Origin of the sequence: Allomuricauda sp. F6463D, assembly GCF_023015965.1 — a bacterium.
Taxonomy (GTDB): Bacteria; Bacteroidota; Bacteroidia; order Flavobacteriales; family Flavobacteriaceae; genus Flagellimonas.
Genome location: NZ_JALKAN010000003.1, coordinates 57,672 through 115,342 on the forward strand (window position 1 = coordinate 57,672; position 57,671 = coordinate 115,342).

Consider the following 57,671-nt stretch of genomic DNA (forward strand, 5'->3'; position numbering starts at 1 on the left):
TCACAAATGATAATGGACGTTTTTATCTAGAGTCAGAAGAAAACTATAATGTCATTCAGGTGTCTTTTATCGGATATGAAACCAAAGAGATACCCTTGGACCAAAAAGTGAACTATGGCTTGCAAATCGAATTGATGGAATCGACAGAGCAGCTTCAGGAAGTGATAGTTTATACTGGGAAGCAATCTAAAAAGAACAATCCGGCCATAGATATATTAGAAAAAATATGGTCAAAAAAGCGGGAAAACGGTGTTCGTAAATTTAAGCAATACCAGTATGATAAATATGAGAAAATAGAATTTGACCTCAATACGATAGATAGTGCCTTAATAAAGAGTAAACTGTTTAAAGGGTTGGAATTTATGTTCGAGAATTTGGATACTTCTCGAATTACCGGAAAAACATATTTACCCATGTTCTTGAACGAAACCTTTACCAAAGTGTACGGAGATAACGCTTTGGGTAAAGAGAAAGAGGACGTGCTGGGGAATAAAAATTCTGGATTTAGTGGTAATCAATCTATTACTGCCTTTGTGGAGGACCTTTATTCCGATTACGATATCTACAATAATTACCTAAAATTCTTTGATAAGAGCTTTACCAGCCCACTGTCCAAAACAGGTGTTGATGTCTACAACTATGTATTGTCCGATAGTACATTCATAGACAATAAATGGTGCTACAACATTATATATTACCCTAGAAGAAAGAACGAACTCACTTTTAAGGGTGATTTTTGGGTGAACGATACCACCTTTGCCATCAAGAAAATCAATATGCAGGTGACTAAAAGTGCCAACATCAACTGGGTGAAGGAAATCTATATTGAACAGGATTTTGATGTTGTGAACGATTCCGTTTTCTTATTGAAAAGAGACTATATGTTGAGTGATTTTAGTTTTTCTAAAAAGGAAGATTCACGCGGGGTGTATGGAAAACGTACCACTGTTTTTGACAATTACAATTTTAATACCGATCGGCCTGAAGAATTTTACAGGGCAATTTCAGACCCATACGACCCTAGGGTGTTTTCGCAGGATAGTATTTTCTGGAAAAATGCCAGATTGGAAAGTTTAAACGAAGATGAATCAGGAATATTCCAACTTTTGGATACGCTCAAAACGGTTCCAAAGTTCCGAACGTATTACGATATAGTAAGTGTTTTAGGTTCTGGTTATATAGAGATAGATAAATGGAATCTTGATGTTGGAGATATATACAGCACTTTTGGTTACAACGATGCGGAGGGAATCCGTACCCGAGCTGGTGCCAGAACATATTTTGGGCAGAACGATATGTGGCGTTTGGAAGGCTATATGGCTTACGGGTTCAATGATAAAAAGTTTAAATATGGTTTTTCTGGCAAATTTTTGCTCGATCGCAAAAACCGACTTATAGTTTATGGAGGAAATCGTAGGGATATAGAGCAACTTGGCCTGAGCTTGACCAGTACCAATGATGTAATGGGAAGAAGTATAGCCTCTTCCTCCCTGGTCACGGTAGGCTCCAATGATCGTTTGACAAATATTAACCTTTCTACGCTAAATGTAGAGATGGAACCTGTAAAGAATTTTAGGATAAATGTGGGGGGCTCATTCCGAAAATTGAGTTCTGCATTGCCAGAAGCATTCAGTCTTGATTATCTGGATTTAACTTCACCATCGGGTATTTCATCAGAAATAAAACAATTTGATCTTACTACCACTGTAGTGTACACACCGGGTAAACGCACAATTGGGTATGGTGTGGAGCGTGCCAATATCAATGATGATTATAGTACGTTGGTGCTTAAATATACCAAAGGGGTTGACGGGTTTTTGGAAAGCGATTTTGATTATGAAAAAATTCAATTTTCATACCAACAACCGTGGCAGTTGGGTGGTTTTGGTAGGTTGACAAGTAGTGTGGAACTGGGAAAAACCTTTGGAACGGTACCATTGGGGCTATTGAGTGTAATACCGGGTAACCAAACTTTGTTTTCTCTTTATAACGTGTTTCCCAATCTTGATTTTTATGAATTTGTGACGGATACCTATGCAACAGTCCATCTAGAACACAATTTTAATGGAAGGTTGTTTTCTCGGATTCCATTTTTGCGTAAACTTAATTTAAGGGAAATAGTTGGTCTTAGAGGGGCTTGGGGCCAATTGTCTGAAGAAAATATTGCTTTGAGTGCCCCAACCAATATCCCATTGGTAGCTCCTGAGGGTCAGGTGTATTGGGAATATTCTCTTGGAGTAGGGAATATCTTTAAGATCCTTCGAATAGACTTTAACTTTAGAGGAAATTATCTCCAAAATCCAGATGCCAGGGCATTTGGGATAACAGGAACTTTCGGATTTAATTTTTAATTAATGTGAAACACCCCGTTTTATTAGGCTTATTCCAGTAATACTGGTTATTTTTGCATAATAAATTTATCGTTAAAATGTCTAAGAAACCAAGTATTACCTTTGATGTACTGGTAGAAATTCCCAAAGGTAGCAGAAACAAGTACGAATACGATTTTACCCTTAACAAAATTCGATTTGACCGAACCTTATTCTCCTCGATGATGTATCCTGGTGATTATGGGTTTATTCCAGAGACTTTGGCTTTGGATGGTGATCCCTTGGATGTATTGGTACTTTGTACCGAGCCAACTTACCCAATGGTAGTAGTAGAGGTGAAACCGGTTGGAGTGTTCCATATGACAGACGAAAAAGGTCCAGATGAAAAAATTATCTGTGTGCCAGTTTCTGATCCAATTTGGAGTAAAAGAGATGATATCAGTGAGTTGAATCCACATAGATTAAAAGAAATTGAACATTTTTTTCAAGTGTACAAGGATTTAGAAGAAAAGAAAGTAGATACCGGTGGATGGGGTGACGTAAATGAAGCTGTGAGCATTTATCATGAGTGTGTAAAACGCTATGACAACAGTGACCACAAAAAGAGGCGCACCTTTACAATATAGATTACATAACAATAGCTTTGAAAAAATGCGCTTTTATTAATTAAAGGCGCATTTTTTTTATTACTTCGTATTTTACTACATTAGCTGGCGTTAAAAAAATCTAAAACAATTTAATATATGGATTTAATCGTAAAATTTTTGCCCGTATTTGGTGTTGTGGCTCTCTTATATGTATTCATTAAGAACGTATGGATTTCAAAACAAGAGGTCGGAAACGAGAAAATGGCAAGAATTGCCAAGAACATTTCCGATGGAGCCATGTCATTTTTAAAAGCTGAATATAAAATACTGGGCATCTTTGTGATTTGCGTAGCTATTTTACTCTTCTTTAAAGGAAATAACGAAACAGGTTCCAATGGAATGGTAGCTGTTTCATTTATTGTGGGAGCTATTTGTTCTGCGCTGGCTGGTTTCATTGGGATGAAAGTAGCTACTAAAGCTAATGTAAGAACAACCAATGCTGCTAGAACCTCTCTAGGAAAAGCGCTTGAAGTCGCTTTTGCGGGTGGAGCCGTAATGGGACTCGGCGTAGTGGGACTCGGTGTTTTAGGATTGAGCGGTCTCTTTATGATTTACAGTGGACAAGGCTGGGAAATCGGAGAAATACTAAATGTACTTTCAGGTTTCTCTTTAGGTGCATCATCAATTGCGCTATTTGCCAGAGTGGGTGGTGGTATTTACACCAAAGCCGCCGATGTTGGAGCTGATTTGGTAGGTAAGGTGGAAGCAGGAATTCCTGAAGATCACCCATTAAACCCAGCTACCATTGCGGATAACGTCGGTGACAATGTTGGTGACGTTGCAGGAATGGGAGCCGACCTTTTTGAATCGTATGTTGGATCCATTATAGGTACCATGGTATTAGGTGCTGTTTTTGCTGGGTTGCCAGAATTTCAAGCAGCTTTTGATGGTCTTGGAGCGGTATATTTGCCATTGGCTTTGGCTGCCGTAGGTATTATAATGTCAATCATTGGTACATTCTTCGTGCGAGTTAAAGATGGTGGAAACCCACAAACGGCATTGAATGTTGGGGAATTTGGGTCAGCAGGTTTAATGCTGGTAGCTTCATACTTTATAATCAATGCTATGTTACCCGAATCTTGGGTAGAGGGTGGAACAGAGTACACTTCTTTAGGAGTTTTCTTGGCAACTATTGCTGGTCTTGTAGCTGGATTGCTAGTCGGTAAAGTCACAGAATATTATACTGGAACGGGAACGAAACCCGTAACTTCTATAGTTCGTCAATCAGAAACTGGTTCCGCAACTAACATTATTGCAGGTCTTGGAGTTGGAATGATGTCCACTGCCATCCCAATACTATTGATTGCTGCAGCGATTTTGGTATCGCACCACTTCGCTGGATTATACGGTATTGCTATTGCTGCCGTTGGAATGTTGGCCAACACAGGTATCCAGCTTGCGGTTGATGCCTACGGACCTATTTCAGATAATGCTGGTGGTATTGCAGAAATGGCAGAACTTCCAAGTGAAGTTCGTGATAGAACAGATAAACTGGATGCTGTTGGTAACACTACCGCTGCTATAGGTAAAGGGTTTGCGATTGCATCTGCAGCGCTAACTGCATTGGCTCTTTTTGCTGCATTTATGAAAACAGCAGGTGTTAAATCCATTGATGTTTCCCAACCTGATATTATGGCGGGACTCTTGGTAGGAGGAATGCTGCCTTTTGTTTTCTCTGCACTTTCCATGAATGCCGTGGGTAGAGCTGCCATGTCCATGATTGAAGAAGTGCGCCGTCAGTTTAAAGATATTCCAGAATTGAAAGCCGCTTTGGCCGTTATGCGTAAATATGATTCGGACCTTACCAATGCCAGTAAAGAAGATATGGAGATTTTTGAAGCTGCCGATGGTAAAGCGGAATATCAAAAATGCGTGGCAATTTCCACTCAGGCATCCATTAAAGAAATGGTGTTTCCGGGATTATTGGCGATTGCTGTTCCTGTTGCCGTAGGTTTTATCGGTGGAGCTGAAATGTTAGGAGGACTTTTGGCGGGGGTGACCACTGCTGGGGTACTTATGGCCATTTTTCAGTCCAATGCAGGTGGAGCATGGGACAACGCAAAAAAAACTATAGAAAGTGAAGGACGTAAAGGAAGCGATGCACATAAAGCAGCTGTTGTTGGTGATACGGTCGGTGACCCTTTTAAGGATACTTCTGGTCCTTCTTTAAATATTTTGCTTAAATTGATGTCTGTTGTTGCTTTAGTGATTGCACCTAGCTTAGTAAGTCTTGCCCCTGCAGATGAGGTTAGTATGATGAAAGAAGATGGTACTATGATCACCATAACCGAAGACGGGATGAAAGAAACCAAAGCAGTAGAGAAACAAATTCGGGTAGAAGTTAGTAATACAGAAGATGGCGCTTACAAAGCCATGGTTACTTCAAGTACCAATACCAATGGAGAAGTGGTAGAAGAAACCAAGGAGTTTACTGCCGATACCAAAGAAGAACTAGAGAAAATGATTCAAGAATATAAGAGTGCTGAGGCAAAGAATTAGCTCTCGCTTTTAGGTAAAGCTGAAAAAACCACGCCATTGGCGTGGTTTTTTTATGCTGTAATATCGAGAGAAATCGAGAGGAATTAATTCAATTTAAAAGTAATTGGAATGGAGTAGGGGACTTTTACTGCCGTTCCCCGTTGTTTGCCAGGTTGTAATTTAGGTAATTTAGAAATGATTCTAGCAGCTTCTTTTTCCAAACTTTCATGGGGACCACGAAGTTTTATATCGCCAATGTTACCATCTTTTTGTACGGTAAAGACAACACTTACTCTTCCTTGTAGACCCATTTCCTGTGCAACTTCTGGATAACGGAAATTTTTGCGGATATGCTTTAGTATCATTTCTTGAAAACAGGCTTTTTTCTCTTTTTCCGAGGTCTCATTTTCACAACCTGGAAAAACGGGAGCATTTTCTATAAGCATAAAAGGTACTTCGTCAGGGATGTCGTTGTCTGCAACTTCAATACTTTCAATAGGGGTAATCTCAGTATCTTGATTAGGCTCAGAAGATGCTATTACTGTTTCAATAATATCTTTTTCATCTTCCACAACATCAATCACCGGCGGTGTTTTAATTTTAGGTTTAGGAGGTTCAGGTATCTTTAATTTAAGAAAAGGTGTCTCTTCCTCCAGTTCATCTTGTACTTTTAGATTACCAACATCCCAAGCATTAGCTTGGTAGTAGGTTTTCCATTCCAAAGCCAAATAGGCCAAGAAAAGCATTAAGGTCATCCCTACAAAAAAGAAGAGCAGACTATTTCGTTTTACATCAAGTTTTGGATTTTTTTTTGGTTCCATAATTTTCAAATTTAGGTCCATAAGGACTCGGTTAATGAATATGGGAAAAGTCCCAATCACAAACTAGTTTGAAAATCAATCAATTAAAAAGAGTAATGAGGGAACGGTTGCTTTGAATGAGGGAACTAGAAAATAGGCTTAGTTTTGTATAAACTAAACCTGTAAAGTGTTTGTTGAAAAAGGATGAAATCTATAAAAAGTCTGAAATAAAAAAGGTTTTCTCTTTTTTAACTATTCAAACAATCCGTGTATTTCGCCGTCAATCCTGTTGATTACTTCACCCAAATCTTCGGGTTCGTCCACAAAATTAAGATTGTCCACGTCAAGAATGAGCAGCTTTCCTTTTTCGTAAGTGTTTACCCAAGCCTCATAACGTTCATTTAAACGACTTAGGTAATCAATGGAAATGGAATTTTCGTAATCGCGACCACGTTTATGAATTTGATTCACCAAGTTAGGAATGGTACTGCGCAAATAAATCAAAAGGTCAGGCGGTTGTACCAATGTTTCCATTAATTCAAAGAGCCCTTTATAGTTTTCAAAATCACGATTGGTCATCAACCCCATAGCATGTAGGTTGGGGGCAAAAATATGGGCGTCCTCATAAATGGTTCTATCTTGTATCACACTTTTGCCGCTTTCCCTGATTTTCAAAATCTGACGATACCTGCTGTTCAAAAAATAAATCTGAAGATTAAAACTCCAGCGTTCCATCTGAGTGTAGAAATCATCTAAGTAAGGGTTGTCCACTACATCTTCAAAATGAGCATCCCACTTATAGTGCTTTGACAATAATTTGGTTAAAGTGGTCTTTCCGGCACCAATATTTCCGGCTACTGCGATATGCATATGTCAGTGTTTAAAATTGATGAATAGGTTTTTTCTGCAACACCTGCGGCACAATATACAAAGTTAATAGGCATCATTGAAAACTTTTGGACGAAGGGGGATATTTCTTAAATAAATCTTAAATTAAAATATTTTACTGGTGTTGATTAAACCATTCTGCGATATTGGGGTCAAATCCACAAACTTGACCCAAACCATGATAAAAAAGACACTGTTTTTTACCATTTTTTTGATACTTCCTTTGGTTTATGGCTATTCCCAGAGTTTTGTAGGTAAGGCCATTTATCAAAGTAAAACTTCGATTCAAGGTGATTTTGGACCTCCGGATATGCCAGAGGCTCGAAAACAGGAGATGATGGAACGAATGAAAAAGGCAATGGAGAAAACATTCGAGTTGACTTTTGATCGTTCAGCCTCTATTTATATAGAAGATGAAAAATTGGAAGCACCATCCGTTGATCAAGGTGGAAGAGGACGCCGGTTTGGTATGTTCTCTTCTGGTGGCGGCACCTACTATAAAAACATACAGGAACAAGCTTATGCCAATCAAGTGGAAACCTTTGGCAAGAAATTTTTGATAAAGGATAGTCTACAGCAATTGAACTGGCAACTTACATCAGAAACAAAAAAAATAGGCAACTATATATCTTACAAAGCAACAGCTATAAGGGCGATAGATTCGACTTCTATTGAAAACCTAAGGGGTATGATGCGACCTCCCAGAAGAAATAATTCTCAATCAGAGAATACGGAAAAGGAAAAGGATACGGTTAAAAATAGTTCCTTATTGTCGCGTATTGAAGCTCCAAAAGAACAAACCATTACTGCATGGTTTACACCCGATATTCCTGTGGGTCAGGGGCCTGGTTCTTATTGGGGACTTCCCGGCTTAATATTGGAAGTGAATGACGGTCGCACAGCTATCTTATGTACAAAGATAATCCTCAATCCTGATGAAAAAAATGAAATAGAAGAACCCAAAAGAGGAAAAGAGGTAAATCAGGCTGAATACAACGAAATATTGGCAGAGAAAATAAAGGAAATGTCAGAAAGATTTAGGAACGGACGAAGAGGTGGGGGTTTAGGTCCAAGAGGTAGACCATAATTTTTTTAGGATAGTTGATGAATAAAATTTTTCAGGCACTTTTGTTACTGCTGGTAACATCTGCTACGGCTCAAAAGGTCACAGTTACGGGAATGGTGACCGATTCCCTTAATAACCCATTGGATGTTGCAAACGTTGTTGCAGTGAACCAAGAAAACCAAGCATTGGACGGTTTTGGGATAACCAATGATAAAGGACAGTATAAATTAAACCTAAAGGCTAACTCCGATTATATTTTAAAAGTTAGCTACCTTGGATTCAGTCCTGCGGAGGTTCCATTAAAAACTGAAGAAACCGATGTTGTTCTTGATGTAGTACTTTATGAGCAGGCCGAGAGTCTGGATGAAGTTGAAGTGGTTTATGAAATACCAATAACCATACAGGGTGATACCATTGTTTATAATACGGATTCTTTTGTTTCTGGGACGGAAAGGAAGTTGGCAGATGTATTAGAAAAATTGCCAGGAATTGAGGTTAGTGATGAAGGTGAGATACAGGTGGAAGGTAAAACGGTGACCAAGGTTATGGTTGAAGGAGAGGAATTTTTTGACGGGGATTCCAAACTAGCCTCCAAAAATATTCCGGCCAATGCACTTAGTAAGGTGGAGGTGTTGCGCAATTATTCCGAAGTTTCCCAATTGGGCGGTGTCACCAATAATGAGGACAATGTAGCCCTGAATATTAAACTAAAAGAAGGCAAAAAGAAATTTTGGTTTGGTGAAATTACCGGAGGTCTGGGTCTGGATGAAAGGTATATTGCCCATCCAAAGCTTTTTTATTACTCACCCGATTTTAGCGTAAACATATTGACAGACCTTAACAATATTGGTGAGGTGGCCTTTTCCTCACGCGATTATTGGAATTTTACAGGCGGGTTTCGCAGTGCCACCCGAAGCATAGTGGGAACATCCTTCACCACAAGCTCCAGCAGCCAAGGAATTACTACAGCGCAGAACAACCGGGCGAAATCCGTTGCGACGAAGTTTGGGGCAGTAAATTTCACTTACAAACCAACCGAAGCGTGGCGCTTGAGCGGTTATGGAATTTATTCCTATAACAATACGCTAATGCAGACAACAGCAAGCAAAACATTTATTTCCAGTGGAGAAACAGAATTTTCGGAAACCAACACCGATCAAACATCAAAGTTGGGTCTGCTAAAACTGGAATCTTCCTATAAACCAAATGAAAGGTTGCAATGGGATTATCAAATCCAAACAAGATTGTCGGATGAGGACCAATATGCAAATACCTTGTCGGTTTCGGATATAACAGATGAAATTGGTCAAAACAATGCACAAAAGCCAACAGCAGTTACACAGAACACTAACTTGTACTATACATTGAACCCCAACCATATATTTGCTTTTGAGGGACAATATGAATACGCGGATGAAGACCCATTCTATAATGCGGTACGATCCGAACAGCCGTTCGAAGGCCTTATTCCTTTAGACTCTGATCAATCCGATTATGATATTAACCAGAGACAGTATACCCAAACGAATAGGTTGGATGCCAAGCTCGATTATTTTTGGGTAACGGGTGCAAAGAGCAATATAAATTTCACATTGGGAACCACTCAATCTAGCCAGCGGTTCAATTCTTCCATATTTCAAGTATTGGACTCGGGGAATGATCTCACATTTAATGAAGAGGAATTGAACAATGATGTTCAATTTAATTTTTCCGATATGTACTTTGGATTTCACTATAAATGGATATTGGGCAAGTTTACTTTCAATCCGGGGTTTCATGTACATAATTATGTGGCTACCAATTCACAGCTCAATACGGAAACAAAAGATGAGCTGACCAACTTGGTTCCTGATTTATTTATAAATTTTCAGTTAAAACAATCCGAAAGCATCAGGTTTAATTATAACATAACCCGGAACTTTACCGATATAAACAATTTGGCTGAAGGTTACATTTTTAATAATTATAACTCGCTATATCAAGGTAACCGTGATTTGGAGAGTGCACTATATCATAATGTGTCCCTAAATTATTTTAGTTTTAATATGTTTAATCTCCAGAACATATTTGCAAGGTTCAATTATAGTAAACGGATTGATGCCTTTAAAGGCAATACCAGTATTGAGGGAATCAACCAAGTACGTAGCACCATCAATTCAAATTTGGAGGACGAAACATTTAGTGGGTCCGGAAGTTTCCAACGTACATTTGGTAGAATAAAGGTGAAGACCAATGCCTCGTTGTCACTTTCTAGTACCTATAATATTGTAAATGAATTGCCTCAGAACTCCAAGTCGGTAACCCAAAGTTATACTGCATCCGTTGGTAGTAGTTTTACCAATGCACCGAATTTGGAATTGGGTCTTAGATATTCCATTAATGATTATAATAATGGTGACACCAGTACGACCTACTACACCAATAGACCATTTGCCAAGTTTGATGCCGCTTTTTTAAAGAATTTCCTCTTTTTGTTGGACTATGACCACTACATATATACCGACAAAGAGGGAACCATAGATAATCGCTATGGATTTTTGGATGCGAGTTTATCGTATCATAAAAGCGATAGTAAGTGGGAATATAGTCTAGAGGCAACCAATTTGACCAATAATTCCACTTTAGACCAAAACTCCAATAATGATTTTTATTTCAGTACTTCAAATTATGTGGTGCAACCAAGGTATGTGGTTTTAAAGGTGAAATATGAATTATGATTTCTTTTTATATCCAAAATTTTGTTGGTTTTCGGTTTCAACGTACTTTTGTCCATCAAAATGAGGAAAGATTTGACTGATTGCAACCTCTTGTCCTGAATAGTTTTGGACCATAAAATGCTAAAGCAGTTTACTGAATCTGTGTTCAGTATCTCATCCGAGAAATAAACTCCTTTGGTTTTCTGTTGAATCTTTCCGTTAAAGGATAACAATGTCATATTTATTTACATCAGAATCTGTTAGTGAAGGTCATCCAGATAAAATTGCAGATCAGATCAGTGATGCCTTGTTGGATAATTTTTTGGCCTTTGACCCTGAAAGTAAGGTGGCCTGCGAAACTTTGGTGACCACTGGCCAAGTTGTGTTGGCAGGAGAGGTAAGAAGCAATACTTATGTGGATTTACAAAGTATAGCGCGTGATGTAATTAACAAGATCGGGTACACCAAAGGCGAATATAAATTCAGTGGCGATTCATGTGGGGTTATTTCATTGATTCATGAACAGTCACAGGATATCAACCAAGGAGTTGATCGTGGTTCCAAAGAAGAACAAGGTGCAGGAGATCAAGGAATGATGTTCGGTTATGCAACAACCGAGACCGAAAATTACATGCCGTTGGCATTGGATATCTCACACAAGATATTGGAAGTGTTGGCCAGTTTGAGAAGAGAGGGAATCAAAATTCCATATCTGCGACCCGATGCAAAAGCTCAGGTGACCATAGAATATTCGGATGATAATGTTCCGCAAAGAATAGACACGATTGTTGTCTCTACCCAACATGATGAGTTTGACTCTGACGAAACCATGTTGGCCAAGATTAAAAACGATATCATCAATATTTTGATTCCGGAAGTAAAAAAAATGTTGCCCGAGAATATTCAGAAATTATTTACGGATAACATTAACTACCATATCAACCCAACGGGAAAGTTTGTGATCGGAGGTCCTCATGGCGATGCCGGTCTTACAGGAAGAAAGATTGTGGTGGACACCTATGGAGGTAAAGGAGCCCATGGTGGTGGGGCATTTAGCGGCAAAGACCCTAGTAAAGTGGACCGAAGTGCGGCCTATGCAGCTCGCCACATGGCCAAAAATTTAGTGGCAGCAGGTGTTGCTGGGGAAATTTTGGTACAGGTGAGTTACGCCATAGGGGTAGTGGAACCTACATCCATTTTTGTGGATACCTACAAATCAAGCAATGTGGATATGACAGATGGGGAAATTGCCAAAATTGCGTCCGAATTGTTCGATATGCGACCTTTCGCCATAGAAGAGCGTTTGAAGCTTAGAAACCCAATTTATTTGGAAACGGCCGCTTATGGTCATTTGGGCAAAGAACCAAGAACTTTGACCAAAGTGTTTGAGTCTCCCTATAACGGAAGAATTGAGAAAGAGGTGGAGTTGTTCACATGGGAAAAATTGGATATGGTGGATAAGGTGAAAGAAACCTTTGGTTTGTAATTCAACCTTAAAGCAGAAGTAGTTTGCTCTCTAAAAGGTTGGGTTTCGTCAACCTGAACCTGATTCAGGTTCTCATAGTGATTCGTATATTAGCTTGATGAGATTTTGAGATGAATTCAGAGTGACGCTCTCAATACTTTTTAGACTCTTTTTTTAATTGGTTTGCTCCATCAATCTTTAGTAGTTTTAGCATGTCAAAAAGTAAATTTATGAGAAGTTCCGTTAGAATTTTGTTCCTAAGTATTGCAGTGTTGTTTGTAACCGTTAGTTGCAAAAAAACAATAAAGACCGAAACTAAAGCGGTAGACACTTATGTTGCAGACAATTATACTAAGAAAGAAGTAGATATAGAAATGAGGGATGGGGTAAAACTACACACAACCATTTACGCTCCAAAAGATACATCAAAAGAGTATCCCATCATTATGCAACGTACACCCTATAGCTCTAGACCCTATGGAGAGGGAAGTTTTAAGACTAAGATAGGTCCCAACGAGCATTTGATGAAGCAGGGGAACATTATTGTTTACCAAGATGTAAGGGGAAGGTGGCTCAGCGAAGGACATTATGAAAATATGCGGGCCTACATTCCCAATAAAACATCCGATGATCAAGTGGATGAAAGCTCGGATACCTACGACACCATTGAGTGGTTGGTGAATAATGTGGAAAACAACAACGGCAATGTGGGGATTTGGGGTATTTCCTATCCAGGATATTATTCCACATATGCTACGGTTGATGCGCATCCAGCACTTAAAGCTGCTTCGCCACAAGCCTCTATCGGAGATTTCTTTTTTGACGATTTTCATCACAATGGAGCTTATTTGTTAAGTTACTTTAGGGCAACCTCATTATTTGGAACTCCAAGACCAAATGGAGACCAACCTATAGATACGGCATGGTACACACTTCCCGATTTGCCTACAGAGGACCAATATCAGTTTTTTTTGGATGTAGGCCCGCTCAAGAATCTGGATTACTTTTTCGAATATGAGACGGCAGACACCCCGACGATGCGTCCCGAAGGCGTCACTGATGATTTCTTTTGGAACGAATTAAAGGAACATCCCAATTATGATGAAATGTGGCAGAGCAGGGGATTGATACAACATCTTAAAAATGTAAAGAGCAGCGTCGCAACCATGGTCGTAGGAGGATGGTTCGATGCAGAAGACTTATACGGTCCATTGGAAACCTATAAAAATATAGAAAAATACAACGAGGATAATTATAACACCATGGTATTCGGTCCATGGGATCACGGAGCTTGGGCAAGGACAAAAGAACGGAACACAGTAGGCAATTACTATTTTGGGGATTCCATTTCCTTGTTCTTTCAAAAAGAAATTGAGACCAAGTTCTTCAATCATTTTTTAAAGGGCGAAGGTGATAAAAACTCTGGATTACCTGAAGCCTATGTATTTGATACAGGTAAAAAGGAATGGAAAACATACGATACTTGGCCTCCTGCAAATGCAGAGAAACAGACGATGTATCTTTCCGAAGATCAAGAACTGACAATGGAACCGAAAAGTACCACTGGAATACAGTTTATCAGCAATGTAAAAAAACCCGTGCCATATTCCGAGGATGTGAAGACAGTTTTTACTCCAAGAAAATACATGACGGACGATCAGCGATTTGCTGCTAGACGTTCTGATGTGTTAGTATTTGAAACGGATGTGATGGATGAAGACCTTACCCTTGCAGGCGACATTATGGCGAATTTGAAAGTGGCCACTACGGGAACGGCCGCAGATTGGATTGTAAAGGTAATCGATGTGCACCCTGCAGATGTTGAGACAAACGAAGAAATGCAAGACCATCTTAAAATGAGCAACTACCATCTAATGGTGAGGAGCGAAGTGCTCCGTGGTCGATTTAGGAATAGTTTTTCCGAACCAGAACCATTTACGCCAAATAAAAAGACAGATGTCAACATAAAGCTCCAAGATGTGTTCCATACTATTAAAAAAGGACACAAGTTGCAAATTCAAGTACAAAGTACCTGGTTCCCACTTATAGACTTAAATCCACAGACCTATGTGGACAATATTTTTAAGGCAGATGAATCTGACTTTAAAACGCAGACACATACAGTGTTCACCGATTCAGAAATCGAATTTACTGTTTTAAAGTAAAGCGTGTTCAGGGATCTTTGGTGTGGATATCACTAAAATATTCTAAAAGATTAGGAAAATCTGTGATTCCAATTGTATATTTGCCCAACAAAGTTCAAACACGTATTGATTAGTTATCAAGAAAGGTGGAGGGAATAGACCCTGTGAAGCCTTAGCAACCCTTGGCCCCAGAGCCAAGAAGGTGCTACATTCTATCCCAAATGGGTATAGATAACGACAATCGACATTTTTCGATTTCATTTCTTATAACTTTTTGATTTACCTACGGCCCATGCTGAAGGGTTTGACTTTTTATTTAATCAATTTAATAAGTAAAGAAGCAAAAGTCATGAGCAATCAAAAATTTTCAACAAACGTATTACACGCAGGTCATGATACCACACAGACAGGCGGAACAAGGGCGGTACCTATTTACCAATCAACATCCTATGTATTTAAAGACACGGACCATGCGGCCAATTTATTTTCATTGGCAGAATTGGGTTATATCTATACAAGATTAAACAACCCTACCAATCAAGTATTACAAGACAGATTGGCAGCTGTTGAGGGTGGTGTGGGAGCTGTTGTTTTTGCATCTGGTTCTTCGGCAATTTCTACAGGGTTGTTGACCCTTTTAAAAGCGGGTGACCACATTGTGGCTTCCAGCAGTTTGTATGGAGGTACCTATAATTTATTAAATGTTACCTTACCAAGATTGGGTATAACCACCACTTTTGTAGATGCCTCTGATCCATCAAATTTTGCAGATGCTGTAAAAGAAAATACACGGGCATTCTTTATAGAATCTTTGGGTAATCCCAAGTTGGATGTGCTGGATCTGAAAGCAATTTCTACAGAAGCAAAAGCAGCAGAAGTACCTTTTATTGTGGACAATACCGTGGCTACACCAGGACTTTTAAACCCTATTGACCATGGTGCCAATTTGGTTATTCATTCCTTGACAAAATATATTGGTGGTCAGGGAACCTCACTTGGGGGAGCTATTATTGATGCAGGTACTTTTGATTGGAGCAATGGAAAATTTCCGGAATTTACAGAGCCATCTGCGGGATATCACGGTTTGGTTTATCATGAGACATTGGGTGCAGCGGCTTTCACTTTTAAATTAATTTTAGAAGGATTACGGGATTTTGGTGGAGCTTTGAGTCCGTTCAATGCTTTCCAAATTTTACAAGGTTTGGAGACGTTGCCAGTTCGAATCAAACAGCATAGCACAAATGCGCTGGAGTTGGCGGAGTGGTTGCAGGGTAGAGAAGAAGTGGCTTGGGTAAACTATCCAGGGCTCAAAGGAAGTAAGTATTATGAATTGGCACAAGAATACTTGCCAAAAGGACAAAGCGGAATTGTAACGTTTGGAGTAAAAGGTGGTTTTGAAGCAGCAAAAAAACTAACAGATGCTACCAAAGTATTCTCTTTACTTGCCAATATTGGAGATACAAAATCCCTTATCATTCATCCTGCAAGTACTACGCATCAGCAATTGGATGAAGAACAACAAGCAAGTGCTGGTGTTACTCAAGATTTGATTAGACTCTCTGTGGGGCTTGAAGATATTGAGGATTTAAAAGCCGATTTGGAAGCTGGTTTCGCAGCTATTGATTAAATATTTTGAAATAAGCAAACACGCATGTTGCATAAGATTGATATAAAGGAATACACCACCATATCTGGTCATAAACAGGAAATTAAACTGTCATATCAGTTGTTTGGTAAACCGTTGCACACAGCACCCATTATTTTGGTGAACCATGCGCTCACCGGTAATTCCAATGTTGCAGGAAAAGATGGATGGTGGTCCGATTTAATTGGGGATGGAAAATGTATTGATACAGAAAGATATACGATTTTATCCTTCAATATTCCCGGAAATGGTTTCGATGGTTTTATCATCGAAAATTATAAGGATTTTGTGACCGGGGATATTGCCAGAATATTTCTTTGGGGACTAGAGCAGTTAAAAGTAGATAAATTATTTGCTCTGATTGGTGGTTCTTTGGGAGGCGGCATTGCATGGGAAATGGCGGCCATCAACCCAAATATAACGGAACATTTGATTCCCGTGGCATCCGATTGGAAATCCACTGATTGGTTGATTGCCAATTGCCAGATTCAAGAACAGTTCTTGGTGAACTCCAAACAACCTGTGCACGATGCGCGTATGCATGCCATGTTGTGTTACCGTACTCCTGAATCTTTCAAAGAAAGATTTAAAAGAAGTACCAACGAGGAGCTACAGGTTTTTAATGTAGAATCTTGGTTGATGCACCATGGTAAAAAGTTACAAGAACGTTTTCAGCTTTCAGCCTATAAGTTGATGAACCAATTGTTAAGGTCTATCGATATTACCCGTAATGGAGAGGAGGCCTTTAAAGCCCTGCAGGAGAGCGATACCAAAATCCATATCATTGGGGTGAATTCTGATTTGTTCTTTACTGCAGAAGAAAACAAGGAAACCTTTAAAAGATTGGCGCAAGCCAACACCAATGTTACCTATGGAGAGGTGCAATCCGTGCATGGACATGATGCCTTTTTGATGGAGTTTGAGCAGTTGGAAAAATTGTTGGAGACTGTTTTCCAAAAAAACACCGAACGCATCAAAATTTTAAAATTTGGAGGTAAATCTTTGGCCAATGGCGATGGTATTCAACGCGTGTTGGAGATTATTGCTCAAAGGGTCAAAAAACAAGAGCACTTTGCCGTAGTGGTATCCGCTCGGGGCAAGGCCACGAACCAGCTGGAAAGTTTGTTGGAAAAAGCGGCCAATGGGATTGATTTTCAATTAGATTTTGAAAAATTTGCCAATTATCAAAAAAATAATTTTGATGGATTGACTATTGATGAAGAACTGGCTGCCATTGAAAAAATATTGAATGGTGTTTCACTAACGGGCGACTATAGTCTAAAAATTAAAGATGAAGTGCTTTCGTTTGGAGAACTTATTTCTGGTAAATATGTAACCTCGGCATTATGTGGCAAAGGGATCAAAGCCCAGTTGCTGGACTCACGAGAACTGATAAAAACGGATGATGGTTTTAGTAATGCAGAAGTAGATGAAGGCCTGTCCAAAGAAAATGTGATTAGATATTTCCATAATTTGGAATCAGGAACCATTCCAGTGGTAACCGGTTTTATTGCATCAAATAAGGCAGGAGCAACAACCACTTTGGGAAGAAATGGCACCAATTACTCGGCAGCTTTGCTGGCCAACTTTTTGGATGCTGGAGAATTGGTCAATTACACCCATGTAGACGGTATTTTTACCGCAAACCCTGACTTGGTTCAAGATGCTAAGTTGATAGACATAATATCGTACAGCGAAGCCAATGAATTAGCTAATTTCGGTGCAAACATTCTACATGCTAAGACTATAATCCCATTATTAGAGAAAAATATTCCATTACGTATCTGCAATACTTTTAACGATAAGAGTAAGGGAACATTGATTGGGCCAAAGTCAGATAATGGAGGGATTAAATCTCTTTCCGTGTTGGACAATATGGCGCTTATCAATCTGGAAGGAAGAGGATTGCTGGGTAAAGTGGGAGTGGATATGCGCATTTTTAGGGCATTGGGTCAAAATGGAATAAGTGTAGGTATTGTTTCTCAAGGATCATCTGAACGTGGCATTGGTTTGGTTGTGGACGAGTCCGTAGCGGACAAAGCCAAAAAAGTACTTGACCAAGAATTTGAAACAGATTATTCATCGCAAGACATTAACCAGATTTCAGTGATCAAGGATGTATCTGTTATTTCCATTGTTGGAATGGATTTAAGTAGTTTTCATAAACCATTCAATGCTTTGGCCAAAAATCAAATCACCCCCCTATTGTTCAATAATACGGTCACGGGGAAGAACGTAAGTATGGTGGTGAAGAAATCCGATTTGCACAAGGCTATCAATGTGGTTCACGGGCAAATTTTTGGAATTGCAAAGAGAATTAATCTAGCATTGTTTGGACATGGTAATGTGGGGGCAACATTAATTAGTCAAATTCTAGGTTCGGATGAAGCCATTGAGGAACGGAAAAGCATCGACTTAAAAATATTTGCCGTAGCAAACTCCAAAAAAGTACTTTTGGATGCTTCAGGTGTTGGCTCCGATTGGAAAGTACGTTTGGAAAAAGAAGGGAAACCCTTCGAAATAGAAGATATTATAGCTTTTGCCAAACAACATCATTTAGAAAACATGATTGCTGTGGACAACACGGCCAGTAGAGCACTTGTTGAACATTACGAGCTTTTGATTGAGCGTGGGTTTGATCTGGTCTCATCCAACAAAATTGCAAATACATTGAGTTTTGATAAATACAAGTCGGTAAGAAGAAGCCTTCATAAAAATCAAAAGCAGTATTTGTATGAAACCAATGTAGGAGCAGGGCTCCCCTTAATAGATACCATTAAATTATTGCATCTTTCAGGTGAGAACATCACTCGGATAAAGGGAGTGTTCTCGGGGTCGTTGAGTTATATTTTTAATACTTACTCAGAGAACGATGTTTCGTTTTCAGAAATTGTTAGAAAAGCAATGGAAAGTGGTTTTACCGAACCCGATCCTAGAGAAGATTTATCTGGGAATGATGTAGGAAGGAAGTTGTTGATTTTGGCCAGGGAATTGGACCTCCAAAACGAGTTTTCCGATATTGATGTTCAAAACTTGATTCCATCCGAGCTCCGAACCTTGGATTTTGAGAAATTCATGGACCGTATCACTGAGATGGACAAGGTTTATAAGGAAATTAAAGAGAATCAGGAGCAGGGATATGTACTGCGTTATGTTGGTGATTTACATGGTGATTTACAACAGGACAAAGGAATTTTGGACGTAAAATTGATTTCCGTTCCCAAGGAGAGTGCTCTGGGTCAAATAAAAGGTTCCGATTCAATTATTGAGATTTATACGGAATCTTATGGCGAAAACCCTTTAGTGATCCAAGGAGCAGGAGCTGGGGCGGCCGTTACCGCGAGAGGTGTATTCGGAGATATTTTAAGAATAGCGGAGAAAGTTTAATATTGACTATGTAGGGTCTCTAAAATGTATTGGTAATGAAAAAGAAATTCGAAACAGAAGCTATAAGAACGCAAATGGAGCGAAGTCAAAACTTGGAGCACTCAAGCCCAATATATATGACATCTAGCTTTATTTTTGAGGATGCTGAGGATATGCGTGCTTCTTTTGCCGAAGAGAAAGAACGCAATATTTATTCTAGATATTCCAATCCAAATTCATCCGAATTAATAGCAAAGATTTGCAAAATGGAAGGGGCCGAACAGGGTTTTGCCTATGCATCGGGGATGTCCGCTGTGTTTTCTACCTTGGCCGCACTTTTAAATGCAGGGGATCATGTAGTGTCTTCCAAAAGTATTTTTGGTTCTACACATACATTGTTTACTCGGTTTCTACCAAAATGGAATATAAGTACCAGTTATTTTGATACCAATGACCTTTCTGCAATCGAAGGGCTGATCAAACCCAATACTAAAATATTATATGTTGAAACACCCACCAATCCGGGTGTGGATGTCTTGGATTTGGAGGTGTTGGGAAAGATTGCCAAAAAACATGGCCTTATTTTTATAATTGACAATTGTTTTGCAACACCGTACTTACAGCAACCCATAAAATTTGGGGCGGATTTGGTGATTCACTCAGGTACAAAGTTGCTGGACGGCCAAGGAAGGGTACTTGCGGGAATTACGGTAGGTAGTGGTGAATTGATGGACAAGGTCTACCGATTCTCTCGTATTACCGGACCGGCTTTGTCACCGTTCAACGCTTGGGTGTTGTCCCGTAGTTTGGAGACTTTGGCCGTTCGGGTCGACAGACATTGTGAGAATGCTTTAAAGTTGGCAACCCATTTAGAAGACCACGATAAGATTGAATGGGTGAAATACCCATTTTTAAAATCACACCCAAAATACGAAGTTGCCAAGAGACAGATGAAAGCGGGCGGATGTGTCGTTGCTTTTGAAGTAAAAGGTGGGCTTGAAGCTGGCCGGAAATTTTTTGATAGAATTCAATTGTTATCTCTGTCCGCCAATTTGGGTGATTCTCGAAGTATTGTTACCCACCCTGCATCAACCACTCACAGCAAGCTGACTTCAGAAGAGCGTGAAGCAGTTGGGATTTCTGATGGTATGGTTCGGGTATCCGTCGGATTGGAGCATATTGACGATATTATTGCGGATATAGATCAAGCTTTGGGTTAATCTTGCGTGACCCTACTTTTCGGAAGGTAGATTGTTAATTTTGCCTATATTCGTGTGATGCTCTCAAAGAAGACAAAATACGGATTAAAGGCGCTAACATTTCTGGCCAAAATAAAGGATAGAGAACCCATACAAATTGCCGAAATAGCCAAGCATGAGAATATTTCCCAAAAATTTTTGGAAAGTATTTTACTTACCCTCAGAAGAAATGGACTGTTGGGGTCCAAAAAAGGAAAAGGGGGTGGGTATTATCTTATTAAAGAACCAGAAGATATTCTTATGACCACCGTAATGCGGGTTTTGGAAGGACCTATTGCCATGGTGCCCTGCGTTAGCCTAAATTTCTACGAAAAATGCGATGACTGTCCAGATGAAGAAGCGTGTTCCGTGCACAAGTTAATGCTTCAGATAAGGGATAATGCTTTGGATGTCTACAAAAATAATACGTTGGCAGATTTGTTGTAAAACTTCTTAAAAATATAGCTTATCCAATCAGATTCTTTTAATGGTATGTCCATTTTCTAATTAATCTACTAAAACTATAGGGTAAATCATTATTTAAATGGTCATTTTACTTTTTGTTATTAAAATAAATTATATTTTTGAATACCCTATTAAATCGATGGGATAATTAATTTAAGTGAAATGATTACTGATCAGTTGATTATAAAAAGCGATAAGGAACAGCATACCTATATAAAGGATAGTGCTTCTGAAAGCCCTAAAAGAAGCATTGTTAAATCCATAAGTTGGCGGGTGGTTGGAACATTGGATACCATTTTAATATCATGGCTTGTAACGGGAACACTAAGTTTGGCTCTATCCATTGGATTAGTGGAATTGGTTACCAAAATGGTTCTTTACTTTTTTCATGAAAGAATTTGGAACTCCATAAAATGGGGTAAATAAAAATAGACTATGGCATTAACTCAAGAGGAAATACAAAATTTGAATCGCCAGTTTAAGGGCATTCCGCCCGTGGAAATTGTATCATGGGCAATTCACCATGGAAAGATTCCGGTACTCACTACTAACTTTAGACCATATGAGGTTGCTATTTTACATGTGGTAACGCAAGTAGAAAGAAGTATTCCGGTAATATGGTGTGATACGGGCTACAATACCCCACAAACCTATAAGCATGCTGAAGAACTGATTTCTAGACTGGGGCTCAATGTAAAACTATATGTGCCCAAGCAAACCAGTTCTCATCGTGATGCCATTATGGGCATTCCGCAAATAGATAATCCCTTGCACCAGGAGTTTACGGAGCAAGTGAAGTTGGAGCCGTTCAGGAGAGCTATGGAAGAACATAAGCCAGATGTTTGGTTAACTAATCTTCGCAAAGGCCAAACGGCCCATAGGGATTCGTTGGATGTGTTGAGTTTGAGCAAGGATGGAGTACTGAAGGTCAGTCCTTTTTATCATTGGAGTGATACACAGTTAGATGCTTACTTAAACGCACGCCAATTACCTAACGAACACAACTATTTTGATCCCACAAAAGTATTGGCCAACCGCGAATGTGGTTTGCATACATAGATAATAATAATTTGTCACTATTTATTGAAATGGTGATAGGTAAAAGATATAACATTGAGCACAATTACAGAAGAAATTAAAAAGCCAGAGTCTTTGAACGGTGTCGAAAGACCAATCGCAAATGCTCTGGAACATGAAGCCATTTACATAATGCGTGAAGTAGCAGCGCAGTTTGAAAAACCCGTACTGTTATTTTCCGGAGGAAAAGATTCCATTACCTTGGTGCGTTTGGCCCAAAAAGCATTTTGGCCGGCGAAAATTCCATTCCCTTTAATGCATATTGATACAGGTCACAACTTTCCTGAAACCATCGAGTTTAGAGATAAGTTAGTCGAAGAGCTAGGTGTAGAACTGATTGTGAGAAATGTTCAGGATTCTATTAATGAGGGGAAAGTAGTAGAGGAAACAGGTAAGTATGCCAGTAGGAATATGTTACAAACAACCACCTTATTGGATGCTATAGAAGAATTTAAATTCGATGCGTGTATAGGTGGAGCTCGCAGGGATGAAGAAAAAGCAAGGGCTAAAGAACGTATTTTTTCGGTACGTGACGATTTTGGTCAGTGGGATGAGAAGAACCAACGACCAGAATTGTTCGATATGCTAAATGGTGAAATCGAAATAGGTCAAAATGTACGTGTATTCCCGATAAGCAATTGGACGGAATTGGATGTTTGGAGCTATATCCAAAAAGAAAGCATAGAGATTCCATCCATCTATTTTGCACATAAAAGGAATATTTTTCTACGAGACGGTTTAATCTGGTCTGCCGAAGACGGTGTTGTTTTTAGGGCAGAGGATGAGCAGGTAGAAGAAAGAATGGTACGTTTTAGAACTGTGGGCGATATGAGCTGTACAGCAGCTGTGGAATCCTATGCCGACACCATAGATAAGGTCGTGGCTGAAATCAGGGATTCCAGAATCTCGGAAAGGGGAGCTCGAATTGATGACAAGCGTTCCGAAGCAGCGATGGAAAAACGTAAACAACAAGGTTATTTTTAATAGTAAGAAGAAGCAAATGGACGTTTTAAAGATAGCAACAGCAGGAAGTGTAGATGATGGTAAAAGTACCTTGATTGGAAGATTATTGTACGATACAAAATCAATGACCGATGATAAATTAGAGGCCATTGAAAAAACTAGTAAACAAAAAGGATACGATTATCTCGATTTTTCGTTGGCTACCGATGGTTTGGTAGCAGAAAGAGAACAGGGAATCACCATCGATGTGGCTCACATCTATTTTTCCACACCAACCAAAAGTTACATCATTGCCGATACTCCCGGGCATGTGGAGTACACACGAAATATGGTTACCGGAGCATCAACTTCTCAGGCATCCATTATTTTGATTGATGCTCGAAAGGGTGTAATAGAACAGACACACCGCCACTTTTTCATCAACAATCTGTTAAGGGTGAAAGATGTTATTGTGGCAATCAATAAGATGGACTTGGTAGATTTTTCTGAAAAAACCTATAATACGATTAAGGATGATTTCGTGGAATTGATGGAGAAAAGAGATTATCAAGATCAAAACATCACCTTTATTCCTGTTAGTGCCTTAAAGGGTGACAACGTGGTAAATCGTTCAGAGCATACACCTTGGTACAAAGGTCAAACACTTTTAGAGCATTTGGAGGAGTTGGACCAAAAAGATGTATACAATACAGGTACCCCACGTTTCCCTGTGCAATATGTAATACGTCCAAAAACCAAAGATTTTCATGATTTCCGTGGATTTGCTGGAAAAGTATACGGGGGAGAGCTTAGTGTGGGTGACGAAGTGGCGGTGTTGCCTTCAATGACCCGTTCCAAAATCAAAGACATTTATTTTTACGATAAAAAGTACAAAACGGCACCACGAAGGTCTTCCGTTACAATCACCCTAGAAGATGAGGTGAATGTAAGTAGAGGAGATATGTTGGTGAAAGCAGAAGATTTGCCAACCGTGGACAAACAATTAACGGCAATAGTATCGTGGATGGATAGTGATAATTTTACTCCTGGAGGAAAGTATGTATTACAACACGGGGTAAACAAAGTGCTAGCGAAGGTGGATGCTATTGAACATAAAATACATCCAGATTATTCAGGAATTGAGGAGAATGTACCTTCACTTCAAATGAATGACATAGCTAAAGTACGTTTAAGATTGAACAAACCTATTTTTTATGATAGGTTCAAAGACCACCGTACCAACGGTTCTTTCATTATAATCGACAGCCGAACAAACACAACAGCAGGCGTAGGATTTATAGATTGATTTTCTTCTGCTTCATTAGAAGAAAGGGAGTTTTTATAAAATAACTCTATAAAACAGATAGGAAAAATAGATTATGCAAAGTTTTAGAACAGAGATAGAAAATCCAGTTGTAGAAAAGGACATTATTGAATTGGAGAAAAAGATTAATCAATTCAACGGTGGAAATGTGGACGAGGAAAAATTCCGAAGTCTTCGATTGGCTCGGGGAATTTATGGTCAGCGGCAGCAGGGTGTACAAATGATTCGTATCAAATTGCCATATGGAAAGGTGACTTCTGAACAATTGCTTCGAATCGCAGATGTCTCTGATGAATATTCCCGTGGAAGGTTGCATATCACTACCCGTCAAGATATTCAGATTCATTATGTGGATTTGGACCGTACGCCCGAGCTTTGGGCGCAACTCGAAAAAGACAAGGTGACCATTCGGGAAGCTTGTGGAAATACTGTTCGTAATGTAACCGCTAGCGAAACTGCCGGAATCGATGTGGATGAACCTTTTGATGTCTCACCATACGCCCAAGCTATTTTCGAATACTTTTTAAGAAACCCAATCGGACAGGAAATGGGAAGAAAATTCAAGGTTTCCTTTTCCGCAAGTGATGCAGATACCGGATTGTCCTATATGCACGATTTAGGATTTATCGCTAAAGAAGTAGATGGCGAAAGAGGTTTTAAAGTAATGTTGGCCGGTGGATTGGGTTCTCAACCACGCCACGCCGATGAGCTGTATAGCTTTTTGCGCACCGATAAAATTATTCCATTAATGGAAGGTGTAATCCGTGTGTTCGATAGATACGGAGAACGAAAAAGTAGGGCAAAAGCACGTATGAAGTTTTTGCTTAAAGACCTTGGTTTGGATGGCTTCAAAAAATTGCTCAATGAAGAACAATTGGCTGTGCCGCATCAAACATATCCGATTAATACCGGGGATTATCCGAAGGTGAGTATTGCTGAGGTTGAAACTCCAGAAGTTGCTATAGACAGCCAAGAAGCTTTCAAACAATGGAAATCCACCAACATAGTGCCTCAAAAACAAGAGGGCTATGTAGCTATTGGTATAAAAGTACTTTTGGGTGATTTCTATACCGATAAAGCCCGTAAGTTGGCGAAATTGGTACAGGACTATGCAGCAGGAGAAATTCGTTTGTCACTTAGACAAAATATATTGATTCCTTATGTGAAAGAAGCATTGGTTCCTTTCTTTTACCAAGAACTTAAGAAGTTAGGATTTGCCGAAGCTGGTTACAATAAGGCATTGGATATTACAGCCTGTCCGGGAACGGATACTTGTAACCTCGGAATTGCTAGCAGTACCGGAATCGCGGATGAACTTGAGAAAGTTATCAAAGCAGAATACCCACATTATATCAACAATCCAGATGTGGTAATAAAAATAAGTGGATGCATGAACGCTTGCGGACAGCACAATATGGCTCATATCGGGTTCCAGGGAATGTCCGTGAGAACCAAAGATAAATTGGTGGCCCCGGCCCTTCAGGTTTTATTGGGAGGAGGAAACTATGGTGATGGTAAAGCTAGATTTGCAGATAAAGTAGCCAAAATTCCAAGTAAGCGTGGCCCACAAGCGCTTCGACTTATTTTGGATGATTTTGAAGCCAATGGCAAAGGCTTATCATTCACCGATTATTATGAGGAAAAAGGCCAACATTACTTCTATGATTTTTTAAAGCCATTGACCAATGTTGAAAATCTGACCCAAGAAGATTTTATCGACTGGGGCAATGAGGAAAAATATAAAAAAGAGATAGGAATTGGAGAATGTGCAGGTGTCATTGTAGACTTAGTGGCAACCCTTTTCTTAGAAAGTCAAGAAAAAATAACCAACGCCGAAGAAGCCATCAAAGAAGAAAAATGGGCAGCCAGTATTTACTATTCCTATCAGTCCATCGTAAATTCTGCCAAAGCATTGTTGACTGCAGAAAAAGTAAAGACCAATACCCATGCAAGTATCATCAGGGATTTTGATAAACTTTATGTTGAATCTGGCAAGATAACCTTTGAAAGCGGGTTTGCAGAAATAGCCTTGCAATTGAACAAGAACGAACCATCTGAAGATTTTGCAAAAAGCTACAAGGAAAATGCCAAAAAGGTTTTGGACAAATTGGAAACCTTCAGAAAATTAGAGTTGGAACATGCATAGAGGAAAGTTGACAGTGGTTGGCGCAGGCCCAGGTGATGTGGATTTGATTACATTAAAAGGGGTTAAGGCATTGCAAAGTGCAGATGTAGTACTATATGATGCCTTGGTATCACCGGAATTGCTGGAATATGCCACAAATGCAGAGAAAATATTTGTGGGCAAACGCAAGGGGTGTTATTCATATCAACAAGAACAAATCAATGATTTGATCGTTGAGCGAGCCACACAAGGATTGCAAGTTGTAAGATTAAAAGGAGGAGATCCCTTTGTTTTTGGCAGAGGAGCGGAGGAAATGCAACATGCGGCCAATTATGGAGTTGAAGTCGCTGTCGTGCCAGGAATTTCATCCTGTGTTTCTGTGCCAGCATCCCAAAACATCCCAGTAACCAAAAGAGGGGCGACTGAAAGTTTTTGGGTTATAACAGGAACTACCAAAGCGCATAAACTGTCTAGCGACGTTGCCCTGGCAGCAAAATCCAATGCAACAGTAATCATCTTAATGGGGATGTCAAAATTGGGAGAGATAATGGAAACCTTCCAAAAAGAAGGAAAAGAAAATATACCGGTGGCCATCATTCAGAACGGCACTACAGAAAATGAAAAAATAGGTATTGGCACTGTTGCTTCTATTGAGAACAAGGCAACGGAGCAGCAGTTGTCCAATCCTGCAATTATTGTTATCGGTGAAGTGGTGAATCATCGTCAGAAAGTATTGGATATTCAAAATGAATATCAACACCAGGGAAAAGAATTGCTAGAAAAAGTGTAAAAATTGTCAGGTCGAAGCATGTATCCCTGTGCTATGTCAAAGGATACTTCAAGGCCTTTTAATAGTAGAATTATGATCAAAACAGATATTATTATCATAGGAGCAGGACCAACAGGACTATTTACTGTTTTTGAAGCTGGATTGCTGAAGTTAAAATGTCATCTAATCGATGCTTTGCCTCAACCGGGAGGTCAATGTTCGGAAATTTACCCGAAGAAACCCATTTACGATATTCCTGCTTATCCAGAGATTTTAGCAGGTACGTTGGTGGATAATTTAATGGAGCAAATTAAACCGTTTGAACCTGGTTTTACTTTAGGAGAACGAGCGGAAACATTGGATAAACAAGAGGATGGTTCTTATATAGTTACCACTAACAAGGGTACAAAACATCATGCTCCTATTGTAGTTATTGCTGGAGGACTCGGTTCTTTTGAGCCTAGAAAACCATTGATTCCAAATATTGGATTGTTTGAAAGTAAAGGGGTGGAGTATATGATTAAAGACCCTGAGCAGTTCCGCGATAAAAAAGTGGTCATTTCCGGTGGAGGAGATTCTGCGTTGGATTGGGCCATATTTTTGGCCGATGTGGCCTCCGAGGTATCTTTGGTACACAGAAGAAATGAATTTAGAGGGGCTCTTGATTCGGTGGAAAAAGCAAGGGAACTGGCCAAATTGGGTAAAATTCAATTGTTTACTAAAGCTGAGGTCAAGGAAATTCATGGTAAAGATGATTTACATGCGGTTGTGATTAAGTACAATGACGAGGAAAAGGAACAAGCCTATGTGGAAACCGATTATTTTATACCATTATTTGGGTTGTCCCCAAAATTGGGGCCATTGGGCAACTGGGGCTTGGAAATTGAGAAAAATGCGATTAAGGTAAATAACGCCAAGGATTACCAGACCAACCTCCCCGGTGTGTTCGCCATTGGTGATGTCAACACCTATCCCGGTAAGCTCAAGTTGATTTTGTCAGGCTTCCACGAAGCTGCAGTAATGTGTCAATTTGCTTATCAAATCATAAATCCTGACAAACGATTTGTGATGAAATATACCACTGTTGGAGGAGTAGAAGGATTTGATGGATCTAAAAAAGAAGCCAAAAAGGAAGTGGTACAGAGCATTAATTAGTACAAATTTGTTTTTAGAAGAGGAGACGCCTTCCAGAAGAAATTTTGGAGGGTGTTTTTATTTTTAAAATAAAAGCTTAAAAAAAGCAGGAAAGTACATTACCCAATCAAAAATTATCCCATTAATTTTGTTCAGAATGAATAAAACAAAGAAATATGACTAGAAATAAAATAGCATTGGTAACAGGAGGTAGTCGTGGATTGGGTAAAGACATGGCCATCAACATTGCAAAAAAAGGAATAGATGTGGTTTTGACCTACCATTCAAATAAAAATATGGCAGAAGAAGTTGTTGCAAGTATTCAAAGATTGGGACAGAAAGCGCTGGCAGTACAATTGGATACTTCTAAAGTCAAGACTTTTGATGCTTTTTTTAATCAATATAAAAAAGGTTTGGAAGAAACAATGGGGTCGTCTAAATTCGACTTTCTAATCAATAATGCAGGTACGGGTATTTATGAGCCCTTTGTTTCAACAACAGAGAAACAGTTTGATGAGATGTTTAATATTCATATAAAAGGAGTTTATTTCTTTACCCAAAAAGCCTTACCTTATCTTAAGGATGGTGGAAGAATCATTAATATTTCGTCTGGTTTGGTACGATATGCTTTCCCTACATGTTCCGCTTATGCATCCATGAAAGGAGCAGTTGAAGTGTTTACTCGTTATTTGGCCAAAGAATTGGCTTCAAGGAAAATAACTGCAAATGTGGTTGCACCAGGTGCCGTTGAAACCGATTTTGGAGGAGGTGAGAATAAAAACAATGAAACTAAAAGAGGTTTTATTGTTAAAGGAACCGCTTTAGGGCGTATTGGTAGACCCGATGATATCGGAGGGGTAGTTGCCTTTCTGTGTACCGATGATGCGAAATGGATAAATGCACAAAAAATTGAAGTCACTGGAGGTACGATGATTTAAACACCCATATTTTGGATACCCAAAAATTGCTGTAAATGCGAAATTAGCAGTTCTTTTTTTGCTTTTCACTAAGGAGTGCCGTTTCTTTGTTGTTCAGTTCATTTATAAATTGAAAGTGTTATCAAGAAAGGTGGAGGGATTAGACCCTGTGAAGCCTTAGCAACCCTCGACCTCGAGAAGGTGCTACATTCTACCCTGAACCTGACCTTTTTTGGGAAGGAAGCAGTACATCCTGCCAAATGGGAAGGATAACGAAAAGAATACAACACAGTATCTACGCACTTTTCTTGATATCATTACATCCTTTTTTAAAGGAAAATAGTACTATGAAAAAAATTGAAGATATACTGCAAAAACGAATCCTAGTTCTAGATGGAGCCATGGGAACCATGTTGCAACGATATAAGTTTGGGGAAGAAGATTTTAGGGGAGAGCGATTCAAGGATTGGCCAAGTGATCTTCAGGGAAACAACGATTTGTTGTCCTTGACACAGCCAGAAGCGGTAAAAGAAGTCCATCGTGCGTTTTTGGAAGCAGGTGCGGATATTCTTGAGACCAATACTTTTTCCGGTACTACCATTGCAATGGCAGACTATGGCATGGAAGAGTTGGTGTATGAACTGAACTATGAATCCGCCAAGATTGCCAAGGAAGTGGCCGATGAATATACCAAGAAAGACCCTAGCAAACCTAGATTTGTGGCAGGAAGTATGGGGCCAACAAACAAAACGGCCAGTATGTCTCCAGATGTAAACGACCCAGGCTATAGAGCTGTTTCTTTTGATGAATTAAGAAAAGCATACAAACAAGAAGTGGAAGCATTGTTGGATGGTGGTGTAGACCTTTTATTGGTAGAGACTATTTTTGACACCCTCAATGCGAAGGCAGCACTTTTTGCCATAGAAGAGGTGAAAGATGAACGCAATATTGAAGTACCTATAATGGTCAGTGGCACCATTACCGATGCCTCAGGAAGAACATTATCTGGGCAAACTGCCGAAGCCTTTTTGATTTCCATTTCCCATATCCCGATTTTATCCGTTGGATTCAATTGTGCCTTGGGAGCCAAACAATTGGTGCCCCATTTGGAAGTGATTTCGGCAAAATCGGAATTTGCAACCTCTGCACATCCAAACGCAGGTCTGCCAAATGCATTTGGTGAGTACGACGAAACACCCGAACAAATGGCGGCACAGATAAAAGAGTATCTAGAAAAAGGCTTAGTGAACATTGTGGGAGGTTGCTGTGGAACCACACCCGAACATATTAAGGCCATTGCTGATTTAGTGAAGGATTATGAACCAAGAAAGCTTTTGAATCCAGCATAGTTTAGGACTTATGGAAAAAGAGAACCCACAACAAATAAGGAACAACGAACAGCGATACCTAAAACTATCGGGCCTTGAGCCCTTAATCGTAACCCCCGAAAGCAATTTCATTAATGTTGGGGAGCGAACCAATGTAGCTGGTTCCAAAAGGTTTTTAAGGTTAGTCAAAGAAGAAAAATTCGATGAGGCCCTGGACATTGCCCGCCAACAGGTAGAAGGTGGTGCACAAGTCATTGATGTGAACATGGATGATGGAATGATCGATGGAAAGGAGGCCATGGTCAGGTTTTTGAACTTAATCGTTGCCGAACCCGATATTGCTCGCGTACCCATTATGATTGATAGTTCCAAATGGGAAATTATCGAAGCAGGATTACAAGTAGTACAAGGTAAATGTGTAGTAAATTCCATCAGCCTTAAAGAAGGAAAAGAAGAATTTGTGCACCATGCAAAATTAATCAAGCGATATGGGGCGGCCGTCATCGTAATGGCCTTCGACGAAGTTGGTCAGGCAGATACTCTGGAGCGTCGGAAAGAAATTGCAAAACGTTCTTACGACATCTTGGTCGATGAAGTCAATTTTCCTCCCGAAGACATCATTTTCGATCTCAATATTTTTCCTGTGGCAACAGGAATGGACGAGCATAAGAAAAATGCCATTGATTTTATCGAAGGTACTCGTTGGGTACGGGAGAATTTGCCCTATTGCAGTGTAAGTGGTGGGGTGAGCAATGTTTCATTCTCCTTTAGAGGGAACAATCCGGTTCGTGAAGCCATTAATTCAGCCTTTTTGTTCCATGCCATTAAAGCAGGTATGAACATGGGAATCGTAAACCCGGTCATGCTGGAAGTTTATGATGATATCCCAAAAGATTTGTTGGAACATGTTGAAGATGTACTGCTCAATAGGAGGGATGATGCCACGGAACGATTGCTGGAATTTGCCGAAACGGTTGTAGGTACTGCCAAAGAAAGTAAAGTTGATTTGTCTTGGAGAGAAGAGCCGCTTCAAGATCGCATTACCCGTGCCTTGGTTAAGGGAATCGATCAATATATTATTGAAGATGTAGAAGAAGCCCGGCAAAAGGCAACAATGCCTTTGGAAGTGATCGAAGGAAATTTAATGGCAGGAATGAACGTTGTTGGAGATCTTTTTGGAAGTGGAAAAATGTTTCTGCCCCAAGTGGTGAAATCCGCAAGGGTGATGAAGAAGGCGGTCGCTTATTTAACCCCATATATTGAAGCATCAAAAGACAAAAACGCTAAGGCAGCCGGGAAAATTTTGATGGCCACGGTAAAAGGTGATGTACACGATATTGGAAAAAATATTGTAAGTGTGGTGCTCGCTTGTAACAATTATAAAATTGTAGATATGGGCGTGATGGTACCACCGGAAAAAATCATCAATAAAGCTAAAGAGGAACAAGTGGATATTATTGGTCTGAGTGGATTGATTACTCCATCATTGGACGAAATGGTGTTTTTGGCGAAGGAAATGGAACGTCAAAACTTTAATGTACCTCTTTTAATTGGTGGGGCGACTACGAGCAAGGCCCATACCGCTGTAAAAATAGACCCCCAGTATAGCCAAGCAGTGGTTCATGTGAACGACGCATCCAGGGCAGTTACGGTGGTGGGCGATCTACTTCAGGATGCGACTTCCTCGAAGTACAAAAAATCTATCAAATTAGACTATGAGAGTTTTAGAGAAAAGTTCTTAAGTCGTTCTAGAAAGAAAGAATACTTGACCTTGGAGCAAGCAAGGCAAAATAAGCTTCAAATCGAATGGAATCCAGTAGATATTAAAAAACCTAATAAGCTAGGTATTGAGGTGTGGGAGGATTTTGATTTGAAGAAACTGGAAGAATTTATAGATTGGACCCCATTTTTTCGTAGCTGGGACTTGCACGGAAAGTATCCGGATATTTTGACGGATGATATAGTTGGCGAACAAGCCACTGAACTATTTAAGGATGCCAAGGAGCTCTTGAGTAAAATTTTGGATGAAAAACTACTTAAGGCCAGAGCCATATTCGGGTTATTTCCCGCCAATCAAATCAAAGAAGACGATATAGAAGTTGAGAAAGATGGTAAAATCTTTATGTTTAGAACACTCCGACAACAATTGAAAAAGCGTAAAGGGGTTCCCAATATCGCCTTGGCAGATTTTATTGCACCAAAAGATTCAGGAATACAGGATTATATGGGCTTCTTTTGTGTAAGCACAGGTTTTGGTACGCAAGAACTGGCTACCGAATTTGAGAAAAACCATGATGATTATAATTCCATTATGATCAAAGCCCTAGCGGATAGATTGGCTGAAGCTTATGCAGAGTATCTCCACAAAGAAGTGAGGACTAAATACTGGGGCTATGCAGTTGATGAGAATTTAGAAAATACCGAATTGATAAAGGAAAAATACAGTGGAATACGTCCGGCTCCAGGATATCCGGCATGTCCGGATCACTTGGAAAAACTTACTATCTGGGATTTATTGGATGTTGAGGAAGAAATTGGTGTGAAATTAACCGATGGTTTGGCAATGTGGCCCGCTGCGAGCGTGAGTGGATATTATTTTGGACATCCACAAGCCAAATATTTTGGGTTGGGAAAAATCGAACAAGATCAGGTCCAAGATTTTGCTGAACGAAAAAATATAACATTGGAGAAAGCTCAAAAATGGCTGGCTCCCAATATAGTTGATGAATAAAATATCCAATTACCACATCAACCAATAATAATAAACGGATAACCATAAAATGAAAATCACCGATCACATAAATAATGCAAACGGAAAAACCCTCTTCAGTTTTGAGATAGTACCGCCAGTAAAAGGGAAAAGTATTCAGGAACTCTATAAAAATATAGACCCCTTAATGGAGTTCAAACCTCCGTTTATAGATGTGACAACCTCTAGGGAAGAATATATATACAAAGAGAAGGATGGGTTGTTGGATAAGAAACTGACCCGTACCCGTCCAGGGACGTTGGGCATCTGTGCCTCTTTAAAGCATAAATACGATGTGGATACCGTGCCCCATGTGCTTTGTGGCGGCTTTACCAAGGAGGAAACCGAATACCTTTTGGTGGACTGTCAATATCTTGAGATTGAAAATGTAATGGCACTACGCGGGGATGCCCGAAAAGAGGAAAGATATTTCACTCCCACAAAAGGAGGCCATCAATATGCTACGGAATTGGTGAAACAGATTAAGGACATTAATGAAGGAAACTATTTGCACGATTCCATTGAATCCAGTGATTGTGGTGATTTTTGTATAGGTGTGGCGGGTTATCCAGAAAAACACATGGAGGCACCATCCTTGCAATCCGATTTAAAACGATTAAAGGAAAAAGTAGAGTTTGGAGCCGATTATGTAGTTACACAAATGTTTTTTGACAATCAAAAATTCTTTGAATTTGAGAAGGCGGCCCGGGAAATGGGAATTGATGTGCCCATTATTCCAGGCATAAAACCTATTGCAGTTAAAAGACATTTACAATTATTGCCACAAGTTTTTAGTATAGATCTCCCCCAAGATTTGATAGATGCCGTTGAAGCATGTAAAACAAATCAAGAAGTGCGTCAAGTTGGTGTGGAATGGGCCATTCAACAATCAAAAGAGTTAAAAGAAGCAGGTGTGCCAGTCTTACATTATTATTCTATGGGGAAATCAGATAATGTAAAGGCAATTGCCAAGGAACTTTTTTAATTTTCCTACTTTAGCTATCCATGGAGCACCTACTTTATTTGGTATTTCTATTATGTTTTTGCTTTGGATTTTCCCAAGAGCCGGAAATCCCAAAAGTATATACGTTGGATGTCAACCAATTTTATGGGTCCATACTTTTGCACAACCCCGATATTTCGCATTTGATTACAAATCATCCAGCAGGGATTATTTTGGGGGTAAGCCGAAAAACATACGGCCAAAAGGAATGGGAGGCAGATTTTGGCTATCCTGATACCGGTTATACTTTTATTTATCACAATACCAATAACCCTACCCTTGGTAATCATTACGGGTTGTACGGTCATTATAATTTCTATTTTTTAAAAAGAAATGTTCAGTTGCGGGTCGCTCATGGATTGGCATACAATACAAACCCTTATGATAAAGTGGATAACTTCAGAAACAATGCCTACGGAAGCCACTTATTGAGCAGTACTTTATTGATGCTCAATTATCAGAAAGAAAATTTAGTGGCTGGATTGGGTCTAAATGCAGGACTGTCTTTTATACACTATTCCAATGCCAATTATAAGGCGCCCAATACGTCTACCAATACATTTTCCGTGAATTTCGGGTTGACATATAACCTGGACCATGAAACAACTTTTGAATATCTAAAACCGGAATCAACAAATAAAATAACCGAACCGATTCGCTATAATTTAGTACTTCGTGGAGGTGCCAACGAAAGTGATGTGATCAATTTGGGGCGTTATGGCTTTGCTATTATCTCGGCCTATGCGGATAAACGTTTGGGCAAGCGCAGTGCCATTCAATTGGGAACGGATGTTTTCTTTTCAAGCTTTTTAAAGGAATTGATTAGATATCAATCGATTGCATTCCCAGAACTCGATGTGGATCCAAATACGGATTATAAAAGGGCGGGTATTTTTGTTGGGCACGAACTCTTTGTGAATAAAATGAGCATTGTGGCCCAACTGGGGTATTATGTGTATTATCCATTTGATTTTGAAGGTAGGATATACAATCGAATTGGTATGAAAAGATATTTTGGGGAAAAGGTTTTCGGAGCGATTACCTTAAAATCACATGCGGCCAAAGCAGAAGCAGTGGAATTTGGAATAGGGGTAAGATTATAGTATACAGATTTGAGATGGTAGCAATGAGAAGATTTTTTGAATTTAGTATTATCACCTCGAGTATGATCGAGAAATCTGTACTTTTCATCTTATCGCTGCTTTTCGTTTCCTGTAACGGAGATAATGTACCAGATTGTTTCCAAAATGCAGGGGATATTGTCCGAATAAAAGTTGATGTCTCAGATTTTTCTACCATTACAGTTTTTGAGAATTTGAACGTGGTCTTAAAACAAGGAGACGAACAGCTAGTGGAAATTGAAACCGGTGAATTCCTATTAAATGACGTTACTGCCGTGGTAGATGAGAGTCGACTCGTACTAAGAAATGAAAACGGTTGTAATTATGTTAGGGATTATGGGATAACTACGGTGTATGTAACATCTCCCAATATAACGGAAATTCGTAGTGGTACGGGACTACTAATTTCCAGTGATGGCGTTTTAAGCTATCCGAGCCTTACTTTAATTTCCGAAAGCTACAACAACCCGGAAACCGACACTACCGACGGTTCTTTTGATTTGGAATTAGATGCAACCACAGTAAGAGTTACGGTAAATGGTATAGCCTATTTTAAACTGGATGGAAACACCGTAAACTTTAATCTTAATGTAGCAGCGGGTGATTCCAGAATTGAGGCTGAAAATATGGAAGCCACCAATGTGACCATCAACCATCGGGGATCCAATGATGTCTTTGTGAACCCACAACAAAGATTAAGCGGGGTTATCAGGGGTACGGGTGATGTAATCAGTGTGAACACGCCCCCTGAAGTGGATGTGGAAGAATTGTTCAACGGAAGATTAATATTCCAGGATTGATATAGTTGTCCAAACTATAAAGGAAATCTTGTTGTTCCATACTATTTCTCATTATTTTAGAATTTCAAATCAGAAATTTGGGTAGACTTCTCACATACTTTAGATGTTTGTTATCTCCTTTTCCTAAAGTAAAACCGTTGGACGGGTTGAAAGGATTGGAAAGAGCTGATGTACTTTTCCATAATCTTGTGGCAGAAAAGAAAGTGCCTGGGTTGGCTGTTACCATTTTAAATCAAGGCAAACCTATTCTAAAAAAAGGGTATGGTTTCTCTAATTTCGAGAATAGAAAAAGAATAGACCCAAAGCAAACTATTTTCCGAATAGCCAGTATTTCTAAATGCATTACAGGATTGGCCTTGGGAAAAATGGAAGAAGATGGCATCATAGATTTAGATGAATCTCTTTATACTTATGTGCCATATTATCCTAAAAAACAATATGATTTTACGCTTCGGCAGTTGGCAGGTCATATTGCGGGAATACGTGGATATCGAGGAAAAGAATTCGCTTTGAACCAAGATTATTCCATTAAAGAAGGAGTGGGAATCTTTAAAAATGACCCGCTGATTTTTGAACCAGGAAGTAATTATCTCTACAACAGTTTTGATTTTGTGTTGTTGTCCTTAGCCATGCAAGAGGTCAGCGGTGTGCCGTTTCAACAATACGTGAAAGAAAATGTATTGAAATCATTGGGAATGGAAAATACGTTCCCACAAGAAGATGGAGTTGAGAATTTGGCACAGTTCTACACCAAGCGGTCATTATGTTTTAAAAAAGCTGTAGAAGTAAACAATGTCTATAAGTTGGCAGGAGGAGGTTTTTTGTCCACTTCTGAAGATGTAGCTAAACTGGGGCAATGCATACTAGAACAAAAGTTGCTGAAGGTCGAGACTTATGGTCAATTGTTGACCTCACAAATTGTAAATGAAAATCCCACTTATTACGGTATTGGGTTTCAGGTGAGCAAAGATTCCAAAGGAAGGAATTTTGTTGGCCATGTAGGCAATAGTGTAGGGGCCTATACCAACCTTTTTGTATATCCCGAAGCGGAAAAAGTGATTGCTGTGTTAATCAATTGCACAGATCCGAAGGTGCAAGCTCTTTTGGATGAAGCTATTGATTCTATTTTTGATTTGTGAACCTCATGATTTTTATGGAAATTTATTGAAACACCATTCATTTTGAAATACGCAAAATATCTTACATTATTGTTTTTCCTGATATTCATAGAGGAGTCCTTTGCAGGCGAATCTTTTTCTTTTAATAAGTCTACTGCTAAAATGGATAGTATTCATAGTGGTTTGTCATCATTGGAGTGGAGAAAATTCAAAAAATTTGAGGAAGCTTTGCTTGCTGCCGAATTGTCCGAGCGGGAAAGTGAAAATGAACTAACGGTTTATGCCCGCGACTCACTCAAAATATTAAAGGTAAAACTGATGGCCATTAAGGTTTTGGAAGAAAAAAACCTTTTGAACCGAGATATTGCTGAAAACCCATCCTACTATACTGCATTGATGGAAGAATTTAAGGGAAGTAATATTCCCTCTTCCGAATATCTTTTTCTGGAAGAGAAATTGGCTTATATAAATCAAGAAACGCTCCGCCAAAGATTACAATGGAGTACATGGAGCAACATAGGTCTTGTTATAATTGTAGTTTTGTTGGCTTACATTACATTTAGGCTGGGAAAAGGCCGCAAACCTATATTGCCTCAATTGAGCAAGCAAGAAACTTTGGTTCGCAACCTAATCCTTCAAGGTAAAAGCAATAAGGAAATTGCCGCGGAATTGTTCATCAGCCTTAGTACGGTAAAGAGTCACATCACCAATATCTATAGCAAATTAAATGTGGTGAACAGACAAGAATTACTTAAAAAAAGTCCGGGTACTAGCACCTAAATCCGACCTTCCTTACACTCGATAAATACCGATTCCAGTTTAATTTGTTTCAAAATTCATACAGTTTTGAAACAATTACATTGGTTATTCATCGCATTATCCGTTTCTAGTTATGGCCAAGAACAGTTCACGGTAAAGGGAAAAGTTATTGATGCATATAGTGAGATGGTCCAAATCGGGGATGTCTTTTTGTTCGATTCCAATAGAGAAAACCTTGTGATGTACACCACTTTGCATGACGGGCAATTTATTTTGGAAGAGATATCCGCAGGCGATTACTCTTTGGAGGTTTCTGCTTTGGGATTCAAAAAATATTCAAGGACAATCAGCGTGGATAAAAACCTTGAATTTTCCGTCCATTTGATAGAGCAGGTAACCGAGCTCGAGGATGTTGAGGTCATTGCCCTTAAAAATCCTATTACCAACAACAACGGTAATTTAAAAATAGATGTGCAGAATCCTGTTTTTTTATCCATTGCAGATCCTTTGGATGTACTTTCCAAGTTGCCCAATATTCAAATTTCGCCAGATAGAGAATCCATATCGGTTATTTCAAGAGGAAGCCCATTGATTTATTTGGGCAATCAACGAATCAGTTTGGAAGAACTTAAAGGACTGTCCGTAGAATTCATTGAGAGCATTGAACTTATCAACAATCCCTCGCCCAAATATGAGGCAGAAGGACAAGTAGTGATCTTGGTTCATTTGAAGATGAGCAGGGACAAGGGAGCTAGCTTCAGTCTTGGAGAAACGTTGTCTTTTAGGCAAAACACCAATCATTATCTAAGCTCCAATGGAAGTTTCTCGAATGGGAAATGGAATTTAAGAGGTAATCTTAATTATAATGCCATTGGGCAATGGGAGAGCAATACTTTTGAGTTTGCCATTCCTGAAGAGGATATTTATTCTAATTATTTGGTGTTGATTCCGGATAATAATAGAATTCAAATAAATGGTGGTCTTGGGCTATACTATCCTATTAATGATAGTGATTATGTCTCCTTTAATACTACAATGAAGCTTCAAACGGATGAAGCCGATTTTGAAACCAACACTTTTGTTAGCGATGGTATTGAAGAGAATCAAATTTTATCCAAACCTAACAATGATAATCAACGAAGATATTTTAGTGGTAATTTCAATTTGAATAAAAAATTAGACGCAGATTGGAACCTTTTTACGGGAATCCAATATTCTACTTTCAAACAAACGTTGGACACTGATATTTTCAATAACTATAACAATGAGAGTTTCTTTTTAGATGAGTCCAGATATCAGGAATACGAAATAGGTTCATTGGCGGCCTGTTTAGATGTTGAACATACAATTTCCGATAAATTAAGAAGTGAATTTGGAGCGAGTTGGAACGAAGCGCAGGCAACTGCCCATTCAAAGGTTCAGCAATTGGAAACCCAAAATGAAGAAAATGTGGATTACGATTATAAAGAGCGATTATATGCTTCATACTTGAACTTTAGTTCAAACTTGAACAAAAAACTGGATGTGAGCATTGGGGCCAGAGTGGAATATAATGACGTATCTGGTACTTTGAACAATGAAACCAATCCATTGGTCAGTAGAAAAAACACTAGGTTTTTTCCAAAAGCAGGACTAAACCTTAAGATAGATAGTGTCAAAACGCTATCGTTCAATTATTCCAAAAGCATTACAAGGCCTAATTTTTCCAGAACAAGTTCAGTTTCTGTTTTTATAAATCCCTTTTTGGAGGCTACCAACAATATAAATTTAGTGCCAACTATTTCCCGGAGAATTTCTTCCAATTTGCAATGGAAAAACAAATCATTTTTTCTGGATGTGTATCAAAAGGAAAACCCGTCGTATTACGCCATTAGTTATGAAGCAAATGATACCACGGCCACCTTATCTCCCATTAATTTGGAAAAGGAGATGGGTTTTTATGTAGGTGCCACCTTTCCATTTTCATATAAAATATGGACCTCCACCACTTCTGTAAGTTTAAATTATAATAAAATCACGGATTCCTCAGCGGTTGTGGCAACAGTTAAGCCTTATGTATATGCATATACCGACCATCAATTCAAAGTGGCCAAGGATACTATTGTTTCTTTTGGTGGATGGATGATGACCGAACGTAACGAAGGGATTTATACTAGAAACACTATGTTGATACTAAACGCCTCTGTGACCAAAACGTTGTTCGATAAATTTCAATGCGCGATCCGTTTGAACGATATTTCCAAGGCAATGAATTTTGAAGAAAGCTATTCCATTAATGGAGTGGAAGCCAATGGTACCTATTTCGTGGATGCACGGGAAATTGCATTTGCCATAAAGTATAAGTTCGATAATAATACCAATAAATTCAAAAATAAGGATGTTGATGAAAACCTAAATCGAATCAATTAGACTTTACTTGTCAATTTTCCCTCAATCTCCAAAGCATAGTTTTTACACATATCAAAAGTATCTGTCACATCTTTCATGGTAGTCCTTGGATTTATCAAGCACATACGCAATACAATTTGTCCGTTCAAAATTGTGGTGACTAACAATGCTTTGCGCGATTCCACTACTTTTTCTGAAATGTACTGGTTAATTTTATCCAATTCCTTTTCACTGTATTTTTTGGTTATGGGATTATACCTAAAGTTGATTACGGCCAAGGTAGCAGGGAATACTACCTCCCAACTTTTGCTTCCCCTGAGCAGGGTTTCAACTTCTTCGGCTAAATCAATATTATAGGTGACCGCATCGCGAAATTCTTTCAACCCAAAAGTCTTGAGCGACATATAAAATTTTAGAGCTCTAAATCTACGGGTCAACTGAATACCATGATCGTAAAAATTGATTTCGGAGGTATTTCCTTCGATATCCCTTAAATATTCCGGTTTTTCGGTAAAAGTATTGCTGAGGTTCTTGTGGTTTCTCACCAAAAGACAACCCATTTCGTAGGGCTGAAAGAACCATTTGTGTGGATCAACGGTCAATGAGTCCGCTTTTTCAATACCTTTCATGGTTTGCTTACCTTTTTTGGATAGGATAGCGGCTCCGCCATAGGCACCATCAATATGGAACCAGATATCCTCTTTTTTACAAATGTTGGCCAACTCCATCAATGGGTCAACTGTGCCAGTGTTGGTAGTTCCCGCTGTCGCTATTAAACAAAAAGGATGTAGACCTTCTAATCTATCTTTGGCGATACAATTTTTTAGTTTGTTTATCGCAAATTTGAATTCGTTATCCGTCGGAATAATTCTGATTTGTTCTTTCTTAAAACCTAAAACTCTTATCGCCTTAATGTTGGATGAGTGTGCTTGATCTGAGAGGTAAATGATGGCTTTGGAGAAGTCATCACCACATTTGATTCGCCTAGCGGTTGCCACCGCAGTAAGGTTGGCCATAGAGCCTCCGCTCGTAAAAATACCTCCTCCTTTTTTCTTTGGAAAACCAAAAATTTTTAACAACCATTGAATGGTTACGATTTCTAATTCGGCTGCCGCTGGACTGGCAGCCCAACCGCCTGAAAAAATATTGTAACCAGTTGCCAAGGTGTCTGCCATAACACTTATATAATTGCTTGGGCCCGGAACAAATGAAAAGGATTTTGGATGCGCCATATTTGTACTGTTGGTCATTACCTTTTCCAATACAAAGTTGAGCACTTGGGCGGGGTCTGAACCTTTTTCGGGGGCTTCTTCTAAGAATAGGGACTCCATTTCGTTTCGAGAGCCCAAGGCGACCGGCATCTTATCTGCCTGCTGTTGATGATGTTCCACTATGGCATCAACAACTTGATAGCCATAGCTCTTCATTTCTTCTTTGGAAAGTTCCAATCTAGCGTTGTTTTTCTTCATTTGTCCATAATCTTCTGGACCGCAAAAGTACCATATTTGAGACGGTTTACCATCCCATTCCAGTTAGGGATCTTATCAAAATGGATAAAAAGGAAAGGAAAAGTTAGGCAGTTAGCTCGGTGAACAAGCTCTCCAGGTTTTTATTCTTTCTACTGAGTTGAAGTGTCTTCAATTTATTATCGTGCGCAAAATCAAATACGGACGGTCTCATATCTTTGGAAGTGCTAAAAGTGATTTCGTAAACGAAGCCCCCAGTGTTTTTTACTTTGGAAACGTTTGGCAGTTGATGTAATAGTTGTTCTTCCACCCGATAGTCAAACTCTACTTCAATGATCTGTTCTTCCTCAGTACGTAGTTCTTCCAGTTTTTTATCGGCCACCAATTTTCCTTTGTTGATGATGATCACACGGTCGCAAACGGCTTCTACCTCTTTCATAATGTGTGTGGAAAGCAATATGGTTTTTTCCTTGCCAATTTCACGAATTAATTTTCGGATTTCAATCAATTGGTTTGGATCCAGTCCTGTGGTGGGTTCGTCTAAAATTAAAACATCAGGATTGTGCAACAGGGCAGCAGCAAGACCAACCCTTTGACGGTAGCCTTTGGATAATAGTCCAATTTTTTTATGGGCTTCGGGAGTTAAGCCCGTTTGCTCAATAACATCATTGATTTTGGATTTGTCAACTTTGTAGACATCCGCATTGAATGCCAAGTACTCTTTTACATACATCTCCAAGTACAACGGATTATGTTCTGGTAAATACCCAATACTTCTTTGAACATCATTTGCCGCATTTAAAACATCGAATTCATTTACGGATGCATTTCCACTGTCTGCTTGGTAATATGTGGTAAGAATTCGCATCATGGTAGATTTTCCTGCACCATTAGGGCCTAAAAAACCAACCACTTCGCCTTTGTTGATGGTAAAGGAAACATTGTCAAGTGCTTTTTGGGTGCCAAAGGTTTTAGTAATGTTTTGTACGGTGATGGACATTCAAGAAGAATTTATTTATTTCAAAAATACGCTTTTAGTTGTTTTAATCCTTAGGATTTAAAAATTGGGATAGGACTTAGCTCGTCTTTTTCTTTATAATTGAGATAATTTGAATTCTTAAAAAAAACAGTGTTTCTTTAGAATAATGTGCAGTAATAATCTGGTTTTTAAAAAATATCAAAAAAAAATTAGGAAACCCTTTGTGTTTCCAATTGAATACCTAAATTAGCCGACAATTAACAAAGAGATGACAAGCACGTATTTCTGGAACCGTTTTTATTTTTTCTTCTTTTTTGAAAGAGGAACGGGACTATTGTAGATACGTTTAAAGTATAACCAATTTATAAAGTCCCGATACTATCGGGGCTTTTTTTTTGCAATGGAATTAAAAATAGCCATACAGGGAATTAAAGGATCTAATCACCATCAGGTTGCTAGGGATTATTTTGGGGATAATATTGAATTGTTGGAATACAACTCTTTTGATGCGGTTGTAGATAATCTATTACAGGGTGTTGCGGATATGGGTATTATGGCGATTGAAAACTCCATTGCTGGTTCCATTATCCCTAATTACAACTTAGTGTACCATAATAATATCCACATCATAGGTGAGCATTACTTGAATATTCATCATAACCTTATGGTTTTAAAGGGTAAAACTTTTGAGGATATAAAAGAAGTGCATTCGCACCCCATGGCTTTGCTACAGTGCAAAGAATTTTTTAAGGCCCATTCCCGGATCAAACTTGTTGAAAGCGTGGATACCGCAGAGACTGCGAAAAGAATCAAAGAGGGTAATTTAAATAATATTGCTGCCATTGCTCCTAAAATGGCTGCAGAATTGTACGGATTGGATATTATTGCGGATAACATTCAGACCATTGTGAATAATTCAACACGATTTATCATCCTTAAAAAGCAAAATAAAGTGTTGCCTAAAGAGGAAATTAATAAAGCTTCTTTAAGGTTTATAACCGATCATAAAAGGGGAAGTTTGGCCACAGTTTTGAATGTTTTGAGTGATTGTAACATGAACCTTACCAAGATTCAATCATTACCTGTGATCGAAACGCCATGGAAGTATGCCTTTTTTGTTGATGTTACTTTTGATAAATATGAGCAATTTTCCAAAACAAAATCTTTGTTGCAGATCATGGCGGAAGATTTTAGGGTTTTGGGTGAATATAAAAAAGCATTATTATAATGATAGCGGCAGATAGGCTAAAAAGCGTACAGGAATATTATTTCTCAAAGAAACTTAGAGAAGTAAGGGGGTTGATTGCCCAAGGTAGACCAATTATCAACATGGGAATTGGAAGTCCGGATTTGGCACCTTCGCCCAAAGTTTTGGAAACGTTGAGGAATTCCATCACCGAGGCTGGCGCGCATCAATATCAAAGTTATCAAGGATTACCGCAATTAAGAGAAGCGATTGCCGATTTCTATCAGCAAAAATTCAATGTATCCATAGAACCAAACTCCGAAGTTTTGCCTTTGATGGGTTCCAAAGAAGGAATAATGCATATTAGTATGGCATTTTTAAATGAAGGAGATCAAGTACTTTTACCCAATCCGGGTTATCCTACATACGGATCGGTGACCAATTTGGTAGGCGCAAAACCCATAACCTATGACTTAAGAGCGGAGAACGGTTGGTTCCCTGATTTGGTGGAACTCTCCAAAAAGGATTTGTCCAAGGTAAAATTAATGTGGGTCAGTTATCCTCATATGCCTACAGGTGCAACTGCAACTGAAGAACAACTTACATCGTTGGTGGATTTTGCAAAAAAGAACAACATACTATTGGTTAACGATAACCCTTATAGTTTTGTGCTTTCGAGTAATCCAAAAAGTATTTTATCCATAACCGGGGCTAAGGACTGCACCTTGGAATTGAACAGTTTGAGCAAGACCTTCAATATGGCCGGTTGGCGTGTAGGAATGGTGCTTGGAAATGCAGAACATATCAATTCGGTGCTAAAGGTGAAGAGCAACATGGATTCTGGAATGTTCTATGGTATACAAAAAGGGGCGATTGCAGCCCTAAATAGCGGTCCCGATTGGTTTGAAGAATTGGACAAGGTATATACCAAAAGAAGAGAACTGATGTTTGAGTTGGTGGAAAAATTAGGGTGTACATATGATAAAAATGCCGTTGGGATGTTTGTTTGGAGCAAACTTCCCGAAGGGGCACTACCCTCAGAACAATTTATTGATGAGGTGTTATACGATAAGAATATTTTTATAGCGCCAGGCACCATATTTGGAAGTAATGGTGAAGGGTATATTCGGTTCTCCCTATGCGTAAAAGAAGACAAAATCAAAGAAGCCATTGAAAGATTTTAAATCATGAAATTAGTAATCATAGGAGTTGGATTGATAGGAGGTTCCTTTGCCAAAGACGTAAAAAGGCTGCACCCAAAATCGGAAATTATAGGTGTGGACAAAAACGATTCCCATCTAAATAAAGCCATGGAACTCCAAGTTATAGATAAAAAAGGAGGGTATGCAGATTTAGAAACTGCCGATATGGTCTATGTTGGTATACCGGTAAATGTGCTAATGAGCGAACTGCCCAAAATTTTGGATGCAGTCGGGGATGAAACCGTGGTAATGGATGCAGGTTCCACCAAACGTTTAATTTGCGAACAAGTGGAGGACCATCCTAAACGAAGAAATTTTATGGCTTGCCATCCTATCGCGGGTACAGAATTTTCTGGACCAACCGCAGCTTTCGAAGGATTGTACACGGATAAGACCATGATTATTTGTGAAGTAGAAAAAACAGCTTTCAAATTACAAGAAAGAGCTTTGAGCATTTTTCAAGACATTGGAATGCGTATACGGTACATGAATCCAAAAGCGCACGATAAGCATATTGCCTATGTATCTCATTTATCACATATCAGCTCTTTTATGTTGGGAAAAACGGTTATTGAAAAAGAAAAGAATGAGCGCGATATTTTTGACATGGCTGGGAGTGGTTTTGAAAGCACAGTGAGATTGGCAAAAAGTTCACCCGATATGTGGACTCCAATTTTTGAACAGAACAAGGATAACGTTGTGGAAACGTTGGAAGAATACATTCAGAACCTAACCACGTTCAAACAATTGATTATGGACAACGATTTTGAGAATGTCCACCAAGAGATGAGTAATACCAATAAAATAAAACAAATATTAAAAGGAATACCACTGACAAAAAATAGAGGGTAATTATGGAAAACAAAAAGGAAATGAGAAAATGGTTGGATGATATGAATCTGGATCATCCATTGGTCGTAGCCGGTCCGTGCAGTGCGGAAACTGAGGATCAGGTGTTAAGAATAGCCCATGATTTAAAAGATACCGATGTAAGCTATTACCGTGCCGGAATTTGGAAACCAAGAACGCGTCCAGGTAATTTTGAAGGAGTAGGAGCCATCGGATTAAAGTGGTTGCAAAAGGTAAAAGAAGAAACAGGTCTTAAAACCGCTACCGAAGTTGCTAATAGAGCACATGTGGACCTCGCTTTGGAACATGATATTGATTTATTATGGATTGGCGCAAGATCTACGGTCAGTCCATTTATCGTCCAAGAAATCGCAGATGCCTTAGAAGGAACAGATAAGATTGTTTTGGTGAAAAATCCGGTAAACCCAGACCTTTCCTTATGGTTGGGTGCGGTAGAGCGTTTAAACTCTGCTAATATTGATAAATTAGGGGTAATTCATAGAGGTTTCTCTACTTATGAAAAAACCAAATACCGTAATATCCCAGAATGGCAATTGGCTATTGAGTTACAAACACGATTTCCTGATTTACCCATAATAAATGATCCAAGTCATATTACAGGAAAACGAGATATGGTTTTTGATGTGTCGCAAACAGCATTGGATTTGAATTTTGATGGGTTGATGATTGAAACACATTATGACCCGGACAATGCATGGAGTGATGCCTCGCAACAGGTAACACCTAAAACATTGGTTCAGATCATGAAAGATTTGCGTATTAGAAAAGAGACTGATGACGAGGCCGAATACAAGAATGATTTAAGTAACCTTAGAGCTCAAATTGATGTCTTGGATAATCAATTGGTTGATCTTTTAGGTAAAAGAATGAAGGTTTCAGATGGAATAGGAAAGTTGAAAAAACAAAAGAACGTAGCAGTACTTCAAAGTAATCGTTGGAACGCTATCTTGGGCAATATGATCTTGGAAGGTGAAGAAAGAGGGTTGAGCGAGGAATTTGTTTTGAAAATGTTCAAGGCAATTCATCAAGAATCCATCAACCACCAAGAAAAAATAATAAACGCATAGTAGGTTTTTTTACCTGTTGGATCTAAAAACTATTTGTAGCTTCGGTGAATTACCGTTGTTATAAATAGTTTTTTTTATTCCAAAGTGTAACAAAACAATAAGATGGTCATCTTTGTGAAGTAAAAACAATCCACCATGAAAAAAATATACACATTAAGTCTTTTACTGCTTCCCTTGATTATGTTTTCACAGCGCATCATTGATACTGAAGTTGGTGAATTCAACGAGATCAAGGTTTTTGATTTGATCGAGGTTAACTTGATTCAATCTGAAGAGAACAAAATCATGATCAAAGGCCAGAACGGCGACGATATTCAATGGGTCAATAAAAATGGTGTCTTGAAACTTCGCATGCAATTGGACAAAAAATTTCAAGGAGAAGATACCCTAATCGAGGTTTATTATACCAATTTGGATGTAATCGACGGTAATGAAGGTGCGCGGATAACCTGTAACGAGATGGTGCAAAAAAACAAAATTGAGCTTCGTGCACAGGAAGGAGCCGTTATACATATAGGAATGGATGTTGATCATGCCGATGTAAGAGCGGTAACCGGTGGGGTTGTTCGTGCCTCAGGACTGGCGAAAAGTCAAGCAGTAGTACTCAATACAGGAGGTGTTTTTGAAGGAAGGGATTTGAGAACCGCCACTACCAATATTAAAATTTCAGCTGGGGGAGAGGCAGATGTATTTGCTTCGGAAGTTGTGGATATCAATGTAAAAGCAGGAGGTAATGTTTATGTATATGGGAACCCTTCAACTGTGCATAAGAAAACATTTGTGGGCGGAAACATTTATATAAGGGAATAAAGAAATATAAATTGGTGAATTAAAAAAGCCCTTAGCTAGAGCAAAGGGCTTTACTTTTAGCTTGTATCCCTTTTATTTTTTAAAGATATACCGGGTAATAAAAATACCCTGTCCATCGCCTTTTCCTCCTTCGCTTTCCACACCACTTAATACAAATGCCAATTCCCAACCGTTGGAAACCATATCATTGATCATAGAGGTGATCATGGCATCATTGGCGGCAATATTTTGAAAACGGATTCCACCAACATTATAGAAATTCAATAGTTTGGTTTCTTCAAAATTTTTGACACGGATTTCACCTCTTTTAGACTTATTACGTGTGTTGTCGTCTTCGGTTTGAACGCTTGTAAATTCCTTGTAGTCCTTATCCTCCAGGGCGTTAATGATCCTGGATCTTCCAAGGCCATTTGGCACAATGGATTCTACGCTGGTTATTACTTTATACTGTTGTGCGCTTGCGCTGAATGCAGTTGCCAATGCTATTACTGCGAAAAAAATGATTTTCTTCATAATTAAATGTTAGTTAATGTTAAAACTGTTCTCAAGGTTATACGACGAAAAGAATGGAATATTGTTACTTTGTATTAAAAAAGTGAACAAATTGTGAACGGAACTGTATATAAATCAACGGGAAGTTGGTATACCGTAAAATCTTCAGAAGGAGAATTTTACGAATGCCGTATTAAGGGGAAGTTCCGTACGCAGGGAATCAAGAGCACTAATCCAGTGGCTGTTGGAGATCATGTTCAATTTGATTTGGAAACAATCGGCGATGAAACCGTTGGTGTTATCACGGAAATTGGTGAGCGCAAGAACTATATTGTCCGTAAATCGGTCAAACTCTCTAAACAAACCCATATTATTGCTTCCAATCTTGATCAAGTTTTTTTGCTGGTCACACTTAACAACCCTCCCACTTTTACCAGTTTTATAGATCGATTTTTAGTTACTGCGGAAGCCTATCACATTCCAGTGGTGTTGCTGTTTAATAAGATGGATGTTTACAGTAGTGAGGAAAAATTGGAGGTGGACTATTTAATGCATCTGTATACCAAAATTGGTTACCAATGCATTGCAATTGAAGCTGAAAGGGGTAAGAATGTGGATAAGGTAAAAGAATTGATGTTTGATAAAACAAGTATGTTTGCGGGACACTCCGGAGTTGGGAAATCAACCCTGGTAAACGCCTTAGAACCGGGTTTACAGTTAAAAACAGCAGAGATATCCGAACAGCATATGCAAGGACAGCACACTACTACCTTTGCAGAAATGTACGACCTCTCCTTTAATGCTCATATAATAGATACTCCAGGGATTAAAGGATTTGGGATTGTGGATATGGACAGGTATGAGATCGGTGATTATTTCCCTGAATTTTTTGCATTAAAACCCGAGTGTAAGTTTAATAACTGTCTACATTTGGATGAGCCCAAGTGTGCAATAAAAGATGCCTTGGAGGACGATGAAATAGCAGCAAGTCGCTACAGGAGTTATGTTCAAATGTTAACGGGGGATGAAGATAATTACAGGGCGGATATTTATAAATAAGAAAATGAAAACGGTAATTCAAAGAGTTTCAAAAGCAAGTGTTACAGTTGATGGAAAAGTGATTTCATCCATTGGAAACGGACTTTTGGTATTATTAGGAATTGAGGAAGCGGATGGAAAGGAAGATATTGAGTGGTTGGCTCAAAAAACTGCGAACCTTAGAATTTTCAATGATGAACATGGGATAATGAACCGGTCTGTTATGGAAGTGAATGGCGATATAATCGTGGTAAGCCAATTTACGTTGCACGCCCAGACCAAAAAAGGTAACCGACCCTCCTACATTAAAGCAGCAAAGCCAGATGTAGCGACTCCAATCTATGACGAATTTGTAAAAGTATTGGAGCAAAAAACAAGGAAAAAGGTGGGCACCGGGGTTTTTGGTGCAGATATGAAGGTGGAACTGCTCAACGATGGCCCAGTAACCATAACGATGGATACAAAAAATAAGGAATAATGAATATCGAAAATGCACAACAAGCAGTAGATGAATGGATAAAAGAACATGGGGTCCGTTACTTTAACGAACTTACCAATATGGCTCAACTTACCGAAGAGGTTGGAGAGGTAGCCCGTATTATTGCAAGACGGTATGGGGAACAGAGCGAAAAAGAATCCGATAAGTCCAAGGATTTAGGCGAAGAACTCGCCGATGTGGTCTTTGTTGTGCTTTGTTTGGCGAACCAAACAGGAATAAACTTACAAGAAGCTTTTGACAAAAAACTGGATGTGAAGACCAAACGTGACCACGACCGTCATCAAAATAACAAAAAACTCAAATAAAGTTGTCCGCATAAAGAGACTTTAGATGTGTTTTTTCTAGTTTTGACAATTCATCCAAACAACAACGAATTGAGACTCCAACTTTCCGTACCTCATAATAAAAAGATTAAAAAAACCATTGCAATTACCGGTTCCAAAAGTGAAACGAACCGATCTTTACTATTGCAGGCTCTCTTTTCAAACATTAAAATTGAGAACTTATCCAATTCTGATGATGGTGAGGTAATGCAAAAAGGGTTGGCCCAATCACACAGCGTAGTTGATATTCACCATGCAGGAACTGCCATGCGTTTTTTAACGGCTTATTTTGCATCACAAGAAGGCAAACAGGTCGCCCTTACAGGCTCACAACGCATGCAGGAACGCCCTATAAAAGTATTGGTTGAGGCGCTTCAATCTCTTGGGGCCAATATTCAATATGAAAAAGAAGAGGGGTATCCGCCATTAAAAATAACGGGGAAAAAACTAAGAAAAAGCCAAGTATCATTACCGGCCAATATCAGCAGCCAATATATATCCGCTTTATTATTGATAGCCCCTAGCTTGGAAAATGGGTTGGAGTTGGAACTTATCGGTAAAATTACCTCGGTTCCGTACATAAAGATGACCTTGGCGCTTTTGAATGAAATTGGGGTGCAGACTTCTTTTAAGGAAAACAAGATTGTAGTAAAACCCATGCAAGAAGTGGAAGATACTACCTTGGTCGTGGAATCCGATTGGAGCTCTGCAAGTTATTTTTATAGTATTGTGGCCATGTCCGATTTAGGTACGGAGATTCGATTGTCTTCCTACAAGGAAAATTCTTTGCAGGGCGATAGTGTTTTAGCAGAAATTTACAAGGATTTTGGTGTAGAGACTACGTTTTTTGATAATAGCATTCTACTTAAAAAAGTGGCAGAAGTTAGTTCCGACAGTCTTAATTATAATTTATCCAATGCCCCGGATATTGCACAGACCATTGCGGTAACTTGCTTAGGTTTAGGAATAGGTTGTCACTTAACTGGCCTACATACTTTGCCGATCAAGGAAACTGATCGTTTGGCCGCACTGCAAGTGGAGTTGGGCAAGTTTGGTGCCACTGTTGATATTGATTCCGAAAGCTTAACATTAACAGCCCAATCAAGCCTTAGGTCAGGAGTTGAAGTCGATACCTACAACGATCATAGAATGGCCATGGCATTTGGTCCTTTACTTCTTAAAACTGATTTTGTAGTAAATGATGCCGAGGTGGTTTCAAAATCCTATCCGGACTTTTGGAACGATCTTAGGTTACTTGGATTTGGTGTCAAGGAGCTGTAAATCACATTTAATCATCAATTTACTTGACATCCCCTATCGCGAGGTCGTATATTTGCCATTCTTAAAAAAAATCGAAAAAAAGCCACATGAAATTATCGAACTTCAATTTTGAATTGCCGAAAGAGCTTTTGGCAGAATATCCTGCGGAACACAGGGACGAATCCAAATTAATGGTAATTCATAGGGATACGGGAAAAATTGAACATAAAATGTTCAAGGATATAGTTGATTACTTTGATGAGGATGATGTCATGGTTTTGAACAATACCAAGGTATTTCCTGCGAGACTTTTTGGAAATAAAGAAAAAACGGGAGCAAGGATCGAGGTTTTCTTGTTAAGGGAACTAAACCAAGAACAACGCCTTTGGGATGTATTGGTGGACCCGGCAAGGAAAATACGTATAGGTAACAAACTTTATTTTGGTGAAGATGAGAGTTTGGTGGCGGAAGTAATTGACAATACCACATCTAGAGGGAGAACGTTACGTTTTCTATATGATGGATCATATACCGATTTCAGAAGGAAACTTAGGGAATTGGGTGAAACTCCACTGCCAAAATACATCAAAAGAGAAGTTACGGCAGAAGATGAGGAACGTTACCAGACTATTTATGCCAAGCATGAAGGAGCTGTTGCGGCCCCAACTGCAGGTTTGCACTTTTCCAAACATTTATTAAAACGTCTGGAAATAAAAGGTATTGAATTTGCCGAGGTAACTTTGCATGTAGGTCTGGGAACCTTTAATCCAGTCGAAGTAGAGGATTTGTCCAAGCACAAAATGGACAGTGAAGAGTTGGTGATCGATGAAAAAGCGACAGAAATCGTTAATAATGCTAAATCGAACAAAAGAAGAGTATGTGCCGTAGGTACAACAGCAATGAGGGGCTTGGAAAGTGCGGTTTCGTCTGAACATACGTTGAACACGTTTGAAGGTTGGACCAATAAATTCATATTTCCACCATATGAATTTAGTATAGCGAATTGCATGATTACAAATTTCCATTTACCAAAATCAACTTTGATGATGATGGTTTCCGCATTTGCCGGTCACGATTTAATCAAAAAAGCATACAAGCAGGCTATTTTGGAAGGTTACCGTTTTTATTCTTACGGTGATGCCATGTTGATTATCTAAAGTCAAAATTTAATAGAAAAGAAATCCCGTTAGCTTTATGCCAGCGGGATTTTTTCTTACGTATCTTTAAGTAGTGGAAATCAGTAAAAAGGACATACGCGCATTGACCAAGGAACAGCTCCGTCAATTTTTTGTGGAGCAGGGGGACAAAGCATTTCGTGGTAACCAGGTATATGAATGGTTGTGGCAGAAATCTGCGTACGATTTTGAGGCCATGACGAACATCTCCAAGGAAACCCGAAAAATGCTTGAAGACAATTTTGTGATCAATCATATTCGGGTGGATCAAATGCAGCGGAGTTCTGATGGTACCATCAAAAATGCAGTGCGTTTACATGATGGATTGATTGTTGAATCCGTTTTGATTCCCACAGAAACCCGCACTACGGCATGTGTTTCCAGTCAGGTGGGATGTAGTTTGGATTGTAGGTTTTGTGCAACCTCGCGTCTAAAGCGCATGCGAAACTTAAATCCGGATGAAATTTATGATCAAGTAGTGGCCATTGATAACGAAAGTAGATTGTATTTCGACCGCCCATTGAGCAATATTGTTTTTATGGGTATGGGGGAGCCTTTGATGAACTATAACAATGTGTTGAAGGCCATTGATAAGATTACATCATCAGAAGGATTGGGCATGTCTCCCAAGCGAATTGTGGTATCTACCTCTGGAGTTCCCAAAATGATCAGAAAAATGGCAGATGAAGAAGTTAAGTTCGGTTTGGCCGTTTCGCTTCATTCAGCTATTGATGAGGTGCGAACCTCCATAATGCCCTTTAATGCCAAATTCCCGTTGAAAGATTTAAGGGAGGCTCTCGAGTATTGGTATAGTAAGACCAAAAATAGGATTACATACGAATATGTGGTTTGGAAAGGTATTAACGACACTCAAGAAGCCGTTGATGCCCTCGTTAAGTTCTGCAAATTTGCACCATCCAAAGTCAATATAATTGAATATAACCCGATTGATGATGGGGAATTTCAACAAGCCTCCAACAATGCGGTTACAATGTATCAAAAAACCTTGGAGCGGAATGGTATTACAGTGACCGTGCGTAGATCTCGCGGTAAGGATATTGATGCGGCTTGTGGACAGCTTGCAAATAAGAGTTGAACTGTTGAATTAGGTAGACTGCATTGGTATGCATTCATACTTCACCTTTTTTAGTTGCAGATTATCGAAACTTTTAGAACTGCATCTTAAAACTTCGATTTCATTCCAACAACTCTTTCATTTTCCCTACTTTTAGGGATTCAAAACCAAATACCACACCTGTTACGTTGAAAATCGTTTCGCAGATAAGGGAACCTATTGAAAATGAGATGCAGCTTTTTGAGGAGAAATTCCTCAAATCCATGTCCTCTAAAGTGGCGTTGTTCAATAGAATCACCTATTATATTGTTAATAGAAAGGGTAAGCAAATGCGCCCTATGTTCGTGTTCCTGACTGCCAAAATGTTAAATGGGAAAGTAAACGAACGTACATATACCGGAGCCTCCATAATTGAGTTGATTCATACGGCCAGTTTGGTGCACGACGATGTTGTGGACGATAGTAACAAACGCCGGGGGTTTTTCTCCATCAATGCATTGTGGAAGAATAAAATCGCTGTTTTGGTAGGTGATTTTCTTTTCTCTAAAGGTTTATTGGTTTCTTTGGAAAACAAAGATTATGATCTTTTGCATATTATTTCCAACGCTGTACGGGATATGAGCGAAGGAGAATTGTTGCAAATTGAAAAAGCCCGATTATTGGATATCACGGAAGATGTGTACTACGACATTATCCGCCAGAAAACTGCAACCTTGATTGCTGCTTGTTGCAGTATGGGAGCTTGTTCCGTTCGGCCAGATTCCGAGGAAGTGGAAACCTTTAGAAAGTTTGGTGAGCTATGTGGGATGGCTTTTCAAATAAAAGATGACTTGTTTGATTATGGAGCGGATAAAATTGGAAAACCGACGGGAATCGATATCAAAGAACAAAAAATGACCCTTCCCTTAATCTATGCTTTGAACCATAGTGATAAGGAAAAGAAGAAATGGCTCATTAACTCCATTAAAAAGCACAACAAGAACAAAAAGCGTGTAAAGGAGGTGATTGAATACGTCAAGGAAAAAGGGGGTCTGGATTATGCCGTTGTCAAAATGTTGGAGTTTAAGGATGAGGCTCTGGCCATTTTGGATAATTATCCCGATTCTGAATATAAAAGTGCTCTTATCTTTATGGTCAACTACGTGGTTGATCGAAAAAAATAGAATTTTAAAAAACTTAATATCAGCAAATTACCTGAAATTTTTATTTTCAGGCAACGATATGTGTCTTTATTGCGTCTATTAAAATAGAAGCACTTTTATAAACCAAACTTTTTGAAGATCATCACGCTACATACTAACGAACAACAACTGATCAAAAAAGCAATCAAAAGCGACCGACAGGCCCAGAAGTTGCTCTACGATAAGTTTTCACCTAAAATGTTAGGGGTTTGCAGGCAATACATAAAGGATCTCCATTTTGCAGAAGATGTTATGATCAGCGGATTTGTTAAGGTTTTTAATCATCTGGGTTCCTTTCAGAATACAGGAAGCTTCGAAGGTTGGATCCGGACCATTATGGTAAGAGAGAGTATTTCGTATTTGCGTAAACGACAATTTGTTGTCTATGATGACGATGCGGTTGCTGTGGAGGGAGAAGTCTTATCATCAAATGATGGTCTCTTGGATGCTGAATATGTGCAACATCTTATCGATCAATTACCAGAAGGTTACAAAGCGGTGTTCTTGCTAAATACCATCGAGGGTTATGGCCATAAAGAGATTTCGGAAATGTTGGAAATATCTGAAGGAACCTCAAAATCACAATTGTTTAAAGCCAGAAGGATGCTTCAAGAGAATTTAAATTTAAAAGGGATGTCGCCCAAATCAATTTCGGCGAGCAAAAAATAAAAGGTATGGATAAACTAGGAAAGCATATCAAAGAAACGTTGGAGAAGCGGAATATTGCCCCATCCAAAAGTGCCTGGGATGAAATAACATCTCGGGTCAATGAGCCATCACCAAGAAAAAGGAATACATGGTTGCCATACGCTATAGCGGCAAGTGTTGCGGGTATTGTGCTGGTGTCGGTTTTCTTTTTTGCAAAAGGAGATTCTGAAGTTGAACAAATACAAATAGTAGATACCGAGACTGAAAAAGAAACATTGATTCACCCCGAAGCGAAAGAGCTTCAAGATGTAATAATAGAGGAGCAAACCGAAATTGTTCAGACAAAGTCAGAACCAATTACATCAGAAAAAACGGAAGAATTTAGTTCAAAAACATCAAATTCCACCTCTTCAATTGCTGAACAAGACATAAAACAACCTTTACAAGATAAGGTTAAACTAAACTCGGATAAGTTGATTGCACAAAAGGTCGAAGAAGTTGTGGCACATGTAACGCTGATGGAAAGTGCCCAGCAAGATGTTTCCGATGCTGAAGTTGATTCCTTGTTACGCGCTGCACAAAGACAGATTTTGACCGAAAAGTTGTTCACTAACGGTTCAGTGGATGCAAAGTCGCTTTTGGCAGAAGTGGAAGGTGAACTGGACAATTCCTTCCGAGACCAGATTTTTGACGCTCTTAAAACGGGATACTTTAAATTACGTACCGCGGTTGCAGACCGAAATCAATAAAATTATTCATCAATCAAAACGGGCCTTTAAATACTTCCCGTCCAAAATGGGCGGGAAGAGATAAGGTCTATAAATCAAAACAGTCATGAAAACAATTACATTTTATACAGCACTGGTATGCTTATTTCTTATTTCACAAATCGTTTTTGGACAAGAAGACTATCAAAAGAAAATTGAGGCATTAAAAATTGAAAAAGAACGTATTGTTGAACAGGAAAAAGATGCCCTTAAGTTTGAGGTCAGGGAAATCAACAAGCGGGTGGAGAAAGGTGATGTCTCGGAAATGGAAGCTAAAAGCTTAAAGGAAGAAGCGGCCAAGCGACGTGCCTTAAATATTGAGAACCGGGTAGCTATCGTTGAGAATAAAATTGTGTGGTTGGAACGCAATGAAGGTGAAGTACTGGTCTTAACAGCTGTAGATTCTCTTGATAATGACGGGATAAGTGTAGGTTTACAGATTTATGGCAAACCAACATTTAACTTCAATTCCAAAAGATGGAAACGGGATATGAAATATGATAGACGTACCTATTCCGATTTTGTCTTCGCCGTTGGGCTGAACAATGCCGTGATAGAAGGACAATCATTGGACGAATCATCATACAAAATTGGGGGAAGCCGTTTTTTTCAAATGGGTTGGCAATGGCGAACAAGGGTTTTTAAAAACTCCAACTGGTTGCGTTTCAATTACGGATTTTCATTTCAATTCAATGGATTGAAACCGGAAGGGAATCAATTATTTGTTCAGGAAGGAAATCAAACTGTTTTGGAAGAGTTTGAGTATGATTTGGATAAATCCAAATTCAGGATGGATAATTTGGTATTTCCTGTTCATTTTGAGGTAGGGCCTTCTCGGTTAACAAAAACAG

The 57,671-nt window shown here is 39.1% G+C and carries 47 protein-coding genes and 2 riboswitches (2 of these 49 cut by a window edge); of the genes, 42 read left to right on the forward strand and 5 right to left on the reverse strand.

Going from position 1 to position 57,671, the window contains the following annotated elements; genetic code table 11:
* The 3 genes from MWU56_RS13940 to MWU56_RS13950 all read left to right on the forward strand — a co-directional run.
* Nucleotides 1-2,351, forward strand: the 3' portion of a protein-coding gene (locus tag MWU56_RS13940; protein ID WP_247045355.1) for a DUF5686 family protein. It extends 145 nt beyond the left edge of the window; the window shows 2,351 of its 2,496 coding nt (coding positions 146-2,496); its start codon lies off the left edge, out of view; the stop codon is at nt 2,349-2,351.
* A gap of 77 nt (nt 2,352-2,428) precedes the next feature.
* The gene (locus MWU56_RS13945) at nt 2,429-2,956 is read left to right on the forward strand and encodes an inorganic diphosphatase (protein ID WP_247045357.1); all 528 of its coding nucleotides are present in this window, start codon (nt 2,429-2,431) and stop codon (nt 2,954-2,956) included.
* A 117-nt stretch (nt 2,957-3,073) separates the two neighbouring features.
* Nucleotides 3,074-5,476, forward strand: a complete 2,403-nt coding sequence (locus MWU56_RS13950; RefSeq protein ID WP_247045359.1) for a sodium-translocating pyrophosphatase — start codon at nt 3,074-3,076, stop codon at nt 5,474-5,476.
* An 83-nt stretch (nt 5,477-5,559) separates the two neighbouring features.
* On the opposite strand, the gene MWU56_RS13955 is transcribed toward MWU56_RS13950, so the two are convergent.
* Together MWU56_RS13955 and MWU56_RS13960 are read right to left on the reverse strand one after the other, a co-directional pair.
* The gene (locus MWU56_RS13955) at nt 5,560-6,276 is read right to left on the reverse strand and encodes an energy transducer TonB (RefSeq protein WP_247045361.1); all 717 of its coding nucleotides are present in this window, start codon (nt 6,274-6,276) and stop codon (nt 5,560-5,562) included.
* Nucleotides 6,277-6,507: 231 nt separating this feature from the next.
* Nucleotides 6,508-7,125: a deoxynucleoside kinase gene (locus tag MWU56_RS13960; protein WP_247045363.1), complete on the reverse strand. Its 618-nt coding sequence runs from the start codon at nt 7,123-7,125 to the stop codon at nt 6,508-6,510.
* Nucleotides 7,126-7,321: 196 nt separating this feature from the next.
* Between MWU56_RS13960 and MWU56_RS13965 the strand changes: the two genes are divergently transcribed.
* From MWU56_RS13965 to MWU56_RS14080, 24 genes are all read left to right on the forward strand, one after another.
* Nucleotides 7,322-8,230: a GLPGLI family protein gene (locus MWU56_RS13965; protein ID WP_247045365.1), complete on the forward strand. Its 909-nt coding sequence runs from the start codon at nt 7,322-7,324 to the stop codon at nt 8,228-8,230.
* 17 nt (nt 8,231-8,247) lie between these two features.
* Nucleotides 8,248-10,926, forward strand: coding sequence for a carboxypeptidase-like regulatory domain-containing protein (locus tag MWU56_RS13970; protein WP_247045367.1), 2,679 nt, complete (start codon nt 8,248-8,250; stop codon nt 10,924-10,926).
* Between the two features lie 211 nt (nt 10,927-11,137).
* On the forward strand, nt 11,138-12,391 hold the full coding sequence (metK, locus tag MWU56_RS13975; protein ID WP_247045369.1) for a methionine adenosyltransferase: 1,254 nt from the start codon (nt 11,138-11,140) through the stop codon (nt 12,389-12,391).
* 209 nt (nt 12,392-12,600) lie between these two features.
* Nucleotides 12,601-14,535, forward strand: a complete 1,935-nt coding sequence (locus MWU56_RS13980) for a CocE/NonD family hydrolase (RefSeq protein ID WP_247045371.1) — start codon at nt 12,601-12,603, stop codon at nt 14,533-14,535.
* Nucleotides 14,536-14,645: 110 nt separating this feature from the next.
* Nucleotides 14,646-14,752: riboswitch (SAM riboswitch) on the forward strand.
* Between the two features lie 111 nt (nt 14,753-14,863).
* Nucleotides 14,864-16,141 (forward strand): O-acetylhomoserine aminocarboxypropyltransferase/cysteine synthase family protein, encoded by a 1,278-nt coding sequence (locus tag MWU56_RS13985; protein WP_247045372.1) that lies wholly within the window; start codon nt 14,864-14,866, stop codon nt 16,139-16,141.
* Nucleotides 16,142-16,165: 24 nt separating this feature from the next.
* Nucleotides 16,166-19,546 (forward strand): bifunctional aspartate kinase/homoserine dehydrogenase I, encoded by a 3,381-nt coding sequence (thrA, locus tag MWU56_RS13990; protein WP_247045374.1) that lies wholly within the window; start codon nt 16,166-16,168, stop codon nt 19,544-19,546.
* A 35-nt stretch (nt 19,547-19,581) separates the two neighbouring features.
* Nucleotides 19,582-20,745, forward strand: a complete 1,164-nt coding sequence (locus MWU56_RS13995) for a trans-sulfuration enzyme family protein (RefSeq protein ID WP_247045376.1) — start codon at nt 19,582-19,584, stop codon at nt 20,743-20,745.
* Between the two features lie 57 nt (nt 20,746-20,802).
* Nucleotides 20,803-21,210: an RrF2 family transcriptional regulator gene (locus tag MWU56_RS14000; RefSeq protein WP_247045378.1), complete on the forward strand. Its 408-nt coding sequence runs from the start codon at nt 20,803-20,805 to the stop codon at nt 21,208-21,210.
* 180 nt (nt 21,211-21,390) lie between these two features.
* Nucleotides 21,391-21,654 carry a DUF2061 domain-containing protein gene (locus MWU56_RS14005; protein ID WP_247045380.1) on the forward strand — a complete coding sequence of 88 codons (264 nt, stop codon included), beginning with the start codon at nt 21,391-21,393 and terminating at the stop codon, nt 21,652-21,654.
* Nucleotides 21,655-21,663: 9 nt separating this feature from the next.
* Entirely contained in the window at nt 21,664-22,287 is a 624-nt protein-coding gene (locus MWU56_RS14010) for a phosphoadenosine phosphosulfate reductase family protein (RefSeq protein ID WP_247045382.1), read from the forward strand.
* Between the two features lie 63 nt (nt 22,288-22,350).
* Nucleotides 22,351-23,289 (forward strand): sulfate adenylyltransferase subunit CysD, encoded by a 939-nt coding sequence (gene cysD, locus MWU56_RS14015; RefSeq protein ID WP_410548947.1) that lies wholly within the window; start codon nt 22,351-22,353, stop codon nt 23,287-23,289.
* A 16-nt stretch (nt 23,290-23,305) separates the two neighbouring features.
* Entirely contained in the window at nt 23,306-24,553 is a 1,248-nt protein-coding gene (locus MWU56_RS14020) for a sulfate adenylyltransferase subunit 1 (RefSeq protein WP_247045384.1), read from the forward strand.
* A gap of 73 nt (nt 24,554-24,626) precedes the next feature.
* On the forward strand, nt 24,627-26,717 hold the full coding sequence (locus MWU56_RS14025) for a HEPN domain-containing protein (protein ID WP_247045385.1): 2,091 nt from the start codon (nt 24,627-24,629) through the stop codon (nt 26,715-26,717).
* The gene (cobA, locus tag MWU56_RS14030; protein WP_247045387.1) at nt 26,710-27,486 is read left to right on the forward strand and encodes a uroporphyrinogen-III C-methyltransferase; all 777 of its coding nucleotides are present in this window, start codon (nt 26,710-26,712) and stop codon (nt 27,484-27,486) included. Before MWU56_RS14025 ends, cobA begins: the two co-directional genes overlap by 8 nt.
* Before the next feature lie 72 nt (nt 27,487-27,558).
* On the forward strand, nt 27,559-28,620 hold the full coding sequence (locus tag MWU56_RS14035; protein ID WP_247045388.1) for an NAD(P)/FAD-dependent oxidoreductase: 1,062 nt from the start codon (nt 27,559-27,561) through the stop codon (nt 28,618-28,620).
* 155 nt (nt 28,621-28,775) lie between these two features.
* On the forward strand, nt 28,776-29,537 hold the full coding sequence (locus MWU56_RS14040) for an SDR family oxidoreductase (protein WP_247045390.1): 762 nt from the start codon (nt 28,776-28,778) through the stop codon (nt 29,535-29,537).
* 115 nt (nt 29,538-29,652) lie between these two features.
* Nucleotides 29,653-29,792: riboswitch (SAM riboswitch) on the forward strand.
* 71 nt (nt 29,793-29,863) lie between these two features.
* Nucleotides 29,864-30,865: a homocysteine S-methyltransferase family protein gene (locus tag MWU56_RS14045; protein WP_247045392.1), complete on the forward strand. Its 1,002-nt coding sequence runs from the start codon at nt 29,864-29,866 to the stop codon at nt 30,863-30,865.
* A gap of 10 nt (nt 30,866-30,875) precedes the next feature.
* Nucleotides 30,876-33,575, forward strand: coding sequence for a methionine synthase (gene metH, locus MWU56_RS14050; protein WP_247045394.1), 2,700 nt, complete (start codon nt 30,876-30,878; stop codon nt 33,573-33,575).
* Between the two features lie 49 nt (nt 33,576-33,624).
* On the forward strand, nt 33,625-34,578 hold the full coding sequence (gene metF, locus MWU56_RS14055; protein ID WP_247045396.1) for a methylenetetrahydrofolate reductase [NAD(P)H]: 954 nt from the start codon (nt 33,625-33,627) through the stop codon (nt 34,576-34,578).
* Between the two features lie 20 nt (nt 34,579-34,598).
* Entirely contained in the window at nt 34,599-35,699 is a 1,101-nt protein-coding gene (locus tag MWU56_RS14060; protein ID WP_247045398.1) for an acyloxyacyl hydrolase, read from the forward strand.
* A gap of 23 nt (nt 35,700-35,722) precedes the next feature.
* Nucleotides 35,723-36,517 (forward strand): head GIN domain-containing protein, encoded by a 795-nt coding sequence (locus MWU56_RS14065; protein ID WP_247045400.1) that lies wholly within the window; start codon nt 35,723-35,725, stop codon nt 36,515-36,517.
* Nucleotides 36,518-36,654: 137 nt separating this feature from the next.
* Nucleotides 36,655-37,656 (forward strand): serine hydrolase domain-containing protein, encoded by a 1,002-nt coding sequence (locus MWU56_RS14070; RefSeq protein WP_247045403.1) that lies wholly within the window; start codon nt 36,655-36,657, stop codon nt 37,654-37,656.
* Nucleotides 37,657-37,698: 42 nt separating this feature from the next.
* Nucleotides 37,699-38,415, forward strand: coding sequence for a response regulator transcription factor (locus MWU56_RS14075; RefSeq protein ID WP_247045405.1), 717 nt, complete (start codon nt 37,699-37,701; stop codon nt 38,413-38,415).
* A 66-nt stretch (nt 38,416-38,481) separates the two neighbouring features.
* On the forward strand, nt 38,482-40,803 hold the full coding sequence (locus MWU56_RS14080; RefSeq protein WP_247045407.1) for an outer membrane beta-barrel family protein: 2,322 nt from the start codon (nt 38,482-38,484) through the stop codon (nt 40,801-40,803).
* Here the strand turns inward: MWU56_RS14080 and MWU56_RS14085 are convergent.
* Nucleotides 40,800-42,251 carry a pyridoxal phosphate-dependent decarboxylase family protein gene (locus tag MWU56_RS14085; protein ID WP_247045409.1) on the reverse strand — a complete coding sequence of 484 codons (1,452 nt, stop codon included), beginning with the start codon at nt 42,249-42,251 and terminating at the stop codon, nt 40,800-40,802. The two genes, MWU56_RS14080 and MWU56_RS14085, sit on opposite strands and share 4 nt — an antisense overlap.
* 103 nt (nt 42,252-42,354) lie before the next feature.
* Nucleotides 42,355-43,248, reverse strand: a complete 894-nt coding sequence (gldA, locus tag MWU56_RS14090; protein WP_247045411.1) for a gliding motility-associated ABC transporter ATP-binding subunit GldA — start codon at nt 43,246-43,248, stop codon at nt 42,355-42,357.
* 379 nt (nt 43,249-43,627) lie between these two features.
* Here gldA and MWU56_RS14095 point away from each other — a divergent pair, with 379 nt between their 5' ends.
* From MWU56_RS14095 to MWU56_RS14115, 5 genes are all read left to right on the forward strand, one after another.
* Nucleotides 43,628-44,455, forward strand: coding sequence for a prephenate dehydratase (locus MWU56_RS14095; RefSeq protein WP_247045413.1), 828 nt, complete (start codon nt 43,628-43,630; stop codon nt 44,453-44,455).
* Nucleotides 44,455-45,597 carry a pyridoxal phosphate-dependent aminotransferase gene (locus MWU56_RS14100; RefSeq protein ID WP_247045415.1) on the forward strand — a complete coding sequence of 381 codons (1,143 nt, stop codon included), beginning with the start codon at nt 44,455-44,457 and terminating at the stop codon, nt 45,595-45,597. Before MWU56_RS14095 ends, MWU56_RS14100 begins: the two co-directional genes overlap by 1 nt.
* Before the next feature lie 3 nt (nt 45,598-45,600).
* The gene (locus tag MWU56_RS14105; RefSeq protein WP_247045418.1) at nt 45,601-46,467 is read left to right on the forward strand and encodes a prephenate dehydrogenase; all 867 of its coding nucleotides are present in this window, start codon (nt 45,601-45,603) and stop codon (nt 46,465-46,467) included.
* Nucleotides 46,468-46,469: 2 nt separating this feature from the next.
* Nucleotides 46,470-47,552: a bifunctional 3-deoxy-7-phosphoheptulonate synthase/chorismate mutase type II gene (locus MWU56_RS14110; protein WP_247045419.1), complete on the forward strand. Its 1,083-nt coding sequence runs from the start codon at nt 46,470-46,472 to the stop codon at nt 47,550-47,552.
* 135 nt (nt 47,553-47,687) lie between these two features.
* Complete coding sequence (locus MWU56_RS14115; protein WP_247045421.1) at nt 47,688-48,362, forward strand: head GIN domain-containing protein; 675 nt, start codon at nt 47,688-47,690, stop codon at nt 48,360-48,362.
* Nucleotides 48,363-48,434: 72 nt separating this feature from the next.
* Here the strand turns inward: MWU56_RS14115 and MWU56_RS14120 are convergent, their stop codons facing one another.
* Nucleotides 48,435-48,875: a hypothetical protein gene (locus MWU56_RS14120; protein ID WP_247045423.1), complete on the reverse strand. Its 441-nt coding sequence runs from the start codon at nt 48,873-48,875 to the stop codon at nt 48,435-48,437.
* A gap of 93 nt (nt 48,876-48,968) precedes the next feature.
* Between MWU56_RS14120 and rsgA the strand changes: the two genes are divergently transcribed.
* From rsgA to MWU56_RS14170, 10 genes are all read left to right on the forward strand, one after another.
* Complete coding sequence (rsgA, locus tag MWU56_RS14125; protein ID WP_247045425.1) at nt 48,969-49,913, forward strand: ribosome small subunit-dependent GTPase A; 945 nt, start codon at nt 48,969-48,971, stop codon at nt 49,911-49,913.
* 4 nt (nt 49,914-49,917) lie between these two features.
* Complete coding sequence (dtd, locus tag MWU56_RS14130; protein WP_247045426.1) at nt 49,918-50,370, forward strand: D-aminoacyl-tRNA deacylase; 453 nt, start codon at nt 49,918-49,920, stop codon at nt 50,368-50,370.
* On the forward strand, nt 50,370-50,696 hold the full coding sequence (locus MWU56_RS14135) for a nucleotide pyrophosphohydrolase (protein WP_247045428.1): 327 nt from the start codon (nt 50,370-50,372) through the stop codon (nt 50,694-50,696). Before dtd ends, MWU56_RS14135 begins: the two co-directional genes overlap by 1 nt.
* 69 nt (nt 50,697-50,765) lie before the next feature.
* A complete protein-coding gene (locus tag MWU56_RS14140) occupies nt 50,766-51,995 on the forward strand; it encodes a 3-phosphoshikimate 1-carboxyvinyltransferase (protein WP_247045430.1) in 1,230 nt (409 codons plus the stop codon).
* Between the two features lie 86 nt (nt 51,996-52,081).
* Nucleotides 52,082-53,131: a tRNA preQ1(34) S-adenosylmethionine ribosyltransferase-isomerase QueA gene (gene queA, locus MWU56_RS14145; RefSeq protein WP_247045431.1), complete on the forward strand. Its 1,050-nt coding sequence runs from the start codon at nt 52,082-52,084 to the stop codon at nt 53,129-53,131.
* Between the two features lie 73 nt (nt 53,132-53,204).
* Nucleotides 53,205-54,245, forward strand: a complete 1,041-nt coding sequence (gene rlmN, locus MWU56_RS14150) for a 23S rRNA (adenine(2503)-C(2))-methyltransferase RlmN (RefSeq protein WP_247045433.1) — start codon at nt 53,205-53,207, stop codon at nt 54,243-54,245.
* 167 nt (nt 54,246-54,412) lie between these two features.
* Complete coding sequence (locus MWU56_RS14155) at nt 54,413-55,387, forward strand: polyprenyl synthetase family protein (RefSeq protein ID WP_247045435.1); 975 nt, start codon at nt 54,413-54,415, stop codon at nt 55,385-55,387.
* Nucleotides 55,388-55,498: 111 nt separating this feature from the next.
* Nucleotides 55,499-56,074, forward strand: a complete 576-nt coding sequence (locus tag MWU56_RS14160) for an RNA polymerase sigma factor (protein ID WP_247045437.1) — start codon at nt 55,499-55,501, stop codon at nt 56,072-56,074.
* Nucleotides 56,075-56,079: 5 nt separating this feature from the next.
* Nucleotides 56,080-56,802, forward strand: coding sequence for a hypothetical protein (locus tag MWU56_RS14165; RefSeq protein WP_247045439.1), 723 nt, complete (start codon nt 56,080-56,082; stop codon nt 56,800-56,802).
* An 85-nt stretch (nt 56,803-56,887) separates the two neighbouring features.
* Nucleotides 56,888-57,671: the 5' portion of a hypothetical protein gene (locus MWU56_RS14170; protein WP_247045442.1), read on the forward strand. 287 nt of this gene lie beyond the right edge of the window; only the first 784 of its 1,071 coding nucleotides appear in the window; the start codon lies at nt 56,888-56,890; its stop codon lies beyond the right edge, outside the window.

Bases quoted from the DNA above. Each gene is read 5' to 3' on its own strand.
- MWU56_RS13945 (WP_247045357.1), top strand. From the start codon at position 2,429: ATGTCTAAGAAACCAAGTATTACCTTTGATGTACTGGTAGAAATTCCC.
- MWU56_RS13950 (WP_247045359.1), top strand. From the start codon at position 3,074: ATGGATTTAATCGTAAAATTTTTGCCCGTATTTGGTGTTGTGGCTCTC.
- MWU56_RS13955 (WP_247045361.1), bottom strand. From the start codon at position 6,276: ATGGAACCAAAAAAAAATCCAAAACTTGATGTAAAACGAAATAGTCTG.
- MWU56_RS13960 (WP_247045363.1), bottom strand. From the start codon at position 7,125: ATGCATATCGCAGTAGCCGGAAATATTGGTGCCGGAAAGACCACTTTA.
- MWU56_RS13965 (WP_247045365.1), top strand. From the start codon at position 7,322: ATGATAAAAAAGACACTGTTTTTTACCATTTTTTTGATACTTCCTTTG.
- MWU56_RS13970 (WP_247045367.1), top strand. From the start codon at position 8,248: ATGAATAAAATTTTTCAGGCACTTTTGTTACTGCTGGTAACATCTGCT.
- metK (WP_247045369.1), top strand. From the start codon at position 11,138: ATGTCATATTTATTTACATCAGAATCTGTTAGTGAAGGTCATCCAGAT.
- MWU56_RS13980 (WP_247045371.1), top strand. From the start codon at position 12,601: ATGAGAAGTTCCGTTAGAATTTTGTTCCTAAGTATTGCAGTGTTGTTT.
- MWU56_RS13985 (WP_247045372.1), top strand. From the start codon at position 14,864: ATGAGCAATCAAAAATTTTCAACAAACGTATTACACGCAGGTCATGAT.
- thrA (WP_247045374.1), top strand. From the start codon at position 16,166: ATGTTGCATAAGATTGATATAAAGGAATACACCACCATATCTGGTCAT.
- MWU56_RS13995 (WP_247045376.1), top strand. From the start codon at position 19,582: ATGAAAAAGAAATTCGAAACAGAAGCTATAAGAACGCAAATGGAGCGA.
- MWU56_RS14000 (WP_247045378.1), top strand. From the start codon at position 20,803: ATGCTCTCAAAGAAGACAAAATACGGATTAAAGGCGCTAACATTTCTG.
- MWU56_RS14005 (WP_247045380.1), top strand. From the start codon at position 21,391: ATGATTACTGATCAGTTGATTATAAAAAGCGATAAGGAACAGCATACC.
- MWU56_RS14010 (WP_247045382.1), top strand. From the start codon at position 21,664: ATGGCATTAACTCAAGAGGAAATACAAAATTTGAATCGCCAGTTTAAG.
- MWU56_RS14020 (WP_247045384.1), top strand. From the start codon at position 23,306: ATGGACGTTTTAAAGATAGCAACAGCAGGAAGTGTAGATGATGGTAAA.
- MWU56_RS14025 (WP_247045385.1), top strand. From the start codon at position 24,627: ATGCAAAGTTTTAGAACAGAGATAGAAAATCCAGTTGTAGAAAAGGAC.
- cobA (WP_247045387.1), top strand. From the start codon at position 26,710: ATGCATAGAGGAAAGTTGACAGTGGTTGGCGCAGGCCCAGGTGATGTG.
- MWU56_RS14035 (WP_247045388.1), top strand. From the start codon at position 27,559: ATGATCAAAACAGATATTATTATCATAGGAGCAGGACCAACAGGACTA.
- MWU56_RS14040 (WP_247045390.1), top strand. From the start codon at position 28,776: ATGACTAGAAATAAAATAGCATTGGTAACAGGAGGTAGTCGTGGATTG.
- MWU56_RS14045 (WP_247045392.1), top strand. From the start codon at position 29,864: ATGAAAAAAATTGAAGATATACTGCAAAAACGAATCCTAGTTCTAGAT.
- metH (WP_247045394.1), top strand. From the start codon at position 30,876: ATGGAAAAAGAGAACCCACAACAAATAAGGAACAACGAACAGCGATAC.
- metF (WP_247045396.1), top strand. From the start codon at position 33,625: ATGAAAATCACCGATCACATAAATAATGCAAACGGAAAAACCCTCTTC.
- MWU56_RS14060 (WP_247045398.1), top strand. From the start codon at position 34,599: ATGGAGCACCTACTTTATTTGGTATTTCTATTATGTTTTTGCTTTGGA.
- MWU56_RS14065 (WP_247045400.1), top strand. From the start codon at position 35,723: ATGAGAAGATTTTTTGAATTTAGTATTATCACCTCGAGTATGATCGAG.
- MWU56_RS14085 (WP_247045409.1), bottom strand. From the start codon at position 42,251: ATGAAGAAAAACAACGCTAGATTGGAACTTTCCAAAGAAGAAATGAAG.
- gldA (WP_247045411.1), bottom strand. From the start codon at position 43,248: ATGTCCATCACCGTACAAAACATTACTAAAACCTTTGGCACCCAAAAA.
- MWU56_RS14095 (WP_247045413.1), top strand. From the start codon at position 43,628: ATGGAATTAAAAATAGCCATACAGGGAATTAAAGGATCTAATCACCAT.
- MWU56_RS14100 (WP_247045415.1), top strand. From the start codon at position 44,455: ATGATAGCGGCAGATAGGCTAAAAAGCGTACAGGAATATTATTTCTCA.
- MWU56_RS14105 (WP_247045418.1), top strand. From the start codon at position 45,601: ATGAAATTAGTAATCATAGGAGTTGGATTGATAGGAGGTTCCTTTGCC.
- MWU56_RS14110 (WP_247045419.1), top strand. From the start codon at position 46,470: ATGGAAAACAAAAAGGAAATGAGAAAATGGTTGGATGATATGAATCTG.
- MWU56_RS14115 (WP_247045421.1), top strand. From the start codon at position 47,688: ATGAAAAAAATATACACATTAAGTCTTTTACTGCTTCCCTTGATTATG.
- MWU56_RS14120 (WP_247045423.1), bottom strand. From the start codon at position 48,875: ATGAAGAAAATCATTTTTTTCGCAGTAATAGCATTGGCAACTGCATTC.
- dtd (WP_247045426.1), top strand. From the start codon at position 49,918: ATGAAAACGGTAATTCAAAGAGTTTCAAAAGCAAGTGTTACAGTTGAT.
- MWU56_RS14135 (WP_247045428.1), top strand. From the start codon at position 50,370: ATGAATATCGAAAATGCACAACAAGCAGTAGATGAATGGATAAAAGAA.
- queA (WP_247045431.1), top strand. From the start codon at position 52,082: ATGAAATTATCGAACTTCAATTTTGAATTGCCGAAAGAGCTTTTGGCA.
- MWU56_RS14165 (WP_247045439.1), top strand. From the start codon at position 56,080: ATGGATAAACTAGGAAAGCATATCAAAGAAACGTTGGAGAAGCGGAAT.